We start from the raw sequence: 57,671 nt of genomic DNA on the forward strand, positions 1-57,671 counted from the left end.
GCAGGGGAGGGAGCCCAAGCGCGTGTCCCACGCCTGCAAGACAACGCCCCTCCCCCTGCCTGCAGGGGGAGGCTGGGAGGGGGTCGCTCTTACTTGCCTCGCCGCAAGATTGCTTTACCCCTCCCCAACCCTCCCCTGCACGCAGGGGAGGGAGCCCAAGCGCGCGCCCCAAGCCTGCAAGCTAATGCCCCTCCCCCTGCTTGCAGGGGGAGGGAGTCCAAGCGCGCTGGATCGCCACCGCACTCACCATCACGTAGCTGATGATCATCAACAAAAACCACGCACCAAGCTTGGACAGCGGCACCATGCTCCACCCATGCCGCTGCGCCGGATAACGCCACGCCGCCGTGAACGTACCCATGTTCTCGGCCAACCAGATGAACGTCGCCACCAGCAGGAAGCCAAGCAGCAACGGCATCCGCCGATGCACCTGGCGAATGCGGAAATACACCCACGTGCGCCCGAACAATGCCGCCACGGCGAAGAACAGCCACGCGCGCACATCGGGCAGGAAGTGATGCGTAAAAAAGTTCGCGTAGATCGCCATCGCCAGCCACACTGTCGCCGTGAACGGCGGATGCCGCACAAAGCGAAAATCAAACAGCCGCCACGCGCGCGCGATGTAGCTGCCGATCGATGCGTACATGAAACCGGAGAACAGCGGCACGCCGCCGATGCGAAGCAGCGACGCCTCGGGATAAACCCATGATCCCATCGCGGTCTTGAACACCTCCATCGCGGTGCCCGCCACGTGGAACATCAAAATCACTTTCGCCTCCTCGCGGCTTTCCAGCCGCGTGACGATCAGCACGCACTGGATGACCAGCGCGGCCAGCGTCAGGAAGTCATAACGCGCGAGCGCGACCCCATGTGGGTAGAACGCCCAGGTCAGCCACAACAGGCCCACCATGCAGCCGCCGAACAGGCAGGCCGAGGCCTGCTTGACGCCAAAGCACACCAGCTCGTGCAGCGCCACGGCATGGCGGCCGCGCGCACGCGCCCACATCGCCGCGCGATTGTCCCAGTGCCGCAGCCAGTGCAGCCCAACGCCCCGAGGTTTAAACGCGCCGGCATTTTCCATCGACCGCTCCATCCGTGATCGATCGAGCATGCCGCGGCAACAGGCCGCCGCTGGCGCAAAAAGTGGCGGTGCGGTGGCCATTTGCATGCGCTGGGCCGGCAACCGGGCCGCCGGGCGTCACCGGGAACGACCACGCACCCGCTATAATCCCCGGTTTGATACCCACGCCCCCGCGCCTCGCCCAGCCACCCGGGCCGGCCACGCGCACGCCTTCGGAGCCAGCATGCAATACATCTACACCATGAACGGGGTCAGCAAGATCGTTCCCCCGAAGCGCCAGATCATCAAGGACATCTCGCTGAGCTTCTTCCCCGGCGCCAAGATCGGCCTGCTGGGCCTTAACGGCGCGGGCAAATCGACAGTGCTTCGCATCATGGCAGGCGTTGACACCGATTTTCAGGGCGAAGCCCGTCCGCAGCCGGGCATCAAGGTGGGCTATCTGGCGCAGGAACCACAGCTGGATCCGGAAAAAACCGTGCGCGAAGCGGTCGAGGAAGGCGTGTCCGTAGTGCTCGACGCGCAGAAACGCCTGGAAGAGGTCTACGCCGCCTATGCCGAGGAAGGCGCCGATTTCGACAAGCTTGCCGCCGAACAGCAGGAACTGGAAAACGTGCTCGCCGCTAACGACGCGCACGCGCTGGAACGCCAGCTCGAAGTGGCCGCCGACGCGCTGCGCCTGCCGCCGTGGGACGCCAAGATCGGCCCACTCTCGGGCGGCGAGAAGCGCCGCGTGGCGCTATGCCGCCTGCTGCTGTCCAAGCCGGACATGCTGCTGCTGGACGAGCCCACCAACCACCTGGACGCCGAATCGGTGGAGTGGCTGGAGCACTTCCTGCAGGACTACCCCGGCACCGTGGTGGCAGTCACCCACGATCGCTACTTCCTCGACAATGCCGCCGAGTGGATTCTCGAACTCGACCGCGGCCGCGGTATTCCGTGGAAGGGCAACTACACCGAGTGGCTGGAACAGAAAGACCAGCGCCTCAAGCAGGAAGCGCAGCAGGAAAAATCGCGCCAGAAGGCGATCGAGAAGGAACTGGAATGGGTGCGCTCGGCCGCCAAGGGCCGTCAATCCAAGGGCAAGGCGCGCCTGAACCGTTTTGAGGAACTCAATGCGGTCGAATACCAGCGCCGCAACGAAACCAACGAAATCTTCATTCCGCCGGGCGAGCGCCTGGGCCAGGAAGTGATCGAGTTCAAGAACGTCAGCAAATCCTTCGGCGACCGCCTGCTGATCGACGACCTGTCGTTCAAGGTGCCCCCGGGCGCGATCGTCGGCGTGATCGGTCCCAACGGCGCGGGCAAGTCCACGCTGATGAAGCTGATCACGGGCGTGGAGAAGCCCGACCAGGGCGAAGTGAAAATCGGTCATACCGTGAAGCTTGCCTACGTCGACCAGTCGCGCGGCGCGCTCGATTCGAAAAACAACGTGTGGCAGGAAGTCTCCGGCGGCGCGGACATCCTCACCATCGGCAACTTCGAGATCCAGTCGCGCGCCTACATCGGCCGCTTCAACTTCAAGGGCACCGACCAGCAGAAGATCGTGGGCAACCTGTCCGGCGGCGAACGCGGCCGCCTGCACATGGCCAAGACCCTGCTGCAGGGCGGCAACGTGCTGCTGTTGGACGAACCGTCCAATGACCTGGACATCGAAACCCTGCGCGCGCTCGAAGACGCCCTGCTGGAATTCCCCGGCTGCGCCATGGTGATTTCGCATGACCGCTGGTTCCTCGACCGCATCGCCACGCACATCATCGCTTTCGAAGGCGACTCGCACGTGGAATTCTTCCCCGGCAACTACAACGAATACGAAGCGGACAAGAAGCGCCGCCTCGGCGACGAAGCGGCCAAACCGCATCGCGTGAAGTACAAGAAACTGGCGTGACGCACCCTGCCCCTCTCCCTCATCCTTGGTAAAGATGGGAGAGGGGGCTCGGGATGCCGGGCCACAGTTGCCCGGACTTCGCCGGAAGCGAACGCGCACCGATCGATCCACATCGCAAGATTGGCCTCCCTCCCCATCCCCTTTTTCATGGGGGATGCGGTGAGGGAGCAAAAAACCAGGAGCCTTCGATGCACTTCATGCCATCCCTGCAACAAGCATGGACCCGCAACAACTCCCTGGTCTGCGTCGGCCTGGATCCGGAACCGGCGAAATTCCCGGCACACCTGCAAGGCCGCCCCGATGCGGTATTCGAATTCTGCAGCGCCATCGTTGATGCCACCGCCGACCTGGTGTGCACCTACAAGCCTCAGATCGCGCACTTCGCCGCACTGCGCGCGGAAGAAACGCTCGAACGCCTGATCGCGCACATCCACGCAAGACATCCCGGCGTGCCGGTCATCCTCGATGCCAAACGCGGCGACATCGGCAGCACCGCGCAGCACTACGTCACCGAAGCGTTCGATCGCTACGGCGCCGACGCCGTTACGCTCAACCCTTACCTCGGGCGCGATTCGGTGCAGCCTTTCCTCGATCGCGCCGACAAGGGCGTGATCCTGCTCTGCCACACCTCCAATCCCGGCGCCGCCGACCTGCAGGATCTTAACGTCGGCGGCAAGCCGCTCTACCAGCACGTGGCGCAGATCATTGCGCGCGACTGGAATACGCACGGCAATTGCGCGCTGGTCACCGGTGCCACCTGGCCCGAACAACTGGCCCAAGTACGCGCGCTGGTGGGCGAGGTCCCGCTGCTGGTGCCCGGCATCGGCGCGCAGGGCGGCGACGTGGAAGCGGTGGTTCGCAACGGCCGCACGGCTGCCGGCAGCGGGCTGATGATCAGCTCCTCGCGCGCGATTCTCTACGCCGGCAGCGGCGAGGATTTCGCTGATGCCGCACGCCAGGCCACGCTGGATCTGCGCGCGCTCATCAATCAACACCGCCAGCTTTGACCGGCTGAATCGAGACCCGGTAAGGGCCCGCACCGCGGCCGGACTGCCCCTGCTGGCGATTTCTCCGCGGTGCCCGCGCCTCCCGTGCGCGCCCGCTTGCCACGGCCTGCCGACGATCGCCATGCAAGCGGCATGGAAGGTCGGCATGGCCCACAACCAAGTGCGATACCGCGTTTCTTTGGCCTCCAACCCGCCGGCCCATCCCCAAAGCCCGGCTGCTATGTCAGTATTTCGAGCGGAGAGTCGGCGCATCGCCGATCGTCAACCATGCGCAGGGAACGTATGCCGGCATCGAATGAGTGGGATCGGAACGTGGTCGCAAGAACGCTTGGATGGGTGCGCAAGTTGTCGCTGGCATGTTGCCTGATTGCAATCTCGGTGGGCCTGGCCGGCCGCGCCGACGCGGCCAGCCCCGACCCGACCCTGGCCGCGAAGATCAACGCGGCGACCTTCGAGGTGGTGATCCCCAAGGCGGTCAACGATCCGCTGACCTATGAAAAGCCGCTGCCGCTCGACCTGCTGCCCTATCAGGAACGCACCGACAAGTATTTCTCGGTCGGCACCGCCTTTGCGCTGGGCAACAACCGCTATGTCACCGCCGGCCACGTGCTGATGGTCGGCATCGGCGACCTCACCGGGCCGCCCGCGCTGCGCGACGCGAACGGACACGTCTATGCCATCGACAAAATCCTCAAGTTCTCGCTGCAGCAGGATTTCGTGATGTTCTCGCTCAAGACGCCGCCGGACACCGCCACGCTGGAAACCAACACCAAGCCGGAGGTCAACAGCGTGGTCTATGCGGTGGGCAACGCGCTGGGCACGGGCGTGGTGATCCGCGATGGCCTCTACACCTCCGATACGCCGGAAGAAGAAAACGGCCGCTGGAAGTGGATGCGTTTCTCCGCCGCCGCCTCGCCCGGCAACAGCGGCGGTCCGCTGCTCGACCAGAACGGCAAGGTCATCGGCGTGGTGCTGATGAAGTCGGCCAACGAAAACCTCAACTATGCATTGCCGATCGGCGAAGTGCTCAACGCATCGGATCGGCTGGCGATAATGGACAGGCGCATGTCCTACCAGTTGGACGTGCTCGACTACGATCAGACCGGCAGCTTCAAGGCGCAGTTTCCGCTACCCAAGAGCTACGACGACTTCAGCGCCCAATATCTGAAACTGCAGTACGCCTACAACGAACAGCAACTCAAGGCGCTGCTGCAACAGCAGGCATCGGATCTGTTTCCCAACGGCGCAGGCTCCAACCAGATCCTGCATGACACCCCGGAACTGAGCCTTTTCCCGGAACTGATCGTGCATAACCGCAGCGGCCAGTGGGGTTATGCGGGCCACGAAATCAACCGCGTACCGCTCACCGGCAATGGCTATATCGCCAGCGGCTATGAAGGGCACAACTTCCTGATCCATCTGCGCCGCCCCGACGACATGAAGGCCGCCACCTTCTACGGCGACCCGAAGGCCATGATGGATCTGATCCTCAAGACCGGCTACTGGTACCGCCAGGTCGGCCCGGAAAAAATCAAGATCACCTCGATGGGCAAGCCCACCGTCGATACCGCCTATACCGATAGCTGGCAGCGGCACTGGCAGGTATTCATCTGGCCCGAACCGCACATCAATGCCGAAGTGGTCATGTTCGCGCTGCCGGTCACCGACGGCTACGCCATCATGATGCGCATGAACCCCTCGGTGGTCACGCACGACAGCCTGGCCGACATGAAAGCGTTGACCGATTTCTTCAACGTCGACTACGGCGGCACGCTGGCCCAATGGAAAGACTTCCTGGCCAATCGCGCGCTGTTGCCCGACGTGCTGAAAAACACGCGCATCGACGTCGACTACGGCAAGCGCTTGAGCTACGACGCGGACAACATCAGCTTCAGTTACCCGTCTTCGGTGCAGGCGGTCGATCCGGACAACCTGCTATCGGTCGGCGTGGGCTATTACAAGAAAAACGACAAGTACGTGCTGGAACCGGGCTACGTGCAGGTTCGCCTTAACAACACCGATCCGGACCGGATCAGCGTACGGCGCCACATCGCGCCCAGCGCCGATCTCGACGACCAGTACAAGCAGAACTGGGGCAAGCTGTTGCACAAGCAACATCCCTACGACGGCGTGGCGTACAACGACGGCGACGAGATGGATATCGCCAGCGTCGTCGCTCCCCCGGGCAACGACGCTCCCACCGAGCTGTATACGGCCTTCTATGGCACGCAGGGCGCGCACAAACCCCAGGACATGAAAGCCAAGCTCGATTCGATCACCCAGAATTTCAAAATCAAATCGCCCTGACTCGCGCGGGCATGCAAGCGAAGGCCTGCATGCCCGCGTTTCAAGCCTTTTCGCCGGAAGCCGCACCCGGCATGGCGAGCCTTGCAGGCGCGCGCGGCTTGCCCAACCACGCACCAAGCCAGCGCTCGCCGGGCAGCGAGATCGCGCGCGCCACGCCTGCGCCGAGCAACCAGCACAAGGGCACCGCCGGCAGGTACCACAACACCCCCCACCTCATATCGCCACCGCAGGCGTGGAACACTCGCACCAGCCCCATTACCACGAACATGTGACTGAGATAGATTTCATAGCTCAAGCGGCCGAACGAGCGCAGCCAGTCCAATCCGCGCCATGGCAGCCATGGGCCTGCTGCTTGGCGCCATTGCAAACCGACCAGCAGGCACATCACCGACACCGTCAGCAACAACAGGCAGGCATCGCGCAGCGCCGGCCACAGCCACGGCTCTATCAACAAGATCGCCGCCAGCCCAAGACAGCCCGCCTCGATCCATGCCCGTATCGCCCAACGCTGGCGCGGCTGCCAGTGCCACGCCAGCCATGCGCCGAGCACGCCGGCGGCAATCGCCGCCATGCCCGGCAGATATGCCTTTTCCTGCCAGATCTCGTTGCCCGCCAGCGCCGCATGCGTCCACGGCAGCGACAGCGCAAGCACGCTCAGCAGCGGCACCAGCAACCACGTGCGACGCACCAGCAGGCATACCAGCGGAAAGCCGAGATAGAACACTTCCTCGATGGACAGCGACCACAGCACGTCCCAATTGCCGGGCAGATAGCCATGGTGGCCCTCATACCAGTTCAGATGCAGGCCCAGCGCCGCAAGCAAGGCCCGCGGCAACGTCTGCCCCTGGCGCTGGATCAGGTAATCGTGCACGCCCAGCCCATGCAACACGCTGAGCACCAGCAGCAACACCAACAGGCACGGCACGATGCGCGCAAAGCGCCGCGCGTAGAACGCCCGCGCGTCCAGCCGACCTAGCCCGCCCCAGCGCCGCAGCGCGTTGCCGGTAATCAGGAAACCGGAGATCACAAAAAAGACGAAGACCGATTCGTAGCCGTTGTAATTGATCGCATTGAGCACGAACAGCGGCACGTAGCCGGCGAGTACGCCGTGCCTGAGCGGCAGGCGCAGGCCGATGTGATGCAGCAGCACCAGCAGGATCGACAAGCCGCGCAACAGATCGATGCCCGGATTTCGCGGCCCCGGGCTTGGCGTCTTCACGCCGCTCTTCGCCGCGCCCGATAGCTTGTCCATCCTGGTCCCCGTGGCCCATGGGCCGATAATGGCCAGCCCATGCCTCCCGCGCAAGCGAGATGGCCTGACATAATGCCCCGTCCCTTCGAAAGGAAAGCCGCGTGAGTCTTTGGTTTCTAATGTTTCTGAGCGTGCTGCAAGGCGTGACGGAATTGTTTCCGGTCAGCAGCCTTGGCCATACCCTGCTCGTGCCCGGACTGCTGGGCATGCACATCGACAAACATGCGCCGCAACTGATTCCGTTTCTGGTCGCCCTGCACCTGGGCACGGCACTGGCGCTGCTGGTGTATTTCCGTCGGCGCTGGGTGGCTTTGGTGCGCGGCTTTTTCGGATCGCTGGCCGGGCGCCACAATGACGACGGCCACCTGATGTGGTCGCTGATCATCGGCACCGTCCCCGCCTGCGTGGCCGGGCTGCTGCTGGAGAAGCGGCTGGAGCTGGTGTTTCGCGATCTTCGCATCGTCGCTTTCGCACTGATCGCCAACGGTGTGCTGCTGTGGCTGGGCGATCGCCTGCAACGCACGCGCGCGCACAAGGCGCCGGAGAAGCTGAGCTTTCGCCAGGCCTTCCTGGTTGGCATGGCGCAGATCGGCGCGCTGATTCCCGGTTTCTCGCGCAGCGGCCTCACCATGATCGCCGGCTCCGCCACCGGGCTGGACAAGGAAAAAGCCGCGGAATTTTCCTTCCTGCTCGGCACTCCGATCATTCTTGCCGCCGGCGTGCTGGAATTGCCCAAGCTGTTCCACGCACCCGGACAGCTGGCCGACGCCATGCTCGGCGGCGTGTTGACTGCGGTTGCCGCGTGGCTCAGCTTGAAGTTCCTGATGAGCTACTTTGAGGGCCGCGGGCGGCTGGCTACGTTCGGCACGTACTGCATCATTGCCGGCGCCGCGTTCCTGGGCTGGTTCCTGCTTCATCCGCAGCCGGTGTGAACCTGTGCGTGGCGCCTGCGGCCTTGTCGCCGCAGGCGCATGCGCAGCCGGTCACTCGTCGGCGCCGGGGTCCATGCCGGGAAACAGCACTTCGGTAAAGCCGAACTTGGTGAAGTCGGTAATGCGCGAGGGATATAGCCGGCCAATCAGGTGATCGCATTCATGCTGCACCACGCGCGCATGGAAGCCTTCGGCGGTACGATCGATCCGCTCGCCCTTGGGATCGACGCCCTCGTAGCGGATCAGCGAATACCGGCTGACCGCGCCACGCAGGCCCGGCACCGAAAGACAGCCTTCCCAGCCTTCATCCATGTCCTGCGACAGCGGCGTAATGACCGGATTGAGCAGGATGGTGCGCGGCACCGGCGGCGCATCCGGATAACGCTCGGAACTATCGAAGCCGAAAATGACCAGCTGCAGATCGATGCCGATCTGCGGCGCGGCCAGTCCCACGCCGCCGGCGTGATGCATGGTTTCGAACATGTCGGCGATCAGCGCGTCCAGCTCAAGGCTGCCGATCATGTCGTCCGGTACCGCCGGGGCGACGCGCAGCAGACGTGGATCGCCCATTTTCAGAATTTCGCGGATCATGCATACCTCGCGCGCGCAGTGCTCATGTTTTTGTACTGTGGCCGGAACGGCACGAACACAAGCCTCCCACAGGCTGATGACAACGCCAACCGGGCGTATCGCCCCGCATGCTGCAGCGCCACGCCCGCCACCGGCGGAGGGGCGGCGAAGTTGCTGAACGATCCGATACCCACCCGCTGGAAAAGGCCGGCCATGTCCGCATAAAGGCCATGGCCCTTCCCCATTTCCGAACCGTTAAATGAAGGATGCTCCGATCCGTGCTTCGCAGGTGGCATGATGCCCAGAAGGCCCGCAGGCGGTGTTGCGCGGCACCGGTAAGACTGGCCGTCTTGCCAAACCCTGCGGCACGGCCTGCGGGCCTTCTGGACATCACCCCATCAAGTAAAATTCAAAGTGCTGGGGCCCGCTGTGTCCGTCCACATGCCACAGGGCGGATGACACCTGCGAAGCACTGACCAGAACATCCTTAACTTCACGCACGCCCGTGACCGACCTTCTATGTCCCCCAGCGACCACCGCATCAGCCAACCAAGTTCCGAGATTGAAGCCCAGCACAGCCTCGGCTTGCGCATCATCGCCATCTACAAGGCCATCAAGACGGTCTGCCTGATTTGTGTGGCAATGGTGGCGTTCGGCCTGCGCCAGGAGCAGAACTTCGAGCGCCTGGTGCATTCTCTGGAGCATTTGTCGCTGACCGATACCAGCGGCCTGCGCTGGCGCCTGGTCGAACTGCTGGAGCTGATGGGGCCCAGCAAGTTCGTGGCCGTCGGCATCGTGGCGCTGGCCTATGCGGCGATCTTTGCCACCGAGGGCACTGGCCTGTGGCTGCGCAAACATTGGGCCGAATGGTTCACCGTCATCGCCACCGGTTCGCTGGTGCCGGTGGAAGCGTACGAAGTGCTGATGCGCTTCAACTGGTTGAAGCTGGCTGCCTTGATCGCCAACGTCGCCATCGTGGTTTACCTGGTGCGCCTGGCCTTGCAGCCGAGGGCCGCCAAGAGCGACCAACCGCTCCCGGCGCGGACCACGCCCATAGTGTGAACAGGCCCCAGGGCCCAGGGATGCCCTGATCTATTCCGCGCACCCGTCACCGCAGCGTATGCGCGTATCGCAACGCACGAAGTCTTCGGTGCAAGCGTTCGATGCGCACGGCTGCCCGCGAGCATCCGTGGCGCCTGCCGCACCGACCGCCGATGGCGCAACGGGGAGGCTTTCCTGCGAGGCTTCCCATCGCGCAATGTCTTCCCGGGTGAACGTCAGCGCCATGCCTTGCTGGGTGTTGAACACCGGGGCAGGCTCGCAACCGCAAAGGTTGACGTCACCGTCCAGCGCGAACATCTGCTCAGGCCCGAGGCTGCGTACACCCCGGGGCGCGATGAGGCCCCGCTGTCCGCACTGGCTGCAATAAGTGGCCATGCCGACGGCTGCCATCCGGCGACCGCGATAAGCCTTGCCGGTGGCTTCGAGGATCACCGCCCCGCCAGCCCTGTCACCTACGCAAAGTACGTACCTGATCAACATGCGGGAACACTCACCAAGCGATGAACCCCGCATCGATATCACGTAGGCATTCCCATGTATGTCGGCGTTACCCGACGGAATCTGGGACATTCCCTACACGGACCAAGGCGTCCACACGGCGCCCAGGCACGGGTTTCGCCGTGACGAGCAAGCACTCTCCCGCAACACCCATAAGCTTGGCGAGAGCCAGCTCAAACTTCGTGATGCACGGCCTCCGCCGGCAGCTTCCCCTGCGCCGTGGCACGCGGCACCAGCTCCACCAGGTACATGGCGGCGAGCACCAGTCCACCGCCGCACAGCATGCGCCAGGTCAGTGCGTCGCTCCCGAACGCGACCGCGAAACCTGCGGCAAATACAGGCTCGGTCGTCATCACGATCGCCGCGCGCGTGGCCGGCAGATGCGCCTGCGCCCAGGTCTGCATCAGCATGGCGCCGGCGCCGGCCACCAGCGCCATGTAGAGCACCGCCAGCCATGCGCTTGGATCGGGCGGCAGCGTGGGGCCGCCATGGTTGGCCGTGGCCAGCAGGCACACCAGCGCGATCACCAGCATCTGCACGGCCGACAGGCCCAACGCGTCACCCGCGCGCGACCAGCGGCCAAGCGCCACAATGTGCAAGCCATAGAGCAAGGCCGCCAGCAGTGTAAGCCACACGCCGGTATCCACCGACAGACCGTTGAGCGACAGCAGCGCGAGCCCGAGCGTGGCCAGCGCCACCGCCAGCCACACGGCGGCAGGCAGGCGCTCACGCAGCAGCAAGGTCGCCAGGATCGGCGTGAACACCACATACATGCCGGTGACGAAACCGCTGACGCTGGGCGATATCAACGCCAGCCCCCACGTCTGCAGCAACTGCCCCACGCCGTACAGCGCGCCCAGCAGCAGGCCGCGCAACAGCTGCGTGCGCCCCAGGCGCGCGACTTGACGATGGAACACGGCGAACATCGCGATCGCCGCCACGATAAAACGCACGGCAAGAAAATCGGCCACCGGCATGCGTGCGACGAGATCCTTGATCAGCACGAAGGTAGAACCCCACACCGCCGTCATCGCCAGCAGACCGATCGTCGCCAGCGTGCCGGTGCGCGATACCGCCGTCATCGCTTGGCCATCCGCGCCAACTGCCCCGGAATCTGCAGCAGGAAATGCACCCACAGCCCCAGCCAGACGGTCGCGGCGACGTGCGGCTTCTGCGCAGCCGGATCGAACTTGCCGAACCAGCGCCACATGCCGCGATGCTTGTGATAGCTCACGAACACCGGACGATGCCGGCTCGATCCGCCCTTGCCATGCAACACGCGCACATCACCGGCCAGCAACACGCGCCAGCCGCCGTCGCGAGCGCGCCGGCAGATATCCAGGTCTTCGCAATGCAGGAAATACTTTTCGTCGAAGCCGCCGAGCCAGTCGAACACGCGGCGCGGCATCAGCATCACCGCGCCGGAAATCGCCTCGGCCTCGACCACATGGTCGGGCATGTCGCCCTCGATGTTCACGCCCTCGCCGTCGCCGTCGCGCTTGAACAGGGTAGACAAGGCACGCGCCATGACCGGATCGCGCCGGTACGAGGCCGGATCGGGCACGCCCTTGGCATCGCATACCACCGCACCGATCACGCCCACCTTGCGCTCGCTGGCCAGCACGGCCAGCAGGCGCTGCAGGGCCGACTCCTGCAGCAGGCAATCGGGATTGAGGATCAACAATGCCTCGCCGCGGGCCTGCGCGGCCGCCAGATTGATGGCCGGGCCGAAACCGAGATTGGCGTGGTTGTAGATCACCGTAAGGCGCGGATCCTTCTCTCTCGCACGCGCGATCGCCTGCGGCATGCCATCGGTGGATTTATTGTCGATCAGCAGCAATTGGAGCGGCATGGAGCATGCCAGCACGCTATTGACGCAATCGCGCAGGCTCGGGCCGCTGTCGGCAGCAACGACGATGACGGTAAGCGCCGGTGTAGCGGTATCGAGTGCTGACATGATGACCTTGCAACGATGGACACGAAAGCGTGCCGAACAAAACCTTGTCTATTCCTCGGCCCGATCCTGGCCGAGCACATGCGAGAGCGGCAATGGCGCGTGATCCTCGCTGCGTGTGAGCCACGCCTCTTGCGCGTGCCATCCATACAGTTGCCAGCCACGCAACCGGTACTGTCTGTCGTGATCGCGATCGTACAGCACAACGCCACGTCCGGCAGCGATCGGGAAGGCCAGCCAGCGCTGTCCCGGCGCAATGGAAACCCGGGCTTGGACGCGCTCGACCGTGAAACGTTCCCCGACGCGCCAGCTGTCTTCGCCCAGCCGCGTTACATCCATCGGTAAGTCCCCAAGATCGCCTTCCGGGTTGATCCATACCGGCACATTCAATTCGATGATGGCGGGGATCGGCCCGACCGGTGCCAGGGCCAGTTCGCGCCACTCCGGCGACGCAGCCGCCAGCGCCGCATCGCGCCGCGGCTTGCGCTCCCGCCACGACTCCAGCAGCACCAGCAGCGAAAAACCCAGCAGAGCCACCAGCAAGGTCAAGGTGAGTCCAAGCACGTGACCGCCGAAGGCGCGATAACTGGCCACCAGCAAACCGGCGAAGCCCCAGCGCAGAGCACGGCGAAACACAGCGGCGAAGCGGCGCAGGCGCGGCACCTGCGCCCATTGGATCGCGGCCAGCGCCAGCAGCGGCGGCAGATCGATCCACCATGGCAGGCACGCCAGCAACAAACCCCATGCGATGGCCCACCACCAGCTGGGCCATCGACGCACGGTAGCGGCAAGACTCAGCCGCACCACACCCTGGCGTTGCGGAACATGCGCATCCACGGCGAATCCTCGCCCCAGGATTCGGGCCGCCAGCTCATCTGCACGCTACGGAACACGCGCTCGGGATGCGGCATCAGGATGGTCACGCGGCCATCGGCCGCGGTGAAGCCGGCCAGACCGCCTGGCGAACCGTTCGGGTTGAGCGGGTAGTTCTCCGCGGGCTTGCCGCGGCTGTCGACGAAGCGCAGCGCGCCGCCAGCCTTGCCGGGGTGGGAGGCTTGCGTGAAGCTCACGCGTCCTTCGCCATGCGCCACCACCACCGGAATGCGCGAGCCGGCCATGCCCTTGAACAGGATGCTGGGCGAATCGATGATTTCGACCGTGGCCAGACGCGCTTCGTACTGTTCGGAGGCATTGCGCAGGAACTGCGGCCAATGCTGCGCGCCGGGAATGATGTCCTTGAGCTGGCTGAGCATCTGGCAGCCGTTGCACACGCCCAGCGCGAAGCGGGTGGGGTCGGCAAAGAACGCCGCGAACTGCGCACGCAGCCGTTCGTTGTAGAGGATCGACGTGGCCCAGCCGCGGCCGGCGCCGAGCACGTCGCCGTAGGAGAAGCCGCCGCACGCCGCAAAGCCGCGGAAATCGTCGAGTTTGATGCGCCCGCCGGCGAGGTCGGACATATGCACATCCACCGCGTCGAAACCGGCGCGCGTAAACGCCGCCGCCATTTCCACCTGGCCGTTGACGCCCTGCTCGCGCAGCACCGCCACGCGCGGGCGCGCGGAGGCCTTGATGTAAGGCGCGGCGACGTCTTCGGCGGGATCGAAGCTCAGCTTGGGCGAGATGCCCGCGTCGGCATCGTCGATGCGCCATGCAAGTTCCGCATCGGCGCTGGCCGGGTTGTCGCGCAGGCGCTGCATCGCGTGGCTGGTTTCATTCCACGCCTTGAACAACTGCGTCCAGTTCCACTTGAACAGCGTGTCGCCATTGAGGAACAGCTTGATGCCCAGCTTTTCTTTCGGACGGCCGATGCGATGGCTCATGCCGGCCAGGCCATACTTGACCAGCAACGCCTCGAACGCTTCGCGATTGGCAGCGGCCACCTGCATCACCGCGCCGAGCTCTTCGTTGAACAGCGCTTGCAGCGTCGCTTCGGCCCAGCCGTCGAGCGTGATTTCCAGGCCGCAATGGCCGGCGAAGGCCATCTCGAGCAAGGTAACGATGGCGCCGCCATCGGAACGGTCGTGATAAGCCAGCAGCAAACCGCCGCGATTGGCCTCCTGCACCAGATCGAACAGGGCCTTCAGATGCTTGGCGTCGTCCAGATCCGGCGGCACGCCGCCCGCGCGGTTGAACACCTGCGTGAGCGAGGAGCCGCCAAGGCGCGCGCGTCCCGCGCCAAGATCCACCAGCCACAGATCGCAGTCCCCCCGATCGAGCCGAAGCTGCGGGGTGAGCGTGCGGCGCGCATCGCTGACGCGCGCGAAACCGGTGATGACCAACGATACCGGCGCGACGGTGCGCTGCGGCGTGTCGCCGTCTTTCCATACCGTCTGCATGGACAGCGAATCCTTGCCGACCGGGATGGAAATATCCAGTTCCGGGCACAGCTCCATGCCGACGGCCTTGACCGCGTCGAACAGCGCCGCGTCTTCGCCCGGGTGATTGACCGCGGCCATCCAGTTCGCCGACAGGCGCACCTCGCCAAGATCATCGATGGCTGCCGCCGCCAGATTGGTGATCGCCTCGCCCACCGCCAGGCGTGCGGCGTCGGCGCTGTTGAGCAGGGCCACCGGCGCGCGCTCGGCCATCGCCATCGCCTCGCCCTTGTAGCCCTCGAAATCCAGCAGCGTGACGGCGCAATCGGCCACCGGCACCTGCCACGGACCGACCATCGGATCGCGCGCGCACAAGCCGCCCACGGAACGATCGCCGATGGTGATGAGGAAGCTCTTGCTGCCTACGCTGGGCAGGCGCAATACGCGCATCAGGGCCTCGTCCAGGCCGATGCCGCTGAGATCGGGCACCACGTCGATGCGCGGCTTGATGCGTTTGGCATCGCGATGCATGCGCGGCGGTTTGCCGAACAGCACATCCATCGGCAGATCAATGACGCTCAGCTTGCGGCGCGGATCGGTTACCCGCAGCACGCGTTCCTGCGTGGCCGTGCCGACCACGGCGTAAGGACAGCGTTCGCGCTCGCAGTACGCTTCGAATTCCGGGAGGTCCGCGGTGGCGATGGCCAGCACGTAGCGTTCCTGCGATTCGTTGCTCCACACCTGCATTGGCGAGAGCGAGGGGTCGTCGCAAGGTACTTTGGAAAGGTCGATGTCGCCGCCGACGCCGGCATCGTTGAGCAGTTCCGGAATCGCGTTGGACAAACCGCCCGCGCCCACGTCGTGGACGCTGACGATCGGATTGTGCTCGCCGCGCGACCAGCATGCGTCGATGACCTGCTGGCAGCGGCGCTCCATTTCGGCGTTGTCGCGCTGCACGGAGGCGAAATCCAGCTCCGCGCTCGATGCGCCGGACGCTACCGACGAAGCCGCGCCGCCGCCCAGGCCGATCAGCATCGCCGGGCCGCCCAGCACGATCACCGCATGGCCCGGCTGCACGTCGCGCTTCTGTACGTGCTCGCGGCGGATGTTGGCCAGGCCGCCGGCGATCATGATCGGCTTGTCGTAACCGCGACGCACGCCGGCTTCGCCGGTTTCATGCTCGTACGTGCGGAAATAGCCGCCAAGGCACGGACGGCCGAATTCGTTGTTGAACGCGGCGGCGCCCAGCGGCCCGTCGCGCATGATCTCGAACGCGCTGGCCATGCGCGGCGGCAGCGGACGCTCCACTTCCCACGGCTGCGGATGGCCGGGAATGCGCAGGTCCGACACGGAAAAACCGGTCAGCCCGGCCTTCGGCTTGGCGCCACGACCGGTGGCGCCTTCGTCGCGGATTTCGCCGCCCGCGCCGGTGGCCGCGCCGGGCCATGGTGCGATCGCGGTCGGGTGATTGTGCGTTTCGACCTTGATGGCGTAGTCGATGCGCTCTTCGCTGGCGCGCCACACACCATCCTGGCCGCTGACCAAACGCTTGCCGTCATGGCCTTCGATGACCGCGGCGTTGTCCTTGTAGGCCGACAACGTGTGCGCGGGCGAATGCTGGTGCGTGTTCTTGATCATGGCGAACAGGCTCTTGTCCTGCGCCTGGCCATCCAGCGTCCAGCTGGCGTTGAACACCTTGTGGCGGCAATGCTCGGAATTGGCCTGCGCGAACATGAAAAGTTCGGCATCGGTGGGATCGCGGCCGAGTTCCGCATAGCGCGCGGCCAGGTAGTCGATCTCATCGTCCGCCAGGGCCAGGCCCAGCGAGGCATTGGCCTTGTCCAGCGCCGCGCGCGGATCGCCGCCCAGCGCGATATGCACCAGATCGCCTGGCTGACCGGCCAGGAACAGGCCCTGCGCCTGGTCCAGGCCGGTAAGCACCGACTGCGTCATCGCATCGTGCAGTACCGCCAGCACCTCCTGATAACGCGCGTCGTCGGCCGCGGGCAACCCGCTGACCTGCCAGGCCGTGCCGCGCTCGACGCGGCGCACGTCGAAACCGGCGCCGTGCAGGATGTCGGTAGCCTTGCTGGACCATGGCGAGATTGTGCCCAGGCGCGGCACTACCCATAGCGAAGCCGCCGCGGGCGGGCCGTCGCGGGCCTCCAGCACCTCAAGCAGATGCTTGCGCTGCTCGCCTTCCGGCGCGGCGGCGGCATCGATGAAATAGACGAACCAGGACGCCTGCAGCCGGACACCGCGATGCAAGGCATGCAGGCGGGCGTTGAGACGTTCCAGGCGAAAAGGCGAGAGGGCGCTCTGCCCGTCGAGTGCGATCATTGCGGGGGAAAAGGCGCTAAGCGGTGGATTGCAATAGTGTACCTTAGACCCCTACTTCGGCGCTAAACCACCCGTTCCCCGGCCCCGCACGCGTGCGTGACCCGGCGCCGGGCGCCGGCATGTGCGCCCTGCAAACCAAGCGCTTGCGCCTAGATCCCATGGCAAAGACGCATGAAGCGCGCGAAGCGCGGCTTGCCGCCGGAGGTCGTGCCCTGGTAGCGGAACGTCACCACGCTACCCACGGGCGGCGGATGGCGGCGCAGTTCGTCGGTAAAGCCGGTGCCGATGCGAAAACGCGTACCGTCGGGCATTTCCACCAGCAACGCGCCCATCATGCCGGCGTACTTGCCCTTACCGGGCAGTTGCTGGATCACGCGCGCCTCGGCATCGTCGAAGGGCTTGAGCTTGAGCATGTCCTCGCTGCGGCCGGCGCGGTAAAGCGAAGACCCCCGATGCAACACCAGGCCTTCGCCGCCAGCGCGCACGGTATCGTCCAACTGCTGCTTAAGCTCGGTTTCGCCACTCACTTTGTGTTGCCGCACCGCCTGCACCCATGGCGCGTCGATCTGCGCGACCAACTGCCGGAGCGCGGGAAGGCGCTGGTCGAACGGACCGGGCTGACCGGGCGCGTCGAACACCATGAAATGCATATGACGCCAGGCATCGTCACTGGCCGGTTGCTGGCGAATGGTGGCGGAGGCGAGATCAAACTGGCCGCGCCCGGCCCACAACTCGCCATCCAGCGGCGTTTTCGGCCAATGCGCGGTGAACCATGCAGGCGGACGAATAACGGTACCGCCGCGCGTAAGCAGCTTTTCGCCGTCCCAGTAGCCGCGCACGCCATCGTATTTTTCGCTGACCCAGTACTCGCCGAGCGCGGCGCCGGCATGATAGAGGCTGGGCAGCATCACCGGCGCTTCCGATACGGCGGATGCGTGCGCCGGGTTGACGGCAAGGCCGATCAGAAACGGCAGGGCGCGCAGCACCGCCGTGGTTCGTGCAGATTTCCGCATGGCACATCCCTGTGTGGCCTCCACGAGGCCGGATCAGGGACATTGTTGGCGCGCGCCTGTGCGGCGTCGATCAGTCAACCGCCCGTCGCGGAGTGCTCCTTCACCGCTTCGAGCATGTCCGTCGGCGACAGGTAGCCGCCGATCAGCGTGCCGTCCTCGGCATACACCGAGGGCGTGCCGGTGACGCCGAGCTTCAGCCCCAGGTCGAATTCATCCTTCACCGGGTTCTTGCAGGTCATCGGTTTCGGATCGCGACCCTTCTTCGCGGCGGTGAAGGCGTTGTTGCGATCGCTGGCGCACCAGATCGAGACCATTTCGTTATAGGTCGATGTGAGCTTGCCGTCGTCGCCGATCACGCCCGAGCGCGGCCACGCCAGGTATTGCACCGCGATGCCTTCCTTGTTCAGTGCATCGATCTGGCTGTGAAGGACGCGGCAATACGGACAGGTCACGTCGGTAAACACCGTCACCGTGTATTTTGGATGCGCGGGCGCGAACACGATGCGGTCGGACACCGGCACCTTCGCAAGCTCGGCCTTGCGATAGGCCGCCCAGGCGTCTTCGGTGAGACTGCCGCCTTTGACGCCATCGATCAGGTCGCCGTTCATCACGTACTTGCCGTCTGCGCTGACGTAAACAAGATGGCCGGAGGCGATCACCTGGTAAAAACCGGGCAGCGGCGCCGGCGTCACCTGGTCGATGACGGCCCGGGGCACCAGCCGCTGGATGGTCTGCCGCACGATGTTTTCGGGCGTGGAAGCCACCGGCGGCGCCGACACGGTGGCTTGAGCGATGGCCACGCCTGCCTGCAGGGCGAGTACGCCGGCGCACAGCGTCAACCAGATCTTCTTCGACATCACAACCTCACAGCATGCCGGCCTCACGCGCGCTTGCGTACCGGAAGGGCTTCAATTATCGCACAGTCGCGTTAGCACTCTGTGCGCTCAGCCACGCGGATGGTGCTGGGCGTGCAGCCGTTTCAGGCCTTCCTTGGCGACCAGCGTATAAATTTGCGTGGTGCTCAGGGCGCTGTGGCCCAGCAGCATCTGCAGGGCGCGCAGATCCGCGCCGTGATTGAGCAAGTGCGTGGCGAAGGAATGCCGCAGCACGTGCGGGGAGATGCGCTTGGCGTTGATGCCGACCGACAGGGCGTAGCGCTTCACCAGTGTCCAGAACATCTGGCGAGTCATGCCTTCGCCGCGCTTGCTGAGAAACAGCGCCGCCGGCTGCCGGCCCTTGGCCAGCACCGGCCGCGCCGCGGCAAGGTAGGCCTGGATGCGTTCCAGCGCCACCTCGCCGACCGGCACCAGACGGTCCTTGCCGCCCTTGCCGGTAATGCGCAGCACGCCCTGGCGCGGATTCAAGGCGGCGAGCGGCAACTCGACCAGTTCCGAAACGCGCAGGCCCGAGGCGTACATCAGTTCCAGCATGGCGCGGTCGCGCAGGCCCAGCGTGGTCGATACATCCGGCGCGTCCAGCAGCCCTTCGATCTCGCGCTCGGACAGCGCCTTGGGCAGGCTGCGCGGCATTTTCGGCCGTTCGATCAGCAGCGTGGGATCGTCCAACCCCGGCTCCTCGCGCGCCAGCGCGGCGTAGTAGCGGCGAAATGCCGATTGCCGGCGCGCCATCGAGCGCACCGCCACCGGCTGCGAGCCATGGAAAGCCGACAGATCCTCGCGCCGCGCCGTGCGCAAGCGCCGCCCGCGCCCGGCCAGCCAGCGCGCCAGTGTTTCCAGGTCGCGGCGGTAGGCTTCCAGTGTGCGTTGGGCCAGGCCGTCCTCGGACCAGACGCGTTCAATGAAGGCGTCGATATCCTGCACGTCGGCGTCGGCGATGGTGATGCTCGGTTTCATGTATGCGATGCTGGGTGTTGCGCGCGTGCCATGCAAGCCATCGGGCGATCCTCTTTCCACGATCTCAAACTATGACCGCAGCCCCATGATCCCGGCCAACACCACCGACGTCGTCTGCCCGCTTTGGCGCCGCTTGATGGCGCTGCTGTATGACGTGGTCGCGGTGATCGCCATCGTGATGGTGGTGGGGCTGCTGTGCCAACTGGCCACGCACGGGCAACTGATCGCCACCGGCGGCCAGGTGCGCATTGCGCCGTGGTACCAGCCGCTGCAGGCGTTGGTGGTTGCGGCCTATTTCGTCGTGTCGTGGCGGCGTGGCGGGCAGACGCTGGGCATGCGCCCCTGGCGCATCCGCGTGACCGCGCGCAACGGTGCGCAACCGTCGCTGCTGCAGGCGTGCGTGCGCGTAATGACGGCCGCACTGCCCTTGTTGCTGCTGTTGCTGGCACCGGCCCTGGGTCTGCATGTGGCGCTATGGGCGCTCGCGGCGACGTGGACGGTCTGGTTCGCGGTGGCGCTGTTCGATTCGCGCCGCCGCACCATGCACGATCTGGCCGCCCGCACCGAAATCCGCCGGATCGGCTAGAAAAATCAGCCCCGGTTGACTCGACTTATTCCTAAAATACGACAACAAATCCGCAAGTCATTGATCTGTAAAGGGTCAAATTTCTGACGCATTGCAGCATTACAGTGCATATCGAGTTATCATGCAGCTTTGAACCGTCGGTCACGTTCTTATGCTTTATCAGCTCCATGAATGGCAACGCGCCTTCCTCGGCCCCATGAGCCATTACGCCGAGGCCAGCGCCCGTCTGCTTACCGATCCCAGCAGTCCGTTCGCCAGCATGCCCGGTGCGCAGCGCATGGCCGCTGGTTATGAACTGATCCACCGCCTTGGCAAGGATTACGAGAAGCCGGCCTTCGGCATTCACAGCATCACCAATCCGCAGGGCAACCAGATCGCCATCGTCGAGCGCATCGATCTGGAGACGCCGTTCTGCCAGCTGCGCCGCTTCAAGCGCTTCAGCGACGATCCGGACACCATCGAGAAGATGAAAACCGAGCCGGTGGTGCTGGTGGTGGCCCCGCTGTCGGGTCATCACGCCACGTTGCTGCGCGATACCGTGCGCACGCTGCTGCTCGATCACAAGGTGTACATCACCGACTGGATCGACGCGCGCATGGTGCCGGCCGCCGCGGGCACGTTCCATCTGGACGACTATGTGGCGACGATCGAGCAATTCATCCGCCACATCGGCGCCGAATCGCTGCATGTGATCTCGGTGTGCCAGCCGACCGTGCCGGTGTTGGCGGCGATTTCGCTGATGGCCGCGCGCGGGGAAGCCACGCCGCGCAGCATGACGATGATGGGCGGCCCGATCGATCCCCGCCGCAGCCCCACCCAGGTCAACAACCTGGCGACGACGCAGCCGCTGAGCTGGTTCAAGGGCAATGTCATCCATACCGTGCCGGCCAATTATCCGGGGCATGGCCGCGAGGTGTATCCGGGCTTCCTGCAGCACGCCGGCTTCATTGCCATGAATCCCGGCCGCCATCTGAATTCGCACTGGGATTTCTATCTCAACCTGCTGCGCGGCGATCAGGACGACGCGCAGACGCATCGCAAGTTCTACGATGAATACAACGCCGTGCTGGACATGCCGGCGGAGTATTACCTGGACACCATCAACACCGTATTCCAGCAGTTCCTGCTGCCGCGCGGATTGTGGGATGTGAACGGCGAACGCGTGAACCCCGCGGCGATCAAGCGCACCAGCCTGCTGACCATCGAAGGCGAACTGGATGACATCTCCGGCATCGGCCAGACCGAAGCCGCGCATGACCTGTGCACCGGCATCCCCGCCGGGCGCCGCGCGCATCGCGTGATCGAGGGCGCGGGCCACTACGGCATTTTCAGCGGCCGCCGCTGGCGCGAAGTGGTGTATCCGCAGGTACGCGACTTCATTCGCCGCTCCGATCTGGCGCTGGTGTCCAAGCGCGCCTGATCGTTCAGTCTTTTCGCAGACGCCCTCTCCCCGAACGGGAGAGGGCCGGCGCTCAAGCGGCGAAAAACGTCTTGAACGCTTCGATCACGCGTGCAACGCCGTCGTCGTCGATATCCAGATGCGTCACCAGCCGCAGCGTCGGCAGATAACCGATGCTGATACGCACCGAAGCGGCGCGCAGGTGTGCATCGAGTTCGCGCAGGCGGTCGGCGGGCACGTCAACGAAGACCATGTTGGTATGCAGCCCCAGCACGTTGACGCCGGGAAGCTCACGCAGGCCGTCGGCCAGCCGCGCCGCGCGCGCATGATCGTCCGCCAGGCGCGCCACGTGATGATCCAATGCATACGCGCACGCCGCGGCAAGCATGCCGGCCTGGCGCCAGCCGCCGCCGGTGACCTTGCGCCAGCGGCGCGCCTTGTCGATCAACGCGGCCGAACCCACCAGCACCGATCCGACCGGCGCGCCCAGGCCTTTGGACAGGCACACCGATACGCTGTCGAAATGCTGCGCGATATCCCTTGCCGGCACGCCGCCAGCCACGGCGGCGTTGTAGAGCCGCGCGCCATCCAGATGCAACGCCAGCCCGCGTTCGCGCGCAACGTCGCGCGCGGCGCGTAGATAGCTCATGGGCAGCACGCGGCCGTGCCAGGTGTTTTCCAGCGCCAACAGACGCGTGCGCGCGAAATGCGGATCGATCGGCTTGATCGCTGCCACCACCTTTTCCAACGGCAGCGAACCATCGACATCGTGCGCGATCGGCTGCGGCTGAATCGAACCGAGCACGGCGGCGCCGCCGCCTTCGAATTTGTACGTGTGCGCATCGGCACCGACGAGGTACTCGTCGCCGCGCTCGCAATGCGACATCAGCGCCAGCAGGTTCGACTGCGTACCCGAGGGTACGAACAAGCCCGCCTCGAAGCCAAGCTCGCCGGCCAGGCGCTGCTGCAACGCGTTGACGGTGGGGTCTTCGCCGTAGACATCGTCGCCGACCTCGGCATCGAGCATCGCCGCGCGCATGGCGGGCGTGGGCCGCGTCACCGTATCACTGCGCAGATCGACCCAGTTCATGCCGCACCTCAATACTCGCGAAAGAATGCATCACTTTGCCGGTCGCGGCGCGCGCCGGCAAGTCATCCTGGTCCGCTTTTGACTTCTTGCCATGCGGCGGGCGGCAGGATCGCGAACAGGCCTTCGCGCCGGGTGCGCCGGGCCAGGCGCAACAACGCGTCGTCGCGCGTCAGCAAGGCCGCCGCGCCGGACGCGTGCGCCAGCTCCAGGAATTTCTGATCGTCGCGGTCGCTGCAGCGAGGCAGCACGACCTCGCCGCGCATGGCCAGATCCGGCCCGTGCAGGCAACGCACGCGGGCATCGAAGGCCTGCATCGCCCGCACGCGCTTGTCCCGGCTCAACTTCAGTTGCGGATAAGCCAGCACGGCTTGCCATTCCGCGCGGCAGTCTTGCCGCGTCACCAGTTCGATCTGGCCGGCATGCACAGCGGCAAGCAACGAAGCGCACTGGGCATCGCCGAACACGAACAAGTCCAGGCAGACATTCGTGTCCGGCACGAAGCGTGGCGTGGGCGACATGATGCCGCCCGCGCTAGGCGCGATAGCGGAAGTAGTACCAGCCGATACCCGCCAGCATCAGCGGCGGCAGCAAATTGGCCGCCAACGGCGGAACGCCGTACACGGTGCCGAAGCTGACGATCGCCTTCTGCACGAAAAACCACGCGATCGCCAGGATCATGCCCATGAAAATACGCTTGCCCAAGCCGCCCGAACGCAATGCGCCGAAGGCAAACGGCATCGAGCACAGCACCAGCACCAGCACGTTGAACGGGTACAGCACGCGGCTCCATAGCGGAATTTCATACGGCCGGGTGTTTTCGCCGTTTTTCTTCTTGTAATCGATGATGTGTTCCAGATCGCGCACCGCCAGGTATTGCGGCTGCACCAGCGATTGCTGCAGCACTTCCGGGTCGAGCTTGGAATCCCAGCGCTCATTGGCCGACACGTGGCTATGTACGCCGTTGTCGTCGATGGTGGTGGTGCGTACTTTGTCCAGCACCCATTGCCGGCCCACCTGCTCGGCGGTGTTGGCCTGGTCGAAACGCGCCAGCTGCTGGCCGTCGGGCGTGAGCGTGAACACGCGTACGTCGGCCAGCTGCACGTAGGAGTGATCGCCGGCGGTGCGCAAGCTGCTGGTCTTGGCATTGATGATGCGGTCGCCGTCGCGCGCCCACAGGCCGCTGTTGGTCATGCCCATGTTGCCGTTGGAGCGCAAGCGCAGTTCCAGCGCCTGTGCCTGCTGGTCGCCCCATGGGCCGACGGTTTCGCCCATCACCACCACACCGGCCACCAACAGCGCCACGATCCCCACGGCCGATACCGCGATGCGCAGGCGCGACATGCCCGATGCACGCAGCGCGGTCAGCTCGCCGGTGGATGCCAGGCCGCCCAGGCCCAGCAGGCCGCCGATCAGCGAGGCGAAGGTGAACATTTCGTACATGCGGCGCGGAATCGTCACCACCACGTAGAAGATCGCGTTGCTCAAGGTGTAGCCGTTGCGTCCGATGAAGCCGAGCTGGCGCACGAACACCAGCATCGCGTCCAGGCCGATCAGCACCAGCCAGACCAGCAGCAATGAGCCGAGCACGGTCATGCCGATCAGCCAGTCCACTCGTTTGATACGCATGGCCGCCATCAGGCACTCGCCTTGCGCGGCTTGCGCGCGATGTAATGGCTGCGGAAAGCCATCGCGGCCACCGCGAACAGACTCAGGCTGAGCAGCCACATCGGCCAGGCGTGATGCCAGTGGCCCTTGGCCAATTGTCCGCGGCACAAGGCCAGCAGGTTGTAATACAGGAAGAAGCCCAGCACCGCGATCAGCATGCGTCCATAGCGCGGCTCGCGCGGCGTCTGCCGCGACAGCGGCATCGCCAGCATCAGCAGGGCCAGCGTCATCATCGGCACCACCGTGCGCCAGGCCAGCTCGGCGCGCCCGTCCGCGGTGTCATTCTTGAGCAGCGTGGCCATGTCCAGGTCGTGGATGGGATCGCTCTGTTCATCGGACTGGATCGCCGACAGCGCACTGTCGTTGCGCACGTACTGCATGCGGCGCCAATTGTCGGCGCCGAGCGGAATTTCGTACTGCCAGCCGGTACGCAGCGCCAGGTAACGGTTGCTGGAATCGCTGTTGGAATACAGGAATCCGCTCTTGCCGGTCGCCATCTTCATGGTCAGGCTGCCATCCTTGTTGACACGCTCCTGGGCGATGAAGGTGTTGCCGAGCTTTTGCCCGTCGCGGCTAAGGTAATCGACCAGGATGATGCCGCCCTTGCCCGGAAGCTCCGTGAAGCGGCCGGCATCCAGGCCCGCGGCGATGATCGAGCGGTTGGCCGCCGCCACCAGGTTGTCCGAGGTGCGCGATGCCAGCGGCCCCAGCCACATCGACACCGCACTGACCGCGGCGATCATGATCACGGCAACGATGGAACTGGGCCGCAGCAGGCCGGTCATGCCCATGCCCGAGGAGGCCAGCACGTGCATTTCACTTTCGCGATACATGCGGCCGAAGGACTGCAGCACGCCCAGGAACCCGGCCAGCGGCAACATGTTGGAGAGGCTGTCGACCATGTTCAGGCCCAGCACCTGGAACATGACGCTGGCCGGAAAGCTGCCCTTGGCCACCTGCTCCAGCACGTGGGCGAAGGACGTACCGGCCATGATCACCAGCAGCACGATGACGGTGGCGCCGACGGTCTGGCCCAGCTCGCGCAGGAAGTATCGGTCTAGGATGCTCAGCATGCGATAGAATCGTGGGTTCCATGCCCCTCCGACCGGGAGAGGCAAACCCTAAGTCTAGCCGGTTCGATGCAGCCGGTCTCTCGTAGGAATTTGACGATGACGCTTCAATTCAGCCTCGGCTCCGCCGCCCCCGAAACCGCCGAAACGCCCTGCGTGGTGGTCGGCGTGTACGAAAACGGCCTGCTGACCAGCGCGGCGGCGCGGGTGGACAGCGCCGCCGGCGGCGCTATCAAGCGCCAGGTGGAGAGCGGCGACATCAACGGCAAGGCCGGCAGCACCACGGTGCTGTTCGCACCCGAAGGCGTGCAGGCCAGGCGCGTATTGGTCGTGGGGCTGGGCACGCAGAAAACGTTCGACGCCGCCCGCTTCCAGAAAGTGAACGCCGAAGCGGCGCGCGCGCTCGGCCGCCTGCCCATCGACGCGGCGGTGTCCTACCTCACCGAAGTGGACGTTCCCGGCCGCGACGCCACCTGGCGGGTGCGTACCGCGGCCCTGGCCGCCGACCACGCCAGCTATCGCTACACCGCCACCTTCAAGCCGCGCGAAAAGAGCGCGCAGCCGGAGCTGGGCAGCATCGCCTTCGCCGGCACCGACCACGCGCAGGCCGGCCTGGAGCAGGCCGCGGCGATCGCCGAAGGCGTGCGCTTTGCGCGCGAGCTGGCCAATCTTCCCCCCAACATCTGCAACCCGGCCTACATCGCCGGGCAGGCGGAAAAGCTCGCCGAGGGCCACGACAACCTTCGCTGCACCGTGATCGATCACGAAAAAATGGCCGAGCTCGGCTTTGGCTCGCTGCTGGCCGTAGGTCGCGGTTCGGCCAACAAGCCCAAGCTGATCGTGCTCGAATACAAGGGCGGCGCCAACGACGAAAAACCCTACGCCCTGGTCGGCAAGGGCATCACCTTCGACACCGGCGGCATCAGCCTCAAGCCCGGCCCCGGCATGGAAGAAATGAAGTTCGACATGGGCGGCGCGGCCGGCGTGATGGGCGCGTTCGTCTCGGCCGTGAAGATGGGCCTGAAGCTCAACCTGGTGTGCGTGGTGCCCGCCGTCGAGAACATGCCCGACGGCGACAGCTATCGCCCCAGCGACGTGCTCACCAGCCTCTCGGGCCTCACCATCGAAGTGCTCAACACCGATGCCGAAGGCCGCCTGATCCTGTGCGATGCGCTCACCTACACCGTGCAGACCTTCCAGCCCAAGAGCATCGTCGATGCCGCCACGCTGACCGGCGCGTGCGTGATCGCGCTCGGCAAGCACGCCAGCGGCCTGATGAGCAAGCACGACGACCTCGCCGAAGAGTTGCTCAGTGCCGGCGAAAATGCGCTCGACCGCGCCTGGCGCCTGCCGCTGTGGGATGACTACCACGCCCAGCTCGAATCGGGCTTCGCCGATGTCGCCAACATCGGCGGCAAGAATGCCGGCGCGATTACCGCCGGCTGCTTCCTGTCGCGTTTCACCGAAGGCCAGCGCTGGGCGCACCTGGACATCGCCGGCACCGCATGGGACGAGGGCCGCAAGGGCCTGGCCACCGGCCGCCCGGTGCCGCTGCTGGCCCAGTGGCTGATCGATCGCGCCGGCTGATCCATCGCCTCCTTCACGCCCGTTTCGCACGGGCGTGAGGGAGCATCACGAGACGGACCTTCATGCCGCGCGCCGATTTCTACCTCATCGCCAAACCGCGCTTCAGCGAGCAACCGCTGCTGCTGGTGTGCGAACTGGCGCGCAAGGCCTACGCCGCGCAGCAGCCCACGTTGATTCTCACCCGCGACTTCGCGCAAGCCGAAGCGCTGGACGAACTGCTGTGGTCGTTCGACGAGGACACCTTCATTCCGCACCAACTCGCCGGCGACGACGATGACGCGCAAACCGCCGTGCTGATCGTGCCGCCTGGCGTGGACACGCCCCCGCGTCCGCTGATCATCAACCTGCGCGAACAATGCCCTGAAAGCCATGGCGAGCGCGTGCTGGAAGTGGTGGCCGCCGACCCCGCCGAACGCGACGGTTCGCGCGTGCGCTGGCGCGAATACCAGCGGCGCGGCTTGGACGTGAACAAGTTCGACATGTAGCGCGCACGGCATCGGCCCACGCCGGTGCATGGCCTTGGGCCTTACGCCGGATGCGTTTCCGATCGCGCCGACACAGCCGCACCAAGCGCGGCGGCAAGCTGTACGCCGGTCAGCGGCTTGCGCAGGAATCCGTCGATACCCACCTGGCGGCCGCGTTCGACTTCCTCGGCACGGGTGCGCGTGCTCATCGCCACGATCGGCACATGTTCGCCTGCGCTTTCGCCCTGGCGGATCAGCTGCGCCACCTGGAATCCGTCGATGCCGGGCAGGTCCAGATCCAACAGCACCACGTCGCTGGGATCCTGCGCCAGCTCCGCCAGCGCATTGAGTCCGTGCGTGGCGCAGCGAACGCGGTGGCCCTGATGTTCCAGCATGCCGCGGATGGCCTCGGTGATCGTGGCGTCGCTCTCGACCAGCAACACATCCAGCGGCCGAAGTTCGCCGGCAGCCGCCTTTGGCGGACGCGTCTGCGGCACATCCTCGCGCGACACCTGCAGCGGTAGGCGGATACGGAAAGTGGTGCCCTCGCCCACGGTCGATTCCAGCGAGATGCTGCCACCCATCAGGCCGACCAACTCGTTGCAGATGGCCAGGCCCAGGCCGCTGCCGATGCTGCGTTGCGGACCTTCGTCCTGCTCGAAGCGGCGGAACAGGCGCGCGCGGCTGGCCGGCGAAATGCCCGGGCCGGTATCGCTTACATCCAGCCATAAGTAGCCGTCCAGCCATCCAACGTGGATGCCGATGCTGCCCTGCTCGGTGAACTTCACCGCGTTGTTGACCAGATTGAACAACACCTGCCGGATGCGTTGCGCGTCGCCAACCAGCGACGCGGGCACGTCCTGGTCGATCCGCGCGGCGAGTGCGAGCCCTTTGACTTTCGCCGCGTTCCTTTGCAGGCGCTCGACATCCTGCACCACCGAGCGCACGTCGAACGGCGCGGACTCCAGCACCAGCTTGCCGGCCTCGATGCGCGCCAGGTCCAGCGCGTCGTTCAACAGTTTCAACAACACGTTGCTGGCACGCTGCATCGATTCGGCATATTCGCGCTGCACCTCGTTCAGCGGCGTGCTCAGCAGCAATTCGGCCATGCCCATCACGCCGGTCATCGGCGTGCGGATTTCATGGCTGAGCGTGGCCAGGAACTGGCTCTTGGCCGCGCTGGCCTGCTCGGCGATCTGGTGACGCTGCTCGGCCATCTGCATGCGATAGCGATGGGCCAGACGGCGTCGCCACGCCAGCAACGACAAGAAACCCGCGCCGGCGATCAAGCCCGCATAGACCAGCCACGCCCACCAGCGCAGCCACGGCGGCGATTGTACGTGGATGCGCAACGGCGCCTTCAGCGATACCCAGCCGCCATCGGCGCCGTGCGCCATGATGTCGAGCGTGTAATCGCCGCTGCCAAGGCCGGTGAATTCGCGTTCGCCGTGATTGTCGCGATCCACCCAATCCGGATCGAACCCGTTGAGGCGAAACCGGTACTGGTTGGCCGATGGATTGATGTAGGAAAACACCCGCGCCTGGATATGCAGCTGGCTATCGTGCCAGCCCACTTGCAGCGGCTGCGCATTCAGTGGCAGATCGCGTTCACTGCCCTTGTGCCGCACGGAAATCTGCGTGATCGACAAGGTCGGCAGGATCGGCGTGGCATCCACCTTGTCCGGATTGAAAGCGGCCACGCCGCCCACCGTGGCGGCATACAGGTAACCGGAGGGAAGCAGCGCGTAGCCGCGCGAAAATTCGCCGTTCGCCAGCCCGTTCTGCAAGCCGATGAGATGAAACGAGGCATCGCCCGGATCGAAGCGCCACAAACCGTCGCGGCTGAAAACCCACACGCGGCCCCAGCAATCGACATCCAGATCGACCACGTTCAACGATGGCCAGCCCTTGGCGGCATCGACCGCACGATCCTTCACCAGCCCGCGCCCTTGCATGCGGTAATGAAACAGGCCGTCCGGCGTAGCCAGCCAAATGCCGGTGCGATCGAAGTCGAAGGCATCCACCGATACGCCCAGCGGCGCCCCCGGCACCGTGACGAAGCGTCCGGCGGCCTGGTCCATGCGCATCAGGCCGCCGTCGCTGGCGTACCAGAAGTCGCCCTTGTAGAGCATCATCTGGCTGCCCCACAGCACTTTGTCGTTGGGCTGGTCCATCGGCACGGACGACACCGCCAGCGTGTCCGGATCGATGCGGAAAATGCCTTCGCCGAAGGTGCGCGCGTACATCTTGCCGTCCGGGCCCGGCTCCACTTCGAGTGGACGCTTAAGCAGCGTGCCTTGCGGATCGACTTGGTCGAGGCGGTCGTGCACATAGTCGTAGCGGAACAGCGCTCCCTGCACGGCGATCCACAGCCGCTGGTGGAAATCCTCGGTCATGCTGTCCACGTCGCCGTGCAAGCCGCTGAGGACGTGTTCCACCGTGCCGGTGACCGGGTCGAGCCGGTCGATGCGGCCTTCGCGTTCGCCAACCCATATATGCCGGCCGTCGCGCCCGCGTGCCATGGTCTTGGCCACCGAATCGCGCAGGCTGTTGGGGTCGTCGGGAATGTGCGTGAAGCGGCTGAAGCTGTTCCAGCCGGGCGCCAGATAGCCCACGCCGCCATCGAGCAACGCCACCCACAGACCGCCCTCGCGGTCCGACAGCGTCTGCCAGATCCAGCTGCCGGGCAGATCGCCATACAGCAGCGGCTGGTCGATCACCTCGGTGATCGGACCGCCGGGACGCACCTGCAGATACATGCCGCGCTGCGTGCCCACCCACAGATGGCCGGCCGCATCGCGGGTGCTGGTCATCACGTTGGTGTCGTCGGGGATGGCCGGCGAGCCGAAGCGCCGCGCGACATCGTCCGAACCTACCGTCAGCAGGCCGCGTCCGGTGGCCAGCAGCACTTCATCGCCGCGGCCGTCGATACGCCATGCATCCATGCTCAGGCTGGGGTCGGCAGGCTTGATGCGAACGAAACGCCCATCGGTTTCACGCCGAAAAACGCCCAGGTCCGAGCCGATCCACAAGCGCCCGCGCCGATCCACATAGAGCGCCGCCACCGCGCCGAAGTCTTGCGGGTGCAAACCCAGCAAGGGGTTGATGACATGCTCGAAGCTGTGGCCATCGGGCAACATGCGGTCCAGGCCCGAGCTGGTACCCACCCAGATCGCGCTGTCGGGCGTCTGCGCCACTACCCACACGCGGTCGCTGTTCAAGCTGTGCGGATCGGCCGGGTCGTGTCCCCAATGACTGAACTTGCCCGTCGCCATGTCATAGCGGTTGAGGCCCGCATCCAGGCCGCCGGCCCAGATATTGCCCAGCCGGCCGACGATCAATGTGGAAATGCCATTGCTGTAGAGCGAGCCCGGATCGTTCTCCACATGGCGAAAAACCTGGAAGTGCACGCCATCGAAGCGGGCGATGCCGCCGCGGGTGCCAAACCACATGGCACCGTTGTGATCCTGCGCAATGGCGTAAACGCTGCTGCTGGGCAGCCCGTCGGCCATGCCGTAACGGCGAAATTGCGGGGTGGGCAATGGCGAAGATTCCGCGGCGGACACCGCGTCTGGCCGGGCGCTGCGGGATGGATAGGCCGCCCCGGGCGGTACATCCATGGCGGACGCGCCCAGCATGAAGGCCATACCCAACCAGAAAACCGCCACAGAGGCCCCCTCAGGCATGCCCGGCGAAGCGTTCTCTGGACGCTTCACGCAACTGGATGATGATGCCAAATCCCCGGGTTTTGTGCATGTCCTATCAGGGGGGAACCTTGGGGCCTGTTTACCCTATGGGCGTAGACAGGCCCTGGCGCGTCCGGTGTCGCACCTACGGCAACAATCCGTTCCCATCCTTGCGCTGGAAAGCATCGCCTGATTTAGGCCAGACTGCCCCCGCCATGAATCGCACACTCTCCCGACGCATCCTGGCCTTGTGCCTGGCCGGCTTGACGGCACCGCTGACCGCGCACGCGGCGCCGCGCAGCTATCGCTACGATCCGGTGCACAGCCAAGTACTTTTCAGCATTGACCACGACGGTTTCTCGCGCCCCATGGGGCGCCTGCGCATCGCGCAAGGATCGCTGCGCTTCGATCCCGACGACTGGTCGCAGGCGAGCACCACGCTGGACATCGACATGACCAGCCTGGACATGGGCGATGCCGCCTGGAACAAAGCGGTGTGCGCTTCCTCCCTGCTCGATTGCAAGACCTATCCCGTCGCCCACTTCGCCAGCACCAGCGTCGAACGCAAGGACGCCACGCACGGCATCCTGCACGGTGTGCTTACCCTGCACGGCGTGCAGCAGCCGATCGACATTCCGTTCCGCGTCAACCGCATCGGCAAGACCATCTATGGGTTGCATACGATCGCCGGCTTCTCCGCCACCGCCTCGCTCGACCGCACCGCCTTCGGCATCACGGGGTTCCCCCATGCCATCGGCCATGACGTGGCGATCTGGCTGGAACTGGAAGGAATGGCCGACAGTCAAACCCCCAACACAGACACCCGCAAGGAGCATCCATGAGTCTGCGCAGCGATAAACGGCAATGGGGATCCATCGCCAAACTGTTTCACTGGCTGGTGGCGCTGGGCATCCTCGTCAACGGCGTGTGGGGCCTGCTGATGACCGACATGTCGCCGTCGATGAGCAAGATCAGCATCTACGCGCTGCACAAATCGATCGGCCTGACCATCCTGGCCTTGTTCTTTCTGCGCCTGGCCTGGCGCCTGTACGACCGCGCACCGCCGGACGAACCGGCGCCGCTGTGGCAGCGCGTCGCCGCACACGCCACGCATGCGCTGCTGTACGGACTCATCCTGGCGATGCCCTTGAGCGGCTGGTGGTACAACTCCTTGCACGGCTTTCCACTGCAATGGTTCAAGCTGTTCAATCTGCCCGCGCTGGCGGGCAAGAACGAGGAGCTTGCGCACACCGCGCATGCCATCCACGAATATCTTTTCTATCTGTTGCTGCTCGTCCTGATCGCTCACGTCGGCGCCGCACTGAAGCATCATTTTTTTGACAAGGACAACGTGCTGCGGCGGATGCTGCCGTTCACGCGCACGCGTCGCAACCCGTCCCCTTGAGGAGAACCCCATGAACGTCCGCCCCAACCGCACCGCGCTCGCCTGCCTCTTCGCACTGGCCCTGCCCTGCCTGAGCCACGCGGCCGATTACACCGTGCAGCCGTCCGCCAGCACGCTGGGTTTCTCCGGCAGCTTCCAGGGCAGCAGCTTCGATGGTCATTTCGACAAATGGACCGCCGCCATCCGCTATGACCAGGCCAAGCTCGCCGCGTCGAAGTTCGATGTCACCGTCGATTTGTCCAGCGCCAAGACCGGCGACAGCGACCGCGACGGCGCCTTGCCCGGCACCGATTTCTTCAACGTGGCCAAGTACCCGCAGGCGCATTTCGTCACCACCGGATTTCGCCAGCAGGGCGCGCAGGTGATCGCCGACGGCAACCTCACCCTGCGCGGCGTCACCAAGCCGGTGAGCCTGGTGGTGGCATTCAAGCCGCAAGGCAGCGGCGCCACGCTGGATGTCAGCGGCAGCGTCAAGCGCCTGGATTTCGGCGTGGGCGGCGGCCAGTACGCCGACACCTCGGTAATCGGCCCCGACGTGAAGATCAGCGCGCACCTGGTGCTTGCCGCGAAATAGCCTTACCCGCGGTGCGGCTCCCCTTCCTCGGCGAAGCGGGAGCCGGCGCCGATCCAGCGGGCTACCGTGGCCGCATCGAACGGCCAGTCCAGTTCACGCCCATCGCGCCGGTCGCGCAGCACGGGCACGCGTGTGCCGTAGCGTTCCTCCAGCTCCTGGCTGTCGTCCACCCACACGCTATCGAAATCCGGCGCGCGCGCCTGGGCCAGCACGGCCAGGGCCTGGTCGCACAAGTGGCAGTAATCCCGCTGATAGAGCACCAGTTCAGCCATACGTGGGCGAATAGACTGTCTCGCAAAGCACTGGCGCGTAGAATAGCCAGTTCATTCCCGACATCGCATCACACCCCATGGCTGTCAGCGCTTTCGACATCTTCAAGATCGGCATCGGCCCGTCTTCATCCCACACCGTCGGCCCGATGCGCGCCGCGGCGCGCTTCTCCGAACGCTGGCTGGAAGAAAAAGGCGTATTGGACAAGGTCGTGCGCGTGCGCGCCGAACTCTACGGTTCGCTGGCGATGACCGGGCGCGGCCACGGCACGGACAAAGCGGTGCTGCTCGGCTTCGAAGGCGAGCATCCCGATACCGTCGATCCCGATCGTATCCCCGACATCCTCAAGCGCGTGCGCACCACGCACCGCCTGCGCGTGCTCGGCAAGCACGAAATCGATTTCGAAGAGAAGCGCGACCTGGTCTTCAACAAACGCCAAAAGCTGCCGTTCCACACCAACGGCATGCGCTTCTGCGCCTATGACGCCCAGGGCAACGAACTGGCCACGCGCGACTATTACTCCGTGGGCGGCGGCTTCGTGGTCAATCACGACGAAGCGGCCGAAGACCGCATCGTGGCCGACACCACCGAGCAGCCCTATCCCTTCGATACCGGCGAACGACTGCTTGCGTTGTGCGAGGAACATGGCCTGACCATCGCGCAATTGATGATGGCCAACGAAAAAGTTTGGCGCAGCGAAGCCCAGGTGCGCGCGGGGTTGCTGGCGATATGGAAGGCCATGCAAGGCTGCGTGGAACGCGGACTGCGCTCGCCCGGCGTGCTGCCGGGCGGCCTGAAAGTATCGCGCCGCGCACCGGCGATGGCCGCGGAGCTGCGCAATCAGCCGGAAGCGTCGCTCAAGGATCCGCTGACCATTCTGGACTGGGTGAATCTCTACGCGCTGGCCGTCAACGAGGAAAACGCCGCCGGTGGGCGCGTGGTGACCGCGCCCACCAACGGCGCCGCCGGCATCGTGCCGGCCGTGCTGCATTACTACCACCGTTTCTGCCCGAAATCGGACGAAAACGGCGTCATCGACTTCCTGCTCACCGCCGCCGCCATCGGCATTCTCTACAAGGAAAACGCCTCGATCTCCGGCGCCGAAGTGGGCTGCCAAGGCGAAGTGGGCGTAGCCTGCTCGATGGCCGCGGGCGGCCTGACCGCCGCACTGGGCGGCACGGTGCTGCAAATCGAAAACGCCGCCGAGATCGGCATGGAACACAACCTCGGCCTCACCTGCGACCCGATCGGCGGCCTGGTGCAGATTCCCTGCATCGAGCGCAACGCGATGGGCTCGGTCAAGGCCATCAACGCCAGCCGCATGGCGCTCAAGAGCGACGGCAAGCATCGCGTGTCGCTCGACAAAGTGATCAAGACCATGCGCGACACCGGCCGCGACATGAAAGACAAGTACAAGGAAACCTCGCGCGGCGGCTTGGCCGTGAACGTCATCGAGTGCTGAGGTGGCGTTTCATCGGGTGCTGAGGCTGCGTTTCATCGAGTGCTGAGGCTGCGCTTCATCGAGTGCTGAGGCTGCGTTTCATCGAATGCCAAGGCTACGTCGAGGCGCACATGCTTTTCCCCCTTCCCTGCGTGCAGCAGGGGAGGGTTCGGGTGGGGTGAAGCCCGGCTATCGCGTGCCGGCTCCACCCCCTCCCAGCCTCCCCCTGCTGCACGCAGGGGGAGGAGCCAAACCCTCGCACAGCAGCTTAGTCGTCAACGTCATCGCGTATTTCATCGAATGCTGAGGTGGCGTTTCATCAAGTGCTGAGGCTGCGTCGAAGCGCACATGCTTTTCCCCCTCCACTGCGTGCAGCAGGGGAGGGTTGGGGTGGGGTGAAGCCCGGCTATCGCATATCGGCTCCACCCCCTCCCAGCCTCCCCCTGCTGCACGCAGGGGGAGGAGCCAAACCCTCACGCGGCAGCTTAGTCGTCAACGTCATCGATTACTGAGGCAGCGTTTCATCAAGTACTGAGGCTGCGTTTCATCGAGTACTAAGGTGGCGTTTCATCAAGTGCTGAGGCTGCGTTTCATCGAGTGCTGAGGTGGCGTTTGATCGAATGCCAAGGCTGCGTCGAAGCGCAGATGCTTCCTCCCTCCCCTGCGTGCAGCAGGGGAGGGTTGGGGTGGGGTGAAGCCCGGCTATCGCGTGCCGGCTCCACCCCCTCCCAACCCTCCCCTTTTACACGCAAGAGGAAGAGCCAGACGCTTGCCCGGCTAGTCCTCTCCAAATTTCTTCCAGCACTGCATCAGTACGCAGCAAGGTCTCATCGTTCCAAAAGCGCAGCACTCGATAACCACTTGCCTCGATGGCGCGCGTACGCCGTTCGTCATATGTGCGTGCGCTCAAATGCTGACTACCATCGATCTCAATAACCAGCCCCGCTTGGATACATACAAAATCGACGATGTAGCCCGCTATAGGATATTGGCGGCGAAATTTGTAGCCCGCGAGATCCCTGCGGCGCAAGTAGCGCCATAAGTGGCGCTCCGCATCCGTTGCGGTGTTTCGTAGCTCGCGAGCACGTATCCATTTTCCTTGCATGGCAATTCCTTTGCCTTGTCGCTAGATTGCTTTACCCCCTACCAGCCTCCCCCTGCAAGCAAGGGGAGGAGCCAAGGGCATCGCAAGACATCAAGCCGCGTTGCGATCGAACACGATACTGGCCACGGCACCGTTCGCATCCGAACGCGGCCTCATCGACACGTCCCATCCGTAGAGATCGCAAAGGCGCCGCACGATGGCCAGGCCCAGGCCCGCGCCGCTGCCGCCCGCGCCTTCGCCGCGTACGCCGCGCTGGAACAGGCGCTCGGCGTCTTCGGGCTTGATGCCGGGGCCGGTGTCGATGATGTCGATGCGCCCCTTGTCGATCTGCACCGTAACGCGCCCTTCCAGCGTGTACTTGATGGCGTTGCCGATCAGGTTGGTCAGCGCCACCGACAACACCGACGCCGGCGCATTGACGCTGACGGCGTGATGGTTGACCAGCTCGACCTCGATCGGCTTGTCGCGCACCTGCGGCCGCTGGCTTTCGATCACGTCGGCGGCGACCTTGGCCACCTCCGTGGTTTCGCCGCGCGTGGGACCCCGGCGCTCGGCACGCGACAGCAGCAGCAGCGCTTCGATCAGCTCGGTGGCCTGGCGCGATGCGCGTTCGATACGCTTGAGGCGCTCGCGCAATTTGTCGGTCAGGTCCGGCGAACCCTGCAGCAATTCGGTGGTGCTGGAAATCACCGCCAGCGGCGTGCGCAATTCGTGGCTGACGTCGGAATTGAATTCGCGATCGCGTTCGACGACGGCGGTCAAGCGCTCGGCATACTCATCCAGGGCCTGCGCCAGCTCGCCGACTTCGTCGTCGGCAAAGTGAGCGGCCAGCGGCTCGGCGCGCCCCACCTTGCGGAAATCACGCAGGCGCCGCGCCAGCTCCGTCACCGGCTTGAGTACCTTGCGCGACAACCACAAACCGATGGCCAGCGACAGCAGGCTGAACAGCACCACCGCCGCCACCAGCGAAGTGATCAACTGCCGCTTGCCAAGATCCTCGCGGCTGATGTCGTAGGTGAGGAAACCCACCAGTCCGTACTTGCGCGCGACAGCGAGCTTGTAGTGCCTGATGTCGCCGTTCTTGTCGACATCCTGCATGTCGTACACGCCATCGCCCAGGTTTTGCCAATCCAGGCGCGCCTTGTAGATCGTGCGGTCGCTCCACAACCACGCTTCCATCAGCTGCGATTGAAAGGGTTGGTCCGGATTGGCGTGCTTGTTCTCGATGGCCTGGTTGATGTCGTTCTGCAGGCTGGCATTGATCAGCTGGTTTTCGACCTTGGCACGCACGTACAGCGACGCCGCGGCAAACAATGCGCTAAGTCCGAAGCCGAACAGCGCAAAGGATACGACTAAGCGAAATCGCAGCTTACGCCTGGACTGCATCCGGATCGACCATGCGGTAACCGATGCCGTGCCTGGTGTGGATCAACGCCTTTTCGAACGGCTTGTCGATCGCGGCACGCAGGCCGTGGATGTGCACGCGCAGGCTGTCGCTGTCGGGCAGTTCCTCGCCCCACACCTTTTGCTCCAGATCTTGCCGCGTGACCACCGAGGGGCTGGCTTCCATCAGCGCCTGCAGCAGCTTGAGGCCAATGGGGTTGAGCTGGATCGACTTGCCTTCGCGCGTAACGGTGAGCGTGTCCAGGTTGTAGGTGAGGTCGGCCACCTTCAGCACGCGGCTTTGCGGGCCCTTGCCGCGGCGCGCCAGCACTTCCAGGCGCGCGGCCAGTTCCTGCAGGGCGAAGGGCTTGGTCATGTAGTCGTCGGCGCCGGACTCGAAACCGGTGAGCTTTTGCTCCAGGGCATCGCGGGCGGTCAGCATCAGCACGGGGGTCTGCTTGTGCGCCTCGTGGCGCAGCTTGCGGGCCACGTCCAGGCCGTCCATGCCCGGCAGGGTCAGGTCCAGCACGATGACGTCGAAGTCGTGCACCACGGCCAGATGCAGGCCGGTGACGCCATCACCGGCAAAATCCACGACATGGCCGCGATCTTCCAGGTAGTCGCCGATATTGGTCGCGATATCGCTGTTATCTTCAATCACCAGAACGCGCATGCGTCTCTCCGATACGCAACCGGCACACAGGCCGGCGGAGGCCCAAGCTTAACGAGTGAGGCCGCCAAATGTTAAGCAGAATGCTGAACAAGGGCTGGCGACTTGCGGGCCCGGCAAAGAAAAAGCCCGGATGCCGCGACCAAGCGTCGCCGCGTCCGGGCTGAAGCTACTGCCCCGATACCGTCGTCTGCTGTCACCGGACCTTGCGATTGAAGTGGCGAGCAAACAAACAGTGGAGCCTTTATAGGTGGCCGTCGGTTACGCGACAGTTAACGCGCTCTCACCGGGTGGTTAAGGCCTGCCTGGGTGCGGTCAACGCCCCGGCTTGCCCACGCTCTGTTCAAGATGGCGGATGATTTTCTCCGAGACATTGACCCCGGATGCGGCCTCGATCCCCTCCAGCCCCGGCGAGGCGTTGACCTCCAGTACCAGGGGGCCGCGCTTGGAGCGCAACAGGTCCACGCCGGCGATGCCCAACCCCAGCGCCTGGGCGGCGCTGACGGCGATGCGCTTTTCAGCCGCCGTCAGCTTGGCGGCCACCGCGGTTCCGCCGCGATGCAGGTTGGCGCGGAACTCGCCCGGCACCGCATCGCGCTGCATCGCGGCGACCACCTGCCGGCCGACCACGAAGCAGCGCAGGTCGCTGCCCTTGGCTTCGGCGATGAATTCCTGCACCAGGAAGTTGGCGTAGAGGCCGCGAAACGCCTCCACCACGCTTTGCGAGGCGCTGCGCTTTTCCGCCAGCACCACGCCGGTACCCTGGCTGCCTTCGTTGAGCTTGATGACGTGGGGCGGGTCGCCGAGCAGGTCCAGCACGTCGGTGGTGTCGTCGGGGTTGTCACCGAACACGGTCACCGGCATGTCCAGCCCTTTGGCGGCCAGAATCTGCAGGCAGCGCAGCTTGTCGCGTGCGCGCAACACCGCGTCGGACGAATTGGGCGTATACACGCCCATCATCTCCAATTGACGCAATACCGCCGTACCGTAGAACGTGCTCGACGTGCCGATGCGCGGAATCGCCGCATCGAAATCGTGCAAGGCCTTGCCCTTGTAGCGAATTTCCACCGAACCCGGCGCGATGCGCACATAGCAGCGCAGCGGATCGAGCACGCGCACCACATGGCCGCGTTCGCGCGCCACGTCTACCAGACGCTGGGTCGAATACAGCCGCGCGTTGCGCGAAAGGATGGCGATTTTCATGGTTTGTCGATCGTCGTGTGCGCGAGGCGTGGAAGGGTATAGGAGAGGGAGGGATCGACGGCGAAGCGCCCGATCAATGCGGTGCGCCCCAGCAGCATGGGAAACAACATGTGGCGGCGGTCGGTCAGATTCATGTCAACCTCGAACCGCTCGCCCGCCAGCATCACCTGGGTATGGATAAACCAGCGTTCGCTGCGGCCGCCGCCGGTATCGACCACCACGCGCCGGTCGCGGGCCGGCGCTTCGCAAAGCACCTGACGCGCGGAGCGCCGCCCCAGGCCGACCGTGAAGCGCAGCCAGGTGGCGCCGTCGCGTTCGAACGTCTCCAGTTTGTCCACGTGCAGGGAACTGCTGCGTGCGCCCGTATCGAGCTTGACCTTCAGCGAGGCGATACCGAACTGGGGCAGTGCCAGCCGCTCCCGCCATCCGAGGGTGATCAGGTCCGCCATGTCAGCTCACGCTGTGGTGTTTTTTGGGGGGTCGGTGGGGCGCCGGTTGAAACATGCATCGCATCCATTTTCCCGCATTGGAAAATGGAGCAGGTGAATGGAGGCACCTTTGAAATGCCCCACTCGATCCTAAATCCACGCCAGTGCTGAAATTTTAACTGGCGTAGCCAATAGAAAAAGCAACCTGGAACAATGCGGGGCTAGATTAGCAGTTGGCCCGAGACGAGCGCCATCCCAACGCTCGACCTCCGAGGCCGCCCAGCGGGGAGTCAGCCGCCGGGAATGCCGATACCCGCTTTCTTGCCAAATTCAGGCAGATCATCGACGAGCGACGGATCCGGATACATCGCAAGACGGGCTTTGCACGGCAATGTTTCGATCGCCCGTCTCACTGGCCAACGGTTGCGCTCTTCTTGTTTTCAGTTTTGGTGCCGTAGTCGTCGATGCTGACGTATTGGACGTCGGCACTGGCGCCCGGCGCGGAAGAGAGATCCTTGACCGGGAACAGCGCCACCCCGCTCGGCGCTACATAACCTTGGCCCGCGTCCAGCGTTTTGCCAGCCACGCTCAACGCCACGGTAGCCAGGTTCACAAAATAGGGCGACGCGTTACTTGCCTTCAAAGCGTAACCGTCGCCTTCGCGCACCACGTTCCACGTCAGCGCGCCCGGCGCATCCTTGGCGCTACCGGGCAGACCCTTGGGGCGGAACATGACCTTGATGCGCGTGCGAATGGCCATGCGCAACGCATTGGTATCGGCAGTGGTCTTGTCCTTCGGCGGCACTTCCAACACGTTGAGCCAGAACAGGGTTTCCTTGTCCTTGGGCAAGGGCTCGCCGGTATAGCGCAAACGCAGCGCCTGCCCCTTGCCGGGATCCATTCGGAACATGGGGGGCGTAAGGGTAAAAGGCACGGCAATTTGGGCGGGCGACGCATTGATGTCACCGCTATCCAGCCATGCCTGTACCAGCAAGGGTAGCGTGCCCTCGTTGTTGAGCTTGACGGTCTCCTCTTTGTCGTTGGCCTGATAAACCACGCGGGTAGTGCTGATCACCACCCCGGCATGGGCCTGCAGCGCAACGGCCATAAGAAAAGCCGCCGACGCCATATGACGCAAGAATGGTTTCATAGCATCCTTCGCTGATTGCGCAACGCCAACGCTCGCCAAGCCACTAAAGGCCATCAAGGGCGCGCGCGCAAACAGCGGCTTAATGCGGCAAGAAAGCGATCGATGGCGCATGGTGTTCTCTTTCATGGTGGGGCCTTGTTATCTGGCGGCGTGGCATGGTGTCCTTTACTGGTAAGTAAAGTTGAGCCTGCCCGTGGCGTTGGCTGTACCGGCGGTGAGGTTGCCGGTGCGGTAATAGCGCGCTGCGATCGGCACGGTGAGCGTGGAGCCTGCGGTACCGAGGAAAACCGAAGCATCCATCGTCAGAGGTGTATTGTTGTAAAGCAACTGGGCTCCTACACCCTGCGCCGTGCCGGGACCGGCGGTCAGCGCAAGCACATTGGGATAGCCGCTCACGGCCGTACCGCTCAACGACATGGCTACCGCAGGGCTTTCGGAACAACTCAGCGAGATATTTTGTGTGCCCGACCCTGCAACCGACCCGATCGATGGCAACGACAGCGCACTGATACTGCCCAAGGGAATGGTGACGTTGGGCGTGAGTACGCTGCAGGTGGGCTTGGGCACGACAAACGATGTCGAATCCAAGCTCAGGTAGGCAGATACATTATCTATGCTGGAAGTGACACCCTCGATCACAAGCAAAAACTGGGGCATCAGCACGCCGATACTTTCCAGGGGATTGCTTAGCTTGATTATTTGCACCGAAAACGTCCCCGGGATGGTGAGGGTTCCCGTAGACGAGGGCGTATAGACCAATGATCCATCCGTAATGGATGTACCGTTGTAAAGAATCCTGACGCCGAAAGCATGACCTGGCGAGCCGGCAATGGGATTGGCGTAATACACGTCGCTGTATCCCGAGGCCAGACCACCATTGCCCCCGGTCACTCTCAATCGGACCACGGCATTGTTGCCCGCAGCGTTGACGCAAGTAACTTGGGCAGCCCCCTGAAAATTGCCGGTGTAAAGGACAGCACCCAGGGGAGCCGACGCGGCCCCGGTAAAAATGACAGTGCCAGCAGGCAAGGTAAGGTGGATGCCAGGTCCCGTGCACGCAAGTGCGGCATGGGCTTTTTGTGGAAGAAACGCAGTTACCGTTATAGCCATAAAGAACGAAACAGCAAAAAATACTGCTTTCAACCTACCCATTTGGCAATTTCCCTCCAGTCCAACGTGCGAAACCCGCTCGAAAGCGGGCGTGCCATGCAGCCATCGTCAAGCTGCGATGTTCAGCGCATTACAGCAGTGCCTTGCTCAAGAAAGCGGCTTGCCACGGCTCGGCAGGTTGCGTGGCATGGCAACGGACCCGGCATGCTGCTCACAACATCGAAGTGGCCAATTACACGCTCTTCTGCGCACGCAAGGCCACAAACCGATCGCAATGCTTGTTTGCACCACCGTCCCGGTGCACCGTAAGCGTGACCCTCGCTTACAAACCGTGAGCTACCAAGCGACTTCCATCATTTCCCGAAAAAGCGCACGAGCGCGCTTACGTTCGCTTATTCACAAAACCCCAGGTGCGACGGCGCTCAGCGCCGATCAACCCAAGAAAACAAACGCGGCGCCATTGAAGCGGCATCACTCATTTATCCCTGTACGCCCTTAGAAATACTCCACCCCGAACAGTGCGCCGGCATTGGCCGCACCGGCGGACGTCGCCGAGGACGTGCGGTAATAATGCGCGCGCATGGCAATACTGAAATTGCCCGCCGGCAAGTTGGTACCTGCCACCCATGTTGCGCTGGGCCCAAGCGGAACAATGCTGCCATCGCCGGCGCGCGCAAGCTGGATGCCCACGCCCGTTGCAACGCCGCCACCTGGACGCAGGCCGATATACGGCAGGGTCGAGCCCGGATTGCTGGCATCCTGCAGCGTGATTCTTACGTTCGCACCTCGTTCGCAAACCATGTCGATGCTGAGCGGCGTGAAGTCTGCGATGGGGGAGCCCACACCCACCCCATCGATCACCGCAATGCCAACCTGCCCCATGTCCACCTGGACATCGGGCGTACTCAGGTTGCATGTATTGACCGTAATGGTGCCGTTGACGTTAACCGTATTGTCCTGCGCCAAAGCAGGCCCCGCGCAGGCGGCCAGCGCGAATGCGAACAGAGTCAGCCGCGGAATTTTCAAACGCCTTAATTTATCTTGCGCAATTACCATACATTTTGTCCCAGTACCCATAAGGGCTCCGGATCTATCACGCCGGAGCACCAGTTCCATGTGTGCCTTGCCTGCTCTCCTTGGCGACGGATGCGAGGCACGTCACCATGCGCGAAATACGCCAGATCAGGCATCGGCCGCCATCCCTGGCGGCCACTTTGCAGATCAGTTGAAGCGGAAGGTCAACGTGGCGGTAGAGTTGGCCGTGCCCGCGCCAGGTGTAGCGTTGATCGCGTAGTACCGGGCTGCCACCGGAATGGTAACGGTCGCCCCCGTGGGGATCGTGTTGCTGGCGCCAAGCACCAGCGGCGTGGTGGGCGTGCCGGTGCCATTGTTGAGTATCTGCACGCCCACACCGGTGGCTATGCCGGTGGTGCCGGTCAAGGCCAGCGTAGTGTTGGGGCCACTGGGCGCCTGCGTGCCCGTCATGGTCATCGTAATGCCCGGGCTGGACGTACACGTAAGTACGATGTTTTGCGGTGCACTGATGGGCGAGGTCGTTCCCGCGCCAGAAAACGCGCTGACCGACACATTGCCGAGGTTGATGGTGGTAGTGCTTCCGCCGGTGACGTTACACGTACCCTGGATGTTGCCGGTGACGTTGACGGTAGCAGTGCTTTGCGCGAGGCTCGCGGTCGCGACGCCACCGGCGAGGATCGCCAGCGCGCAAACAACCAGAGGCTTGGTGCGGCGTGAAATAACTCGATGATGCACGACGTTCTCCTTCATGGTGGTTCTCCTACTTTTTGGGGGCGTGGAACCACGCCATCACTGGTAAGTAAAGTTGAGTGTGCCAATGGCATTGGCAGAGCCTGCGGTGAGGTTGCCGGTGCGGTAGTAGCGCGCCGAGATCGGCACCGTGAGCGTGCTACCTGCCGTACCGAGGGAAACCGATCCATTGATGGTCAGCGGCGTGCCGTTATAGAGCAGCTGGGCGCCAACCCCTTGCGCGACACCTGGCGCTGACGTCAACGCCAGGACGTCGCTGTAACCGCTCACCGGCGTGCCCGTCAGCGACATGGTGACGGCAGGATTGTCGGTACAGTTCAGCGACACGTTCTGGGTGCCGGAGCCGGCAAAGCTTCCCACGGACGGCATCGCGGTCGCCTGGATATTGCCCAGGGGAATGGTGACGGAAGGCGTTGCTACCGTACACGTCGGGACCACGGCGCCTACGCTGATCGTGGTGTTGACAGATGGACTCGGACATCTATCTGACGCAAAGGTGGTAAAAAGTGCCGCCTGTATCGCACTACTTGGAGACCAGGAAAACATCAGGTGGGTCCACACGGCAACAGGACCAGAAAAATTCCCGCCTGCACTAGTGACACGAATAACTTCCACTGTCACGCTAGGCGTAAACTTAGTCCCGGCCGGCGTTCCCGTGAAACCAACACCCGGAGATGGAGGGGTGGTGCGGATACGAACAGCGAGCGGCGTAGGCTGCCCACTTGTCGTCATTATCCGATAAGCATCAGAAAATCCAGGCGCAACAACAGGGGTGGTGTAGGGGCACTGACTGAAATTCAACCCTGCGCCCGGCGTCGTCGAGGACGCCGAAAACACCATTGTCCCACCTGTTATCGGGCTGCATCGCACAGTAAATGTAGGCGATATCGACTGAGACCATACGACTGCACCCACAGGCATATCCGCCCCCACATTCAACGTGGACGGAACACTGATATTGTAGAACGATGGTGCATCACTGGCGCACGAAATAGTTTGAGCCTGCACCGCACTTGGCGTACCCGCAGTACCCAAGAAAAAAAGCATCGGCAGCGTAGCCATCAACCAGCCTATGCCCGCCCCCATCACGCGCGGAAGCGAGAGGCAACGAGACATAAAATGGTTTTCCGCTGGCTTTTGCTTTTTCATCGCTGTGCGTAAATGACAAACCCTGCCAAGCCGTCTCATATTGAGCCGGCAGCGAACCAATAAATGTTGGACATATGAGTAAAACATTTCTTTTCCTGTAAAAACCGAATCCCGTAACAAGCAAGCATGCTCCTCAGGAGCGCCGCATCGACAGACTTCCTTACGCGGCAATGTGACTCACAATTAACCACATGAGCACTTCGCCTAAGCGCGTTCCCATGGCACCGAGGCGGCCTGGTGCACTCACCTTAAGAACTGCATGGCGACGGCAACGCGGACTTTGCGCATACACATCGCGTGAATCATCCATGTACCTTATGTGCTTGATGCCTCGCGCGCGTGGTAATTATTTACTTACGTGATTTATCGCTCCGTTTAATGCATAACAGCGCCGGATATGTTCCGCACCGCAGGCTGTGCCATGGCCGAACCGTCGGGCAATGGCGCCCCGCACGTCGATTGCAGCATCAGCGTATTGCTCTGTACGCCCTTGGCGTTGGCCGGCAACGTCACGGGCAGGCGGCAGCTTTCATTCGCGCCCGCCCCCCAGCGCACCGTCAGCGTTGTCGAGGCATCGACGCCGCGCACCACCAGTCGACTGGACTGGCCCACGACACCGACATTGGTGCCTTGGGCGTCGAACACGTCGGCGCCAAAGGGCAGCGGGCTACCGTTGGCCTGCCGGGCATCGATAAGCAACAGTTGGCTGCGGTCAACGTCGTAGTGCAGGCGCACCACGCTGCCCGCGCGCGGCGCGACGTTTTGCGTGGTGCTTTTTAGCTCCACATTGCTGGTGGTGCCCTTCGGATCAAGTTCGATGGTATTGAGCTCGTAGGGCATGAGGTACGGCACGACGGCATAACCACGACCGTCGATGGTGGTGGTGCCCGTACGCGCGCCGGCTGCGCCGCGCGCTTCGATAAGACCGACGGTATCGCCCGTTGGCGGCGAAAAAGTGATGCCGCCCGCATGCACGACCACCGCGCCACCGGCGCCGAGTCCGGACTGGCGGAACCCGCCGCCCTGGCTGTAGGAAGCGTTGGCATTAACGCGGCTACCAGTGTATTGCCCTGACAGCGACCCTTGCGTAGAGCCGCCACTATGGCCGACGGTCGCGTTGTAGTTGTAACGATGGTCGGCGTCGAGTGCGCCATTGAGCGATAGCTGCTGGCTGCTGCCGGAAGTACGTGAATGGGTGGCGCTGGCAACCAGCATCGGGGCGCGATCAGGGCGGCCCAAGGGTATCGTCAGGTTGAGCATGACGCGTGTGTCGCGGATCGTGCCCTGCGAGGTCGGCGTAAAAAAGCCGCCGTTGTCGCCCGTCACAGGGCTAACAAGCGCCTGGCCGGGTGCGCGCGACGTGAGATTGTCGCGCGTGCGCTCTACGGACACACTATAAGTGGCCGACTTCCAGCTGTTGCTGTACCCCGCGTTGAAATCGACCTGGCGTCCCGCACCATTCCAGTAGTTGCGCCACGATGCATTGAGGTACAACTGACCGATGCGGTCGCCCAGGGATTGGTTGACGGTAATGTCCATGCGGGTGTGCTGGCGCAAGAACAGGTTGGCCTGCCCTTGTGCCACGGCATTGCGCAGCACCACGTAGTCGCTTAACCCCAGATACCCCGGGGTGGCATAGCGATAGGTGGCGATACCCAAGTTGGTACCGGTGTTGCTGAAGTTCTGGTTGTAGCCAAGGCGCATACCGTAGCCGCTGGTGCTGGACAAACCGGGCGCATGATTGCTGGCATACGTGACGTCGGCGGAAAATGCGCCGAACGGCGTGTTGAAGGCACCGCCAGTGAGCAGGGACTGGTAGCCCGTTGCAAGGGTAACGCCACCGTAGCCGGTGAACAGGTTGCTAAGGCCGCGCTGATAGGTGAACTGTCCTACGTTGGGCGAATCGCGCAGGCCGGTTTGATTCACACGACCCGCGGTAGCCGTCCACAATTGCTGCCCTTGACGCAGCAACTGGGGCACAGCCGAATAAGGCTGCGTGAAACGACGCACGCGGCCATCGGCTTCGGTGACTTCCACATCCAGATCGCCGCCGAAACCGGTCGGATACAAGTCATCGATGACGAACGGGCCCGGGGCTACGGTAGTGTCATAGATGATGTAGCCATTCTGGCGGATGACGACATGCGCATTGGTATCGGCCACACCCCGCACGATGGGTGCATAACCGCGCATGGACTGCGGCAGCATGCGATTGTCGGTATACATGCGTAACCCGCGAACGCGCACGCTGTCGAACAGATCGCCCGAGGTAAAGGTGTCGCCCACCACCACCTGCGCCTGCCATGCAGGAATGTCGTGCTGCAGATAGGTGGCGGTGTTCTGGTAACGCGCGCCCTGCCCTTGCACCCACGTGAGCGCTCCGGTGTGATCGAAGTGCCATGAGCCAAAGCTCAGTGCGTTGGTGAGCCCGAGGTAGCCATTGGCCTGATACAGCCCGGCGTTGCCGCTGCGATAGACATTGGCGTTGTAGCCGAGCACATCGGCGTTGATGCCTCCATCCCATTGCGAGGGATCGACATAACCGCGCGCGTGGCGCGACATGTACAACTGGGGCACCGAAAACGACAGCGACTGCTCGCCCGGATCGAAGCTGGTGGTCGCACCCGGCACGTAATCGCCGATGTTGCCGCAGAAAGACCCTTGCGGCATGGCTTTGCGCGGGGGGTTGGCTGCATCGGCGGCGACCTTGGCCAAATCGATGCCATAGCGCATCAACGCTGCCGCGTCAAAGCAAGGCTTGGTGGTGCCGTCCGCCTGGGCGGCAAATTCGATAGTGGTGTGCGCGCGCCATACCTGGTTGACGATGATGTCGCCATGGTAGATGCCCGGTGGCACATACCCGGCTTTGGAAAAGCGCGTGAGATCGACCTGGGATTCGCTCCCACCCACGGTGAGGTTGGCGTCGAAGGTGACGGCCGGATCGAGGTTTGTCGCCGGATCCGCGCCGGAGCTTGCCGCCGCAGCGCCGTAGGCCACCGTCGGCGACAGCACGCTGGCGATCAGCGACGGCAGGAAGGCACGACGCCACATGTCCGGCAATGCCGAACGGATCCGTTGCCGCGTCGCGATGATCAATGACATGTACAGCTCTCCTACGTCGCACAAACTCCCTCGTCACGCATCCGGACGGATGCGCGAAGAAGCGATTCAAAGGGTAAAAACAGGCGCGAAAAACTACGGCGAAAAAACTATGGCATCAACGACTGAGCGCCTGGTCATGCTCGGCTACTGCACCAAAATCATTGATGACGTCGAATGTGGCTTTGGCGTCGGCACTTGGCTGGCCTTGCAGCTTGGTCAGCTGGAACACCGTGGTTGCGCCGGGCGCCACCATGCCGCCCTGCTCAAGCTCACGCTTATCACCCTGCATGATGCCTACGTGTGCGAAATTGACGTAGTAAGGCGTGGGATTGCTGACTTGCAGCGCAAGCCCCTTGTTGTCCTGATTACTGACCAGCTTCCAGCTGAGTTGCTGGTATGCATCCGCCGCATTGCCCGCCAGGCCTTTGGGGCGAAAGATGAACTTGATCCGGGTGCGAAACGCAAACTGCAAAAGGTTTCGTCCTTCCGCATCCGCCGGCTTGGGCGGCACTTCGAGCATGTTGAACCAGAACAAGGTCTCCTTATCGGAGGGCAAGGGATCTTGCGTGTAAAGCACGCGCACAGCCTGCCCTTTGCCTGGTTCGATGCGGGATATGGGGGGCGTCAAGGTAAAAGGCGTCTTGATCTTTTCGGGCGCGGACTTTTCGTCGCCATTGTCCAGCCAGACTTGCACCAGCATGGGCTGTGCGCTGTCGTTGCTTAGCTTGACGGTAACTTCTTTATCTTCCGAAGGATAAATGACGCGCGTGCCGTTGATGACGACATTGGCATCGGCATGACCGGCAAAACCGGCAGCCACCAGGAATGTGCCGAGTGCGGCATAACGAAAAAGGAAAGACATGAGCCACCTGAAAAAAAGGAAAACACACCGACGGCGCTCTATAGACGCCGCCGGTGCAAACCAAAGCAACTGCTTAGTTGTAGGTGATGCCGTACTGCACCGACGTGCTGACCAGGCCAGGCGTCGCAGCGCCCGTGGCGTAGTACTGGGCACGCAGGCTGATCTGCGCGGTGTTGTTGACGATGGCCGGGCTGGAAACCGAGTAAGCCGGGTTGGCGAGGTTGATGACTGCGCCGCTGGAATCGGTCAGCTGCACCTGCGTATTGGTCGCCTCGCCAGCCAGCACGTTCTTGAGCGCGCCGGTGGCTGCATCGATTTGCGGGCTGGAGGTTACGAAGGTCATCGTGGCAACCGTGCCGTTGGTGCAGGAGGCCTGCCCCGGCGCACCGATGTTGATGCTGAAATCCTTGGCGTTGGCGGTTGCGCCGGCGGTGGCCAGATCAGTGACCGCCACGGAATTGAGCGCCACGGTGAAGTTGCCCGAACCACCGTCGGTACCTGCGCCGCCGGTCAGGGAGCAGGTTGCCGACGACACCGCGCCGGTGAAGGTAATGGTGCCACCGTCATCCGCGGCGAAGGCCGAACCGGCCACAAGGAATCCACCGATCAGAGCAGCAACTGCAGCAAGCTTGTAGTTTTTCATGTTGTTTGAACTTCCCAATGAGGAATGTAGTGACGATCCATGGTGATCTTTGATCCACACGTTGGTCACCAGATCAGCAACCAAGCGTGGCACGCCATTATCTGGAATCGCCCATTCGCATGTTGTAGGGTTTATCTGTCACGCGTGTAGGCAATTAATGCCGCTTCGTCTTCGTAACGCATGTGCATGGCCTGCGTCTCATCGGAATGTGCTGCAAAGAAAGCGTTTCGTGCACGAACGTCGCTAGGAATGTTCCTATCTCCTTTTGCAGGAATCACCACGCAAGTACAAACGCGGATCGTTGCGATCCTCAGGCAAACCCATGTTGGCGCAGCGGTGAAAATGATTCGCTGGCATGCTGACACAAGACGTGCATCGACAAGCGTTACCGCACGCTACTACATATCAGATAACGAACCGTGAAACGAAACCCAGTGTCTTGCACGAGACCGGCAAGCAGGCACAGACGCAAATACAAATGCGAGGCGCCAGCCATCGCAAAAGATCACGGCAAAAAGTTCCGACGTGGAGAACAACACAGGAATCAATACCCGAAGGGCCGCCTGGTGCAGGCGCCATGGGATGGCCGGGAATGACTTCAGATTGAGCCGGGCGAACACCCAGGCTTGAGGCTGGAGCGGGTGAAGGGAATCGAACCCTCGTCAGTAGCTTGGGAAGCTACAGCTCTACCATTGAGCTACACCCGCGGCGCCCGGCGATGGTAACTGGCGGATGGGGGTTTTGGAATCCTCCGCCGCTTGGTTTTTCAGCCAGGGCAACGCGGCATGAACCGGAGATGGCGGCGACCTGAATGCGAAAACCAAACCGCCGGCAGCCGGCACACACCCTGTGAGACTACCCTCATACTTGGTTCGCAGCACCCCCATACACGGATGAAGTACGGGAGCGCGACCGCTTCGCGCACCACGGCACGGAGATACCTATGCGTGCACCAAGTTCTGCCATCTCGATGTCGCGCGGCTGGCGCTTCCTGCTCGCCGCGCTCTGCCTGGCAAGCATCTGCGCCATCGCCTGGGCGCAGTCCGACGACGCCGGCCAGGGCGATGCCGGCGATCCGCCCACCCGCGTGGCGCGCCTGTCCTACGCGTCGGGCGACCTGGGCCTGCTGCCCGCCGGCAGCACCCAATGGAGCGCGGCCAGCGTCAACCGCCCGCTGACCAACGGCGACAAACTCTCCAGCGGCCCTGGCGCGCGCGCCGAGCTGGAGCTTGACGGCGCCGTGCTGCGCATCAACGAACACAGCGACATCGGCGTGCTCAACCTCAACGGCCAGATCGGCCAATTTGAGCTGACCCAGGGCACGCTCAATCTCAACGTGCGCATCCTGCCCGAAGGCGCCACGTACGAGGTGGACACGCCCACCCTCGCCCTGGTGATGAACCAGCCCGGCACGGTGCGCGTGGACATCGGCCCGAACGGTGCCTACACCACGGTGTCGCTATTTGCCGGCAGCGCGGTGGTGTATGGCGAGCATCATGCGCAACGCGACATTTTCAGCGGACGCAGTTACCAGTTCGCCGATGCCACGCTTAATAATGTCGTGGTCAGCGATATCGGCGGCGGCGATGCCTTCGATACCTGGTGCGCCGACCGCGACGCCCAGTACGGCAGCAACATCGCCAGCACCCAGTACGTGTCCGAGCAGATGGTCGGCGCGCAGGACCTGGATCAATACGGCACCTGGCAGGACGACTCCGACTATGGCGCGGTATGGTATCCCTCCGATGTCGCCGTGGGCTGGTCGCCATACAGTTTCGGCTACTGGACCTGGATCGGTCCGTGGGGCTGGACCTGGGTGGACAATCTGCCGTGGGGATTTGCGCCCTATCACTATGGCCGCTGGGCTTACCTCGGCCACCGCTGGGGATGGATTCCCGGTCCGCGCTACAGGCGGCCGATCTACGCGCCGGCGCTGGTGGCTTTCGCCGGCATCGGCCATGGAGGCCCGGTCGGCTGGGTACCGCTGGGGCCGCACGAGGTCTACAACCCCTGGTATCGCGCTTCGCGCAACTACTACACGCAAATCAATACCAGCAATATCGCGCTTGGCCGTAGCTACAGCCAAGGCGCGCTGACCGACAGCATCCGCAGCCAGTACGCCTCATATCAGACCGGCCGGCCGGCAATGGGCGTGACCTACGTCAACCGCAGTGCGCCTAACGGCTTCACGGCGGTCTCGGCCCAGGCGTTTGCCAGCGCGCGGAACGTGCAGCACAACCGGGTGGCGATGAGTCCGCAGCAGATCGCCGCCGCGACCCCGATCGCGGCCGGTGCGTTGCAGCGGCCCACACCGGCAAGCTTCGCCCAGGCGCGCCTGGTGGATGCGCGCCCGCTGCCGGCGGCGGGATTCAACCGCCAGGTGGTGGCGGTGGGAAGGCCAGCGCCGTCGATCCAGGCCAGCACATCGGTCCGGGCCGGCCAACCCGCCTCGAATGTGCGCGTGCTGAGCGGGGTCGCGGCCCCCGCCGCCAACACGCGGGCGCCCGAGCAGGCGCGCTTCGCTCAGCCTGCCGCGCCGATGCAGGCGCCCGTCACCCCCCACCCGGCCACGCTGCCGCAGCTGCCGCGCTTGGAGTCGGCGCAGCAGATCCAACAGGCGCCGCGCTTCCCCTCGCAGCCTTCTCCACAGCTGATCGAGCAGCAACAGGCCCAGCGGCAGCTGTTGGAACAGCAGCGCCAGGAGCAAGCCGAGCGCTCGCATCAATATGTGCCCGAGCAGCGCCAGATGGCGCCGGATCCCTCCTACCAGCCCTATCGCAGCGTGCCGATGCCGCAGCCCTATGCGCGTCCGGAATACGAGCACTCCCTGTCGCAGCCGCACCCGCAGCAAAGCACCTCCAAGCCGCACGCCAGCGCACCGCCTGCCCACGGCGGCAATAGCAATCAGCATTGACGATGCAAATGCCACCGGCCCGGCCAACCGCCGGGCCGGTGCCGTTACACTAGGCGGATGCAGATCACTCTCAACGGCCATCCGCACGACTGCGGCCAGGACACCACCATCACCCAGTTGCTCCAGCAGGCCGGCTACGGCGGCCGCCGCGTTGCGGTGGAGGTGAATCAGGAGATCGTGCCGCGCAGCCAGCATGAAGGCCACGAACTGAGCGCGGGCGATCGCGTGGAGATCGTTCACGCCATCGGCGGAGGTTGACCCCCCACTGCCGCTTCCCCGCGCCACGCGCCTCCTATACGTTGCCCCATCCCCATGAACATCAAGACGCCCGACACCACCGACCCGCTCATCATCGCCGGCAAAAGCTACGGCTCGCGCCTGCTGACCGGCACCGGCAAATACAAGGATCTGGACCAAACGCGACGCGCCACCCAGGCCGCCGGCGCCCAGATCGTTACCGCCGCCATCCGCCGCGTGAACCTGGGCCAGGATCCGAATGCGCCCAGCCTGCTCGACGCGCTGCCGCCCACCGAATTCACCCTGCTGCCCAATACCGCCGGCTGCTACAACGCGGTGGACGCCGTGCGCACCTGCAAGCTGGCGCGCGAACTGCTGGACGGCCACAAGCTGGTGAAGCTCGAAGTACTGGGCGACGAGCGCACGCTCTACCCGGACGTGGTGGAAACCCTCAAGGCTGCCGAGCTGTTGGTGGCGGACGGCTTCGACGTGATGGTCTACACCACCGACGACCCGATCCTCGCCCGCAAGCTGGAGCAGATCGGCTGCGTCGCGATCATGCCGCTGGCGGCGCCGATCGGCTCGGGCCTGGGTATCCAGAACCGCTACAACCTGCTGGAGATCATCGAGCAGGCCAAGGTGCCGGTGATCGTGGACGCGGGCGTGGGCACCGCCTCCGACGCCGCCATCGCCATGGAACTGGGATGCGACGGCGTGTTGATGAACTCCGCCATCGCCGGTGCCAAGGATCCGGTGCTGATGGCGCACGCGATGAAGCTGGCCATCGAAGCCGGACGCGCCGCCTTCCGCGCTGGCCGCATTCCGCGCAAGCGCTACGCGTCGGCGTCCAGCCCGATCGACGGCACCATCGGCTGACGGGCTGCCGCCTTCTGCCCATAGGGGGAAGGCGACACGATTCGCATGAACGACTCCATCGACCACGACAACCCGCCTCTGCGCCGCATCCGCAGTTTTGTGCTGCGGGAAGGCCGGATGACGCCGGCCCAGCAACGCGCCTTCGAAACCCATTGGGCGCGCTTTGGCCTGGACTACTCCGGCACTGCGCAGGACTTCGCCGCCCATTTCGGCCGCCAGGCACCGCGTGTGCTGGAAATCGGCTTCGGCAACGGCGAGGCGCTGGCCTGGGCCAGCGAGCACGACCCGGCGCGCGATTACCTGGGCGTGGAGGTCCATGGCCCGGGCGTGGGCCGGCTGATGAATGCGCTGGCGGCACGGGATGCCACCAATGTGCGCCTTTACAAGCATGACGCAGTCGAAGTGCTGCAGCACGAAATGGCGCCCGGCACGCTCGCCGAGGCGCGCATCTGGTTTCCCGATCCGTGGCACAAGAAGCGCCACAACAAGCGGCGCATCGTCCAACCCCCATTCATCGCCCTGCTCGCCTCGCGCATGGCGCCCGGCGGCCTCCTGCATCTGGCGACCGATTGGGAGGCCTATGCCCAGCACATGCTTGAGGTGATGGAAGCCGCGCCGGATTGGCGCAATGCGGTGGGCCCGGGCCAATACGCGCAAAAGCCGGCCTGGCGGATCGAAACGCATTTCGAGCGGCGCGGCTTGAAGCTCGGCCACGGCGTGTGGGATCTGCTCTACCGCAGGACCTGAAATCGCACGCCAAATCCCCCGCCTGCGCGCACCAGGGGAGCGCCGGACCGGGTGAAACCCGGCTGCCCGGCCGTCCCTGCCGCACGCAGAGGGAGCGGCCAGGATGCCGCGGCGCGGAGGCCGCGCCGGGTGCGCGGCCATGGATCGGGGCCAGAGACCCAACGTGCGCATGGCGCGCGCCTTCGACGATGCGGCAACGGTTCACCAGTCCGCGTGCCCTGACGCTTATACTTCGTCGTTAAACAGGGACGAGTCACCGCGTGAAGCCAACGCTGCCCATCCGCATCCAGCCGAGCACGGCGCCCGCCAGGGACGATCGATAGTGGCGCTGACCCTCACCCCCGAAATGATCCTGGTACTGGGGCTGGTGTGCTTCACCATGCTCATGCTGGTGCTGGAGTGGATCCGCGCCGACATGGTGGCGCTGCTGGTGGTGGTGGTGATCGGCCTGACCGGCCTGATTCCCTCCGACCGTGTCTTCAACGGCTTTGCGGGTAACGCGGTGATCGCGATCATCGCGATCATGATCATGGGTGCGGGACTGGACCGCGCCGGCGTGCTGGGCCTTACCGCGCAGTTCGTGATGCGCATGGCGCGCGGCAAGGAGTCGCGCCTGGGCTTGGTGATCAACGCGGTCACCAGCCTGTTCAGCGCAGTGATCCCCAGCCAGGCGCTGGCCGCGCTGATGATCCCGGTCACCAGTCGACTGTCGGCGCGCACCGGCGTGCCGATCTCGCGCCTGCTGCTGCCGATGGCGTTCTGCATCCTCACCGCCACCAACACCACGCTCATCGCCAATTCGCCGCTGATCGTGCTCAACGACCTGATCGCCAGCGCCAACGCCAACCTGCCGGCCGGCGCGCAGACGGTGCCCAAGTTCGGCCTGTTCAGCGTGACGCCGGTGGGCCTGGCCCTGGCGGTGGCGGGCGTGCTGTTCTTTTACCTGTTCACGCACAAGCTGTTGCCCGAGCGCGAGGACGAACGCCAGAAGGTCACGCCCGGCCGTACCGAAAGCTACTTCGCCGAGACCTACGGCATCGTCGGCGAAACCGCCGAGCTGACCGTCACCGCCGAAAGCCCGCTGGTGGGCATGAGCATCGGCGAAGTGGAACAACTGCACGGCGCGCCGCTGATCCTGGCGATCAAGAGCGGCAACGACGCACGCATGGCGCCGCCGGCCGACCAGGTGATCTGGGTGGGCTCGGTGCTGGGTGTGCTGGGCCCGCGCGAGGAACTGAACCGTTTCGCCAACAACCAGCTGTGCAAGGTTTCCCCGCGCATGCGCCAGTTGGGCGAGCTGTTCAATCCCACCCGCGCGGGCATTTCCGAGGCAGTGATTCCGCCCAGTTCGCGCTTCCTCAAGCAATCGGTGGGCGACCTGCGCCTGCGCAAGCGCTACGGCATCTCGGTGCTGGCGGTAACCCGTGGCGACCACGTTTATCGCGACGATCTGCGCACGGTGAGCCTGCGCACCGGCGACACGCTGGTGTTGCACTCAAGCTGGCGCGCACTGCAGGAAGTATCCGAGGAAAAGGATCTGGTCGTCGTCACCGACATCCCGCGCGAAGAGCAGCGGCCCAACAAGGTGTGGCAGGCGGTCGGCTTTTTCCTGCTGGCCAAGAGCCTGGCGCTGTTCACCAACCTGGACCTTTCCATCGCCATGATGACCGGCGCGATCGGCATGCTGCTCACCGGCGTGCTGAACATGGACGAGGCCTACCGCGCCGTGAACTGGAAAACCATCTTCGTCACCGCCTGCCTGATTCCGCTGGGCTGGTCGATGGATTCCACCGGCACCGCCGCCTGGGTGGCGCAGGAAGTGCTGCTGCACCTGGGGCACGCATCGCCGTGGATCCTGCAGACCTCGCTGGCGATTCTCACGCTGCTGTTTTCACAGGTCATGTCCAATGTGGGCGCCACGGTGATGATGGTGCCGGTGGCGATCAGCGTGGCGGTGGCGACCGGCGGCAATCCTTCCGCCTATGCGCTGATCGTGGCCGTGTCCTCGTCCAACACCTTCCTGTTGAGCTCGGGCCACCCTGCCCTGATGATGGTGACCGGCCCGGGCGACTACAGTGCGAAGGATTTCCTACGCGCCGGCGTACCGCTGACCTTTATCGTGCTGGTGATCACGCTGATCGCGATCAACCTGATGTACCACTAGACGCCGCTTCTTTACTGACCGCCCGCCACCCTGAGCGACACACCCGTGACAACACATCCCAGCGACCCCCGCCTTGCGGTCATCGGACTCGGTTACGTCGGCCTGCCGCTCGCGGTGGAATTCGGCCGCCTGCTCGATACGCTCGGCTACGACATCGACGCCACGCGCATCGATGCGTTGCGCCGCGGCGTGGATGGCAACCAGGAAACCTCCGCCGAGGAACTGGCCGCCGCCACGCGGCTGCGCTTTGCCACCGACGTGGCATCGCTGCGCGCATGCAATGTGTTCATCATCACCGTGCCCACGCCGGTGGATGAGCACAAACGTCCCGATTTCACGCCGCTGATCCGCGCCAGCCAGATGGTCGGCAGCGTGCTCAAGCAAGGGGACGTGGTGATCTACGAATCGACCGTGTATCCGGGCGCCACCGAGGAAATCTGCGTGCCCGAGCTGGAGCGCGCATCCGGCCTTCGTTTCAATATCGATTTCACCGCCGGCTACAGCCCCGAACGCATCAACCCCGGCGACAGGCAGCGGCGCCTCACCACCATCCCCAAGATCACCTCCGGCTCCACCCCCGACACGGCGAACTTCGTCGATGCGCTATATGCGCGCATCATCACCGCCGGCACGCACAAAGCGCCGAGTTTGAAAGTGGCCGAAGCGGCCAAGGTGATCGAGAACACCCAGCGCGATGCGAACATCGCACTGATCAACGAATTCGCGCTGATCTTCCATCGCCTGGGGATCGACACGCAGGACGTGCTCGCCGCCGCCGGCACCAAGTGGAACTTCCTGCCCTTCCAGCCCGGCCTGGTGGGCGGCCATTGCATTGGC

Annotated in this window: 49 protein-coding genes and 1 tRNA gene (1 of these 50 running past the window's edge); 19 read left to right on the forward strand and 31 right to left on the reverse strand. The window is 64.1% G+C overall.

Annotation, left to right across the window (positions count from 1 at the left end; genetic code table 11):
• Window positions 1-181 precede the first annotated feature (181 nt).
• Window positions 182-1,081 carry a DUF817 domain-containing protein gene (locus tag VME63_RS17565; protein ID WP_325434724.1) on the reverse strand — a complete coding sequence of 300 codons (900 nt, stop codon included), beginning with the start codon at window positions 1,079-1,081 and terminating at the stop codon, window positions 182-184.
• Between the two features lie 223 nt (window positions 1,082-1,304).
• Here VME63_RS17565 and ettA point away from each other — a divergent pair, with 223 nt between their 5' ends.
• The 3 genes from ettA (at window position 1,305) to VME63_RS17580 (ending at window position 6,280) form a co-directional block, all read left to right on the forward strand.
• Window positions 1,305-2,966, forward strand: coding sequence for an energy-dependent translational throttle protein EttA (gene ettA, locus VME63_RS17570; RefSeq protein WP_325434726.1), 1,662 nt, complete (start codon window positions 1,305-1,307; stop codon window positions 2,964-2,966).
• Window positions 2,967-3,154: 188 nt separating this feature from the next.
• Window positions 3,155-3,973 (forward strand): orotidine-5'-phosphate decarboxylase, encoded by an 819-nt coding sequence (gene pyrF, locus VME63_RS17575; RefSeq protein ID WP_325434728.1) that lies wholly within the window; start codon window positions 3,155-3,157, stop codon window positions 3,971-3,973.
• A gap of 312 nt (window positions 3,974-4,285) precedes the next feature.
• A complete protein-coding gene (locus VME63_RS17580) occupies window positions 4,286-6,280 on the forward strand; it encodes a S1 family peptidase (protein WP_325434729.1) in 1,995 nt (664 codons plus the stop codon).
• 40 nt (window positions 6,281-6,320) lie between these two features.
• On the opposite strand, the gene VME63_RS17585 is transcribed toward VME63_RS17580, so the two are convergent.
• Window positions 6,321-7,532 carry an acyltransferase gene (locus tag VME63_RS17585; protein ID WP_325434731.1) on the reverse strand — a complete coding sequence of 404 codons (1,212 nt, stop codon included), beginning with the start codon at window positions 7,530-7,532 and terminating at the stop codon, window positions 6,321-6,323.
• Window positions 7,533-7,633: 101 nt separating this feature from the next.
• On the opposite strand from VME63_RS17585, the gene VME63_RS17590 reads away from it, so the two are divergent.
• The gene (locus VME63_RS17590; RefSeq protein ID WP_325434733.1) at window positions 7,634-8,464 is read left to right on the forward strand and encodes an undecaprenyl-diphosphate phosphatase; all 831 of its coding nucleotides are present in this window, start codon (window positions 7,634-7,636) and stop codon (window positions 8,462-8,464) included.
• A gap of 51 nt (window positions 8,465-8,515) precedes the next feature.
• Here the strand turns inward: VME63_RS17590 and def are convergent, their stop codons facing one another.
• Window positions 8,516-9,055: a peptide deformylase gene (gene def, locus VME63_RS17595; protein WP_325434735.1), complete on the reverse strand. Its 540-nt coding sequence runs from the start codon at window positions 9,053-9,055 to the stop codon at window positions 8,516-8,518.
• Window positions 9,056-9,553: 498 nt separating this feature from the next.
• Here def and VME63_RS17600 point away from each other — a divergent pair, with 498 nt between their 5' ends.
• Window positions 9,554-10,096, forward strand: coding sequence for a DUF2127 domain-containing protein (locus VME63_RS17600; protein WP_325434736.1), 543 nt, complete (start codon window positions 9,554-9,556; stop codon window positions 10,094-10,096).
• A gap of 30 nt (window positions 10,097-10,126) precedes the next feature.
• Here the strand turns inward: VME63_RS17600 and VME63_RS17605 are convergent, their stop codons facing one another.
• From VME63_RS17605 to xerD, 8 genes are all read right to left on the reverse strand, one after another.
• Window positions 10,127-10,528, reverse strand: a complete 402-nt coding sequence (locus VME63_RS17605; protein WP_325434738.1) for a hypothetical protein — start codon at window positions 10,526-10,528, stop codon at window positions 10,127-10,129.
• A gap of 239 nt (window positions 10,529-10,767) precedes the next feature.
• The gene (locus VME63_RS17610; protein WP_325434740.1) at window positions 10,768-11,676 is read right to left on the reverse strand and encodes a DMT family transporter; all 909 of its coding nucleotides are present in this window, start codon (window positions 11,674-11,676) and stop codon (window positions 10,768-10,770) included.
• A complete protein-coding gene (locus VME63_RS17615; RefSeq protein ID WP_325434741.1) occupies window positions 11,673-12,551 on the reverse strand; it encodes a glycosyltransferase family 2 protein in 879 nt (292 codons plus the stop codon). The genes VME63_RS17610 and VME63_RS17615 overlap by 4 nt, the downstream gene beginning before the upstream one ends.
• Window positions 12,552-12,599: 48 nt before the next feature.
• The gene (locus VME63_RS17620) at window positions 12,600-13,385 is read right to left on the reverse strand and encodes a hypothetical protein (protein ID WP_325434743.1); all 786 of its coding nucleotides are present in this window, start codon (window positions 13,383-13,385) and stop codon (window positions 12,600-12,602) included.
• Complete coding sequence (gene purL, locus VME63_RS17625; protein ID WP_325434744.1) at window positions 13,343-17,203, reverse strand: phosphoribosylformylglycinamidine synthase; 3,861 nt, start codon at window positions 17,201-17,203, stop codon at window positions 13,343-13,345. The genes VME63_RS17620 and purL overlap by 43 nt, the downstream gene beginning before the upstream one ends.
• Before the next feature lie 149 nt (window positions 17,204-17,352).
• Entirely contained in the window at window positions 17,353-18,216 is an 864-nt protein-coding gene (locus tag VME63_RS17630; protein WP_325434745.1) for a DNA ligase, read from the reverse strand.
• A gap of 74 nt (window positions 18,217-18,290) precedes the next feature.
• Window positions 18,291-19,073: a thioredoxin fold domain-containing protein gene (locus VME63_RS17635; protein ID WP_325434747.1), complete on the reverse strand. Its 783-nt coding sequence runs from the start codon at window positions 19,071-19,073 to the stop codon at window positions 18,291-18,293.
• Window positions 19,074-19,160: 87 nt separating this feature from the next.
• On the reverse strand, window positions 19,161-20,069 hold the full coding sequence (gene xerD, locus VME63_RS17640) for a site-specific tyrosine recombinase XerD (RefSeq protein ID WP_325434749.1): 909 nt from the start codon (window positions 20,067-20,069) through the stop codon (window positions 19,161-19,163).
• Between the two features lie 85 nt (window positions 20,070-20,154).
• On the opposite strand from xerD, the gene VME63_RS17645 reads away from it, so the two are divergent.
• Together VME63_RS17645 and VME63_RS17650 are read left to right on the forward strand one after the other, a co-directional pair.
• Window positions 20,155-20,655, forward strand: coding sequence for an RDD family protein (locus tag VME63_RS17645; protein ID WP_325434750.1), 501 nt, complete (start codon window positions 20,155-20,157; stop codon window positions 20,653-20,655).
• A 151-nt stretch (window positions 20,656-20,806) separates the two neighbouring features.
• Window positions 20,807-22,075 (forward strand): polyhydroxyalkanoate depolymerase, encoded by a 1,269-nt coding sequence (locus tag VME63_RS17650; RefSeq protein ID WP_325434751.1) that lies wholly within the window; start codon window positions 20,807-20,809, stop codon window positions 22,073-22,075.
• Between the two features lie 52 nt (window positions 22,076-22,127).
• On the opposite strand, the gene ltaE is transcribed toward VME63_RS17650, so the two are convergent.
• The 4 genes from ltaE to lptF all read right to left on the reverse strand — a co-directional run bounded on the left by ltaE (window position 22,128) and on the right by lptF (window position 25,882).
• The gene (gene ltaE / locus VME63_RS17655; RefSeq protein WP_325434753.1) at window positions 22,128-23,144 is read right to left on the reverse strand and encodes a low-specificity L-threonine aldolase; all 1,017 of its coding nucleotides are present in this window, start codon (window positions 23,142-23,144) and stop codon (window positions 22,128-22,130) included.
• 62 nt (window positions 23,145-23,206) lie between these two features.
• On the reverse strand, window positions 23,207-23,662 hold the full coding sequence (locus VME63_RS17660) for a PIN domain-containing protein (protein ID WP_325434755.1): 456 nt from the start codon (window positions 23,660-23,662) through the stop codon (window positions 23,207-23,209).
• A gap of 13 nt (window positions 23,663-23,675) precedes the next feature.
• Window positions 23,676-24,779, reverse strand: coding sequence for an LPS export ABC transporter permease LptG (lptG, locus tag VME63_RS17665; RefSeq protein ID WP_325434757.1), 1,104 nt, complete (start codon window positions 24,777-24,779; stop codon window positions 23,676-23,678).
• The gene (gene lptF, locus VME63_RS17670; protein ID WP_325434758.1) at window positions 24,779-25,882 is read right to left on the reverse strand and encodes an LPS export ABC transporter permease LptF; all 1,104 of its coding nucleotides are present in this window, start codon (window positions 25,880-25,882) and stop codon (window positions 24,779-24,781) included. Before lptF ends, lptG begins: the two co-directional genes overlap by 1 nt.
• A 96-nt stretch (window positions 25,883-25,978) precedes the next feature.
• On the opposite strand from lptF, the gene VME63_RS17675 reads away from it, so the two are divergent.
• Both VME63_RS17675 and VME63_RS17680 read left to right on the forward strand, forming a co-directional pair.
• On the forward strand, window positions 25,979-27,466 hold the full coding sequence (locus VME63_RS17675) for a leucyl aminopeptidase (protein ID WP_325434760.1): 1,488 nt from the start codon (window positions 25,979-25,981) through the stop codon (window positions 27,464-27,466).
• Between the two features lie 62 nt (window positions 27,467-27,528).
• Entirely contained in the window at window positions 27,529-27,951 is a 423-nt protein-coding gene (locus VME63_RS17680) for a DNA polymerase III subunit chi (protein ID WP_325434762.1), read from the forward strand.
• Window positions 27,952-27,992: 41 nt separating this feature from the next.
• On the opposite strand, the gene VME63_RS17685 is transcribed toward VME63_RS17680, so the two are convergent.
• On the reverse strand, window positions 27,993-31,472 hold the full coding sequence (locus tag VME63_RS17685) for a hybrid sensor histidine kinase/response regulator (protein ID WP_325434763.1): 3,480 nt from the start codon (window positions 31,470-31,472) through the stop codon (window positions 27,993-27,995).
• A gap of 359 nt (window positions 31,473-31,831) precedes the next feature.
• On the opposite strand from VME63_RS17685, the gene VME63_RS17690 reads away from it, so the two are divergent.
• The 3 genes from VME63_RS17690 to VME63_RS17700 are packed head-to-tail and all read left to right on the forward strand — an operon-like array spanning window position 31,832 to window position 33,595.
• A complete protein-coding gene (locus VME63_RS17690; RefSeq protein WP_325434764.1) occupies window positions 31,832-32,458 on the forward strand; it encodes a YceI family protein in 627 nt (208 codons plus the stop codon).
• Window positions 32,455-33,021, forward strand: coding sequence for a cytochrome b (locus tag VME63_RS17695; RefSeq protein WP_325434768.1), 567 nt, complete (start codon window positions 32,455-32,457; stop codon window positions 33,019-33,021). Before VME63_RS17690 ends, VME63_RS17695 begins: the two co-directional genes overlap by 4 nt.
• A 10-nt stretch (window positions 33,022-33,031) precedes the next feature.
• Window positions 33,032-33,595, forward strand: coding sequence for a YceI family protein (locus VME63_RS17700; protein WP_325434770.1), 564 nt, complete (start codon window positions 33,032-33,034; stop codon window positions 33,593-33,595).
• A gap of 2 nt (window positions 33,596-33,597) precedes the next feature.
• Here the strand turns inward: VME63_RS17700 and VME63_RS17705 are convergent, their stop codons facing one another.
• A complete protein-coding gene (locus VME63_RS17705; RefSeq protein ID WP_325434772.1) occupies window positions 33,598-33,867 on the reverse strand; it encodes a glutaredoxin family protein in 270 nt (89 codons plus the stop codon).
• A 77-nt stretch (window positions 33,868-33,944) separates the two neighbouring features.
• Here VME63_RS17705 and VME63_RS17710 point away from each other — a divergent pair, with 77 nt between their 5' ends.
• The gene (locus tag VME63_RS17710; protein ID WP_325434774.1) at window positions 33,945-35,327 is read left to right on the forward strand and encodes an L-serine ammonia-lyase; all 1,383 of its coding nucleotides are present in this window, start codon (window positions 33,945-33,947) and stop codon (window positions 35,325-35,327) included.
• Between the two features lie 721 nt (window positions 35,328-36,048).
• Here the strand turns inward: VME63_RS17710 and VME63_RS17715 are convergent.
• From VME63_RS17715 to VME63_RS17780, 14 genes are all read right to left on the reverse strand, one after another.
• Window positions 36,049-36,411 carry an endonuclease domain-containing protein gene (locus VME63_RS17715; RefSeq protein WP_325434775.1) on the reverse strand — a complete coding sequence of 121 codons (363 nt, stop codon included), beginning with the start codon at window positions 36,409-36,411 and terminating at the stop codon, window positions 36,049-36,051.
• Between the two features lie 90 nt (window positions 36,412-36,501).
• Window positions 36,502-37,797 carry a HAMP domain-containing sensor histidine kinase gene (locus VME63_RS17720; RefSeq protein WP_325434777.1) on the reverse strand — a complete coding sequence of 432 codons (1,296 nt, stop codon included), beginning with the start codon at window positions 37,795-37,797 and terminating at the stop codon, window positions 36,502-36,504.
• Window positions 37,781-38,467, reverse strand: coding sequence for a response regulator transcription factor (locus tag VME63_RS17725; protein ID WP_115478698.1), 687 nt, complete (start codon window positions 38,465-38,467; stop codon window positions 37,781-37,783). Before VME63_RS17725 ends, VME63_RS17720 begins: the two co-directional genes overlap by 17 nt.
• Window positions 38,468-38,779: 312 nt before the next feature.
• On the reverse strand, window positions 38,780-39,667 hold the full coding sequence (gene rimK, locus VME63_RS17730; protein ID WP_325434780.1) for a 30S ribosomal protein S6--L-glutamate ligase: 888 nt from the start codon (window positions 39,665-39,667) through the stop codon (window positions 38,780-38,782).
• Window positions 39,664-40,116 (reverse strand): ATP-dependent zinc protease, encoded by a 453-nt coding sequence (locus VME63_RS17735; protein WP_325434782.1) that lies wholly within the window; start codon window positions 40,114-40,116, stop codon window positions 39,664-39,666. Before VME63_RS17735 ends, rimK begins: the two co-directional genes overlap by 4 nt.
• Before the next feature lie 388 nt (window positions 40,117-40,504).
• Window positions 40,505-41,245, reverse strand: coding sequence for a fimbrial biogenesis chaperone (locus VME63_RS17740; RefSeq protein WP_325434784.1), 741 nt, complete (start codon window positions 41,243-41,245; stop codon window positions 40,505-40,507).
• A 165-nt stretch (window positions 41,246-41,410) separates the two neighbouring features.
• Window positions 41,411-42,397 carry a fimbrial protein gene (locus VME63_RS17745; RefSeq protein ID WP_325434786.1) on the reverse strand — a complete coding sequence of 329 codons (987 nt, stop codon included), beginning with the start codon at window positions 42,395-42,397 and terminating at the stop codon, window positions 41,411-41,413.
• Window positions 42,398-42,850: 453 nt separating this feature from the next.
• A complete protein-coding gene (locus VME63_RS17750; RefSeq protein ID WP_325434788.1) occupies window positions 42,851-43,471 on the reverse strand; it encodes a fimbrial protein in 621 nt (206 codons plus the stop codon).
• Between the two features lie 105 nt (window positions 43,472-43,576).
• Window positions 43,577-44,140: a fimbrial protein gene (locus tag VME63_RS17755; protein ID WP_325434789.1), complete on the reverse strand. Its 564-nt coding sequence runs from the start codon at window positions 44,138-44,140 to the stop codon at window positions 43,577-43,579.
• Window positions 44,141-44,179: 39 nt separating this feature from the next.
• On the reverse strand, window positions 44,180-45,376 hold the full coding sequence (locus VME63_RS17760; protein ID WP_325434790.1) for a fimbrial protein: 1,197 nt from the start codon (window positions 45,374-45,376) through the stop codon (window positions 44,180-44,182).
• Window positions 45,377-45,664: 288 nt separating this feature from the next.
• Window positions 45,665-48,391, reverse strand: coding sequence for a fimbria/pilus outer membrane usher protein (locus tag VME63_RS17765; protein WP_325434792.1), 2,727 nt, complete (start codon window positions 48,389-48,391; stop codon window positions 45,665-45,667).
• A 115-nt stretch (window positions 48,392-48,506) separates the two neighbouring features.
• Window positions 48,507-49,322 (reverse strand): fimbria/pilus periplasmic chaperone, encoded by an 816-nt coding sequence (locus tag VME63_RS17770; RefSeq protein ID WP_325434794.1) that lies wholly within the window; start codon window positions 49,320-49,322, stop codon window positions 48,507-48,509.
• Window positions 49,323-49,326: 4 nt separating this feature from the next.
• A complete protein-coding gene (locus tag VME63_RS17775; protein ID WP_325434796.1) occupies window positions 49,327-49,896 on the reverse strand; it encodes a fimbrial protein in 570 nt (189 codons plus the stop codon).
• Window positions 49,897-50,529: 633 nt separating this feature from the next.
• Window positions 50,530-50,603 (reverse strand) — tRNA-Gly (locus VME63_RS17780).
• Window positions 50,604-50,839: 236 nt separating this feature from the next.
• Here VME63_RS17780 and VME63_RS17785 point away from each other — a divergent pair.
• The 6 genes from VME63_RS17785 to VME63_RS17810 all read left to right on the forward strand — a co-directional run.
• Window positions 50,840-52,810 carry a DUF6600 domain-containing protein gene (locus VME63_RS17785; protein WP_325434798.1) on the forward strand — a complete coding sequence of 657 codons (1,971 nt, stop codon included), beginning with the start codon at window positions 50,840-50,842 and terminating at the stop codon, window positions 52,808-52,810.
• 57 nt (window positions 52,811-52,867) lie between these two features.
• Entirely contained in the window at window positions 52,868-53,068 is a 201-nt protein-coding gene (gene thiS, locus VME63_RS17790) for a sulfur carrier protein ThiS (RefSeq protein ID WP_325434800.1), read from the forward strand.
• Between the two features lie 54 nt (window positions 53,069-53,122).
• Window positions 53,123-53,923 (forward strand): thiazole synthase, encoded by an 801-nt coding sequence (locus VME63_RS17795; protein ID WP_325434802.1) that lies wholly within the window; start codon window positions 53,123-53,125, stop codon window positions 53,921-53,923.
• 45 nt (window positions 53,924-53,968) lie between these two features.
• Window positions 53,969-54,670 (forward strand): tRNA (guanosine(46)-N7)-methyltransferase TrmB, encoded by a 702-nt coding sequence (gene trmB / locus VME63_RS17800; RefSeq protein ID WP_325434804.1) that lies wholly within the window; start codon window positions 53,969-53,971, stop codon window positions 54,668-54,670.
• 346 nt (window positions 54,671-55,016) lie between these two features.
• On the forward strand, window positions 55,017-56,834 hold the full coding sequence (locus VME63_RS17805) for an SLC13 family permease (protein WP_325434996.1): 1,818 nt from the start codon (window positions 55,017-55,019) through the stop codon (window positions 56,832-56,834).
• Between the two features lie 45 nt (window positions 56,835-56,879).
• Window positions 56,880-57,671: the 5' portion of a nucleotide sugar dehydrogenase gene (locus VME63_RS17810; protein ID WP_325434806.1), read on the forward strand. It continues 492 nt past the right edge of the window; 792 of the gene's 1,284 nt are visible here — the first part of the coding sequence; it begins with the start codon at window positions 56,880-56,882; the stop codon falls past the right edge of the window.

It is taken from the genome of Dyella sp., from assembly GCF_035503745.1.
Taxonomy (GTDB): domain Bacteria; phylum Pseudomonadota; class Gammaproteobacteria; order Xanthomonadales; family Rhodanobacteraceae; genus Dyella_B.

Excerpts from the sequence above, each read along its gene's own strand:
- xerD (WP_325434749.1), bottom strand. The coding sequence starts at position 20,069 with ATGAAACCGAGCATCACCATCGCCGACGCCGACGTGCAGGATATCGAC.
- lptF (WP_325434758.1), bottom strand. The coding sequence starts at position 25,882 with ATGCTGAGCATCCTAGACCGATACTTCCTGCGCGAGCTGGGCCAGACC.
- purL (WP_325434744.1), bottom strand. The coding sequence starts at position 17,203 with ATGATCGCACTCGACGGGCAGAGCGCCCTCTCGCCTTTTCGCCTGGAA.
- pyrF (WP_325434728.1), top strand. The coding sequence starts at position 3,155 with ATGCACTTCATGCCATCCCTGCAACAAGCATGGACCCGCAACAACTCC.
- VME63_RS17745 (WP_325434786.1), bottom strand. The coding sequence starts at position 42,397 with ATGGGTAGGTTGAAAGCAGTATTTTTTGCTGTTTCGTTCTTTATGGCT.
- def (WP_325434735.1), bottom strand. The coding sequence starts at position 9,055 with ATGATCCGCGAAATTCTGAAAATGGGCGATCCACGTCTGCTGCGCGTC.
- VME63_RS17735 (WP_325434782.1), bottom strand. The coding sequence starts at position 40,116 with ATGGCGGACCTGATCACCCTCGGATGGCGGGAGCGGCTGGCACTGCCC.
- VME63_RS17680 (WP_325434762.1), top strand. The coding sequence starts at position 27,529 with ATGCCGCGCGCCGATTTCTACCTCATCGCCAAACCGCGCTTCAGCGAG.
- lptG (WP_325434757.1), bottom strand. The coding sequence starts at position 24,779 with ATGGCGGCCATGCGTATCAAACGAGTGGACTGGCTGATCGGCATGACC.
- VME63_RS17760 (WP_325434790.1), bottom strand. The coding sequence starts at position 45,376 with ATGTTTTACTCATATGTCCAACATTTATTGGTTCGCTGCCGGCTCAAT.
- ettA (WP_325434726.1), top strand. The coding sequence starts at position 1,305 with ATGCAATACATCTACACCATGAACGGGGTCAGCAAGATCGTTCCCCCG.
- VME63_RS17705 (WP_325434772.1), bottom strand. The coding sequence starts at position 33,867 with ATGGCTGAACTGGTGCTCTATCAGCGGGATTACTGCCACTTGTGCGAC.
- VME63_RS17600 (WP_325434736.1), top strand. The coding sequence starts at position 9,554 with ATGTCCCCCAGCGACCACCGCATCAGCCAACCAAGTTCCGAGATTGAA.
- VME63_RS17565 (WP_325434724.1), bottom strand. The coding sequence starts at position 1,081 with ATGGAAAATGCCGGCGCGTTTAAACCTCGGGGCGTTGGGCTGCACTGG.
- VME63_RS17755 (WP_325434789.1), bottom strand. The coding sequence starts at position 44,140 with ATGAAGGAGAACGTCGTGCATCATCGAGTTATTTCACGCCGCACCAAG.
- VME63_RS17630 (WP_325434745.1), bottom strand. The coding sequence starts at position 18,216 with ATGCGGAAATCTGCACGAACCACGGCGGTGCTGCGCGCCCTGCCGTTT.
- rimK (WP_325434780.1), bottom strand. The coding sequence starts at position 39,667 with ATGAAAATCGCCATCCTTTCGCGCAACGCGCGGCTGTATTCGACCCAG.
- VME63_RS17695 (WP_325434768.1), top strand. The coding sequence starts at position 32,455 with ATGAGTCTGCGCAGCGATAAACGGCAATGGGGATCCATCGCCAAACTG.
- VME63_RS17675 (WP_325434760.1), top strand. The coding sequence starts at position 25,979 with ATGACGCTTCAATTCAGCCTCGGCTCCGCCGCCCCCGAAACCGCCGAA.
- VME63_RS17690 (WP_325434764.1), top strand. The coding sequence starts at position 31,832 with ATGAATCGCACACTCTCCCGACGCATCCTGGCCTTGTGCCTGGCCGGC.
- VME63_RS17785 (WP_325434798.1), top strand. The coding sequence starts at position 50,840 with ATGCGTGCACCAAGTTCTGCCATCTCGATGTCGCGCGGCTGGCGCTTC.
- VME63_RS17700 (WP_325434770.1), top strand. The coding sequence starts at position 33,032 with ATGAACGTCCGCCCCAACCGCACCGCGCTCGCCTGCCTCTTCGCACTG.
- VME63_RS17710 (WP_325434774.1), top strand. The coding sequence starts at position 33,945 with ATGGCTGTCAGCGCTTTCGACATCTTCAAGATCGGCATCGGCCCGTCT.
- VME63_RS17615 (WP_325434741.1), bottom strand. The coding sequence starts at position 12,551 with ATGTCAGCACTCGATACCGCTACACCGGCGCTTACCGTCATCGTCGTT.
- VME63_RS17805 (WP_325434996.1), top strand. The coding sequence starts at position 55,017 with ATGATCCTGGTACTGGGGCTGGTGTGCTTCACCATGCTCATGCTGGTG.
- VME63_RS17650 (WP_325434751.1), top strand. The coding sequence starts at position 20,807 with ATGCTTTATCAGCTCCATGAATGGCAACGCGCCTTCCTCGGCCCCATG.
- VME63_RS17715 (WP_325434775.1), bottom strand. The coding sequence starts at position 36,411 with ATGCAAGGAAAATGGATACGTGCTCGCGAGCTACGAAACACCGCAACG.
- VME63_RS17740 (WP_325434784.1), bottom strand. The coding sequence starts at position 41,245 with ATGAAACCATTCTTGCGTCATATGGCGTCGGCGGCTTTTCTTATGGCC.
- VME63_RS17795 (WP_325434802.1), top strand. The coding sequence starts at position 53,123 with ATGAACATCAAGACGCCCGACACCACCGACCCGCTCATCATCGCCGGC.
- thiS (WP_325434800.1), top strand. The coding sequence starts at position 52,868 with ATGCAGATCACTCTCAACGGCCATCCGCACGACTGCGGCCAGGACACC.
- VME63_RS17660 (WP_325434755.1), bottom strand. The coding sequence starts at position 23,662 with ATGTCGCCCACGCCACGCTTCGTGCCGGACACGAATGTCTGCCTGGAC.
- VME63_RS17720 (WP_325434777.1), bottom strand. The coding sequence starts at position 37,797 with ATGCAGTCCAGGCGTAAGCTGCGATTTCGCTTAGTCGTATCCTTTGCG.
- VME63_RS17610 (WP_325434740.1), bottom strand. The coding sequence starts at position 11,676 with ATGACGGCGGTATCGCGCACCGGCACGCTGGCGACGATCGGTCTGCTG.
- VME63_RS17645 (WP_325434750.1), top strand. The coding sequence starts at position 20,155 with ATGATCCCGGCCAACACCACCGACGTCGTCTGCCCGCTTTGGCGCCGC.
- VME63_RS17725 (WP_115478698.1), bottom strand. The coding sequence starts at position 38,467 with ATGCGCGTTCTGGTGATTGAAGATAACAGCGATATCGCGACCAATATC.
- ltaE (WP_325434753.1), bottom strand. The coding sequence starts at position 23,144 with ATGAACTGGGTCGATCTGCGCAGTGATACGGTGACGCGGCCCACGCCC.
- VME63_RS17775 (WP_325434796.1), bottom strand. The coding sequence starts at position 49,896 with ATGAAAAACTACAAGCTTGCTGCAGTTGCTGCTCTGATCGGTGGATTC.
- VME63_RS17750 (WP_325434788.1), bottom strand. The coding sequence starts at position 43,471 with ATGGAACTGGTGCTCCGGCGTGATAGATCCGGAGCCCTTATGGGTACT.
- VME63_RS17635 (WP_325434747.1), bottom strand. The coding sequence starts at position 19,073 with ATGTCGAAGAAGATCTGGTTGACGCTGTGCGCCGGCGTACTCGCCCTG.
- trmB (WP_325434804.1), top strand. The coding sequence starts at position 53,969 with ATGAACGACTCCATCGACCACGACAACCCGCCTCTGCGCCGCATCCGC.
- VME63_RS17765 (WP_325434792.1), bottom strand. The coding sequence starts at position 48,391 with ATGTCATTGATCATCGCGACGCGGCAACGGATCCGTTCGGCATTGCCG.
- VME63_RS17585 (WP_325434731.1), bottom strand. The coding sequence starts at position 7,532 with ATGGACAAGCTATCGGGCGCGGCGAAGAGCGGCGTGAAGACGCCAAGC.